The sequence below is a fragment of the Haemophilus haemolyticus genome, from assembly GCF_001008205.1.
GTDB lineage: Bacteria > Pseudomonadota > Gammaproteobacteria > Enterobacterales > Pasteurellaceae > Haemophilus > Haemophilus haemolyticus_Q.
The window spans coordinates 54318-111988 of sequence record NZ_LCTK01000003.1; the positions used below are offsets into that span (position 1 = coordinate 54318).

Genomic DNA, 57671 nt, shown 5'->3' on the forward strand with positions numbered 1-57671 from the left:
TCGCCCATTTCAGCTTTTTCAATTGAGCCATCTAAGATTGCATCAATGATTCCGCGAGTATCTTTGATTGAGATACGTTTGCCTGTGCCATTCCAACCAGTATTCACTAAGTAAGCTTCAGCGCCTGCTGCTTGCATACGTTTTACTAACACTTCAGCATATTGAGTTGGGTGAAGGGTTAAGAACGCTGCACCGAAACATGCTGAGAAAGTTGGAGTTGGTTCGGTAATACCACGTTCAGTACCTGCTAATTTTGCAGTGAAACCTGATAAGAAGTAGTATTTAGTTTGTTCGGGTGTCAATTTAGATACAGGTGGTAATACGCCAAATGCATCTGCAGTTAAGAAAATAACTTTCGTTGCGTGACCAGCACGAGAAACTGGTTTTACGATGTTATCGATGTGATAAATTGGGTAAGACACGCGAGTATTTTCTGTTTTTGAACCATCATCGAAATCAACAGAACCATCTGCACGAACAACCACGTTTTCTAATAATGCATCACGACGGATAGCGCGGTAAATATCCGGTTCATTTTCTTCTGAAAGGTGAATGGTTTTCGCATAGCAACCACCTTCAAAGTTAAAGATACCCACATCATCCCAACCGTGCTCATCATCACCGATTAATTCACGTTTTGGATCGGTTGAAAGTGTTGTTTTACCTGTGCCAGATAAGCCGAAGAAGATTGCTACATCACCATCTTTACCTACGTTAGCTGAGCAGTGCATTGCGCCAACACCTTTAAGTGGTAGGAAGTAGTTCATCATTGAGAACATACCTTTTTTCATTTCACCGCCGTACCAAGTACCACCGATTAATTGAATGCGCTCAGTTAAGTTGAAGGCAACGAAGTTTTCTGAATTTAAACCTTGTTCTTTCCAGTTTGGATTGGTTACTTTAGAACCATTCATTACAACGAAATCTGGTTCAAAGTTTTTGAGTTGTTCTTCAGTTGGGCGAATAAACATGTTTTTCACAAAATGAGCTTGCCATGCAACTTCAGTTACAATACGTACTGCAATACGGTCGTGTTCGCTAGCGCCACAGAAACCATCAACCACAAATAAGCGTTTACGAGAAAGTTGGTTAGTCACCAAGTCTTTTAAGCTTTTCCATGTAGCTTGGTTCATTGGTTTGTTGTCATTTTTCGCTGCTTCAGATGTCCACCAAACAGTATCTTTGGTCTTTTCATCTAACACGATATATTTATCTTTTGGTGAACGGCCAGTGAAGATACCAGTATCTACAGCTACTGCACCAGTCGTAGTTAAAGTACCTTTTTCAAAGCCTTCTAAACCTGGATTGGTTTCTTCTTCGAACAATTGCTCGTAGCTTGGATTATAGACAACTTCTTTTACATCATAAATGCCTAGCGCTTCAAGTTCTTTAACTACTTTGTTTAAGTCTGTCATAAGTCACCTCTAATATTTAAGATTAAAATTTAACTGTTGCCCATTCTAGAGAATGTCAATGCAAAAAAATGTTAACTAGATCTCATTTTTGAAAAATTATAGCTCTCCATTACCTATTTTTAGGTGTATTGATGATGTAGATCAAAAATCCCGACATGGCGTCGGGATTGTTTTTAAAGTTTTGTTGATTTTAATTTTTCAATCGCTTCTTTATTAAAGAAGTAGTGTGTGCCACAACATTCACATTGCATATCAATACTGCCTTTATGCTCGACTAATATTTCGTCAATTTCTTCATCAGAGATGAGCAGTAATACAGAACCAGAACGCTCAGCAGAGCAGCCACAGAAAAATTGTACATCTTGTGCTGGATAAAGATTGACGGTTTCTTCGTGATATAAACGATAGAGTAACTCTTCTGCAGGGAGACCAAATAATTCTTCATCTTTTACTGTTGCTGCGAGCGTAGTTAAATGCTCAAAATCTTCTGGTGTACCAGAACCATCAGGCATAATCTGTAATAGCATACCTGCTGCCACTGGCTTTCCTTCATATTCTCCAGTACGAATAATTAATTGAGTTTGAAGCTGTTCTGAGCGTACAAAATAATCTTCTAAGCATTCTGTGATCGTCGGTTTATCCAGACTAATTACACCTTGATAGCGTTCACCTTCTTTTGGTGCAATAGTAATGACCAATACGCCTTTACCAATCATATTATGCAGACTCATATTTTCAGTGATGTTCCCATCCACTCGAGCAAGGGCGCGGATTTGTTGTTGATCATTGCCATTTACTAATGCTAAGCGTAATGGACCATCGCCTTGAATTTGTACGGTGATATTGCCGTCAAATTTTAGTGTGGCAGTGAGCAAATTAGTCGCCACCATCATTTCACCTAATAAATCTTGTACTGCTTTAGGATACTGATGGGTATTTAATGTATCAGTGAATGTTTTATTTAAGCGAACCCATTCCCCACGAACCGCACGGTTTTGGAAAAGATAACGGTAAAGCTTGTCATTGTTTTGAGTATAGTCTTGTTGATTGGTCATTGATCATTCCTAATTGAAATAAAAAGTGCGGTAGTTTTTCCCGCACTTTTTGTTTTTATCATCTTATTTAAGTGTCGCTAGTCATAATTGGGACTATTCAGTGGATTGCAAGGGAGTCTTGTGAAATCCAATTGTGATATGCGTGTTAAAATATGATTAAGCAAATCTTGTTTTGGCTTCAGCAATAGCTTCGGCAACACGCAATGGCGATACACCACCTTTTGCACAACGCTTGTCTAAGCAAGATTGGAGGGAAAGAATCTCGTAAACATCATCTCCCACTACTTCACTAAATTGGCGGAATTCAGGGATAGTAAGATCTTCTAATCCTTTGCCTTTCTCGATTGCATAAACAACCGTTTCACCCACGATATGATGGGAATCTCGGAAAGGTACGCCCTTAGAGACTAAATAATCAGCTAATTCAGTTGCGTTTGAATATCCTTTTAACGCGGCTTCACGAGTACGTTCAACATTTACTTTCAATTCATCTAATACGAACGTTGCCATATCTACACAGTTTTGCCAAGTATCTAATGAATCAAAAATGCCCTCTTTGTCTTCTTGCATATCTTTATTATACGCAAGTGGCAAGCCTTTTAAGGTGACTAGAATACCTGTTAATGAGCCAATCACTCTGCCGGCTTTGCCCCGAATTAACTCACATGCATCAGGATTTTTCTTTTGTGGCATTAATGATGAGCCAGAAGTCACGCGGTCGGATAATTCCACGAAATTTGCCTCTCCGCTGTTAAAGATAATCATATCTTCAGCAAAGCGGGAAAGATGCGCCATACTGAGGGATGCGATGGAAAGTAACTCCACGATATGATCGCGATCAGAGACGCTATCTAAGCTATTTCTAGTTGCGAAAGCAAAACCAAGATAGTGTGCAAGTGAATCACGATCTACCGCATAGGCCGTACCAGCCAGCGCACCACTACCAAGTGGGCAGGTATTCATTCGATTATACGCATCTGTTAAACGTGTATAGTCGCGCTCAAACATTTCCACATATGCCATACACCAATGGGCAAAAGTGATAGGTTGAGCTCGTTGTAAATGGGTATAGCCAGGCATTACTGCTTGTTGTGTGTTTTCTGCGGTTTGAACTAAGTGGCGTTGCAAATTACGTACTGATTCTTGTAATTCAACCACACGTTGTTTACACCATAGTTTTATATCTACTGCCACTTGATCGTTACGGCTACGGCCAGTATGTAATTTTTTACCAAGGTTGCCTACTTTATCAATTAGCTTACTTTCAACCCAACTATGAATATCTTCAGCATCATCTTGTAAAATTGCTTGCGGATTTGACCGCACTTCAATAAGTAATTCATTTAGTGCTTGTTCAAGTTGATGCTGTTCTTCGATCGTTAATATATTTACTTTCACTAAGGCTTTGGACCAACCAATTGAGCCTTGAATATCCTGTTCTGCCAAACGATAATCAAAACGTAACGAGTCATTAAAATCTTTAAAACGTTTATCCGCTGCCTGCGTAAAACGCCCACCCCAAAGTGCCATAATCTTTCCTTCTTATTTAATTAATTATTCTATTATTGTGCATATTTATGCATAAAGCAATATTCTATATTAATAATAAAACAAAAATGGACAAAATCTTTCATTTTGTCCATTTTATCTGTATTAGTGGTATTTATAGCGTTTTTGCTAAATTCTTGATAAAGGTTTTGAATTCTTTACCTAATTTTTCGTGACGAATACCGTATTCTACGAAAGCTTCCATGTAGCCAATTTTATCACCACAGTCGAATGTTTCACCTGTCATATGGAATGCTTCAACAGTTTCTTTTTCAATGAGCATATCAATCGCATCGGTTAATTGGATTTCATCACCAACACCGATTGGCGTCTTTTCCAACAAGTCCCAAATTGCTGCTGAGAAAACGTAACGACCCACTACAGCAAGGTTTGATGGCGCATCTTCAACGGCTGGTTTTTCAACAATGCTATTAATTTTTGCACTTTCACCACTATTAAGAACTATGCCACCACAGTCTGCAACACCATAGCTACTCACATTTTCTTGTGGAACAGGCGTTACCATAATTTGGCTTGCACCAGTTTCATTAAAGCGTTTAATCATTGCAGAAAGATTTTCTTTTTTCTGGTCTGCACTGAAATCGGCTAACAATACGTCAGGTAATACAACAGCAAATGATTCATTGCCTACAAGTGGGCGACCGCACAACACGGCGTGACCAAGTCCTTTTGCATTACCTTGGCGAACATGCATGATAGTTACATCTTTTGGACAGATAGAACGCACTTCTTCTAGAAGTTGACGCTTAACACGTTTTTCTAGCATTGTTTCTAGTTCAAAAGAGGTATCAAAATGGTTTTCTATAGCATTTTTTGATGAATGCGTGACAAGCACAATTTCTTTTATGCCAGCTGCAACACATTCATTTACCACGTATTGAATCAATGGTTTATCAACCAAAGTAAGCATTTCCTTCGGAATTGCCTTCGTGGCAGGCAACATACGTGTACCAAGGCCGGCTACAGGAATAATTGCTTTCATAATATAAAATCCATTATTTACGATTATGATGAACTGTCTAATTGTTCATCTTTCATCTGTTTAATTCGTTGGTAAATTTCTTCTCGGTGAACGGATACTTCTTTAGGCGCTTCTACACCGAGTTTAACTTGGTTTCCACGTACACTCAAAATCGTGATAGAAATATCATTTCCAATAAGTACACTTTCGCCAACTTTACGAGTCAAGATTAACATCTTTTATCTCCTTAGTTTGCATTTATTAGATATCCCTATCAATCAAGGAAGGGTTGGCATCCCACCAACCGGCTTGTACTACAGATTTTTGTTTAACCAGTCCTGTGCTACTTTAACTGCTTGTGCCACATTTTCTGGTTGGGAGCCTCCTGCCATTGCCATATCCGGACGACCACCGCCTTTACCCCCGACCTGTTGAGCCATTAAATTAACGAGCTCTCCAGCTTTTACTTTGGTAGTTAAATCGTTTGTTACACCAACGACAAGGTTGACTTTTTCATCTAAGATCGATGCGAATGCGATTACGCCTGAGCCGAGTTGATTTTTTAAATCATCGACCATCACACGTAATGATTTTGTTTCTATGCCGTCTAATTGTTGTGCGATAACAGAAACACCGTTGATTTTCACCGCACTTTTTACAAAATCAGAACCAGCCTGCATTGCGGCTTTTTCTTTTAGACCTTGCAATTCTTTTTCCACTTTCTTCGCTTTGTCTTGAAGTTGCTGGATTTTTTCCGCTAAGGTATTTACGTCTGATTTTAATAAGTCCGCGCTTTGGGTCAGAATACGTTGTTGATTATGTAACCACTCAATCGCATTTTCACCAGTTATTGCTTCAATACGACGAACACCTGCTGCCACTGCGCTTTCAGTAATAATTTTAAATAGACCGATATCCCCAGTGCGTTTTGCGTGAATACCACCACAAAGCTCAATTGAGAAATCGCCCATGGTTAATACGCGAACCTTATCACCATATTTCTCGCCAAAGAGTGCCATTGCCCCTTTAGCTTTTGCTGAATCAATATCCATAATATCCGTTTGAACTGGGAAGTTAGCACGGATTTTTTGGTTCACTAATGTTTCAATTTGAGTTAATTGCTCTTTTGTAATTGCTTCAGGTTGTGCAAAGTCAAAACGCAAGGCTTTATCTGAAACAAGTGAGCCTTTTTGTACAACATGTTGACCTAAAACTTGACGCAAGGCCGCGTGTAATAAGTGTGTGGCTGAGTGGTTGAGTGATGTGTGATGGCGACGTTCCGCATCCACAATAGCATTCACTGATTGTCCAACTTTCAAACATCCTTGCGTTAATTCTCCAATATGTCCAAATACTTGCCCATATTTTTGGGTATCTTTAACATTAAAGGTCACGCCTTGTGCGCTTAAATATCCGCTATCGCCAATTTGGCCACCTGATTCTGCATAAAACGGCGTATTTTCTAAAATAACGACCGCACTTTGACCCGCTTCGATACTTTCCACTGATTTACCATCATGGAAAAGTGCGGTGATTTTTGCTTGAGATTCGATTTCAGTATAGCCTTCAAACTTGGTTTCACCATCCACGCGAATAATGCTGTTATAGTCCACGCCAAACTGGCTCGCTGCTTGAGCTCGAGTACGTTGTGCTTCCATTTCACGGTCAAACGCTTGTTCATCAATAGTGATATTGCGTTCACGACATACATCAGCCGTTAAATCCAATGGGAAACCATAGGTGTCATACAGTTTGAATGCAACTTCACCTGAAAGAACGCCATCTTTCACTTGAGCAAGGGCTTCATCTAATAAGCTTAAGCCACGTTCTAGAGTGCGAGCGAATTGTTCTTCTTCTAAACGTAATAGTTTTTCAACATTTACTTGTTTTGCTTTTACGTCTTTGCCTGCTTCTGCCATTACTTCAATTAGAGTTGCCACGAGTTTATAGAAAAAGGCTTCTTTGGCACCTAATAAGTGACCGTGACGAACTGCGCGGCGAATAATACGACGTAAGACATAACCACGGCCTTCGTTTGATGGAATAACGCCATCTGCGATTAAATATGCACAAGAACGAATATGGTCTGCAATAACACGTAATGATTTATTACTTAAATCTGTTGTGCCAACAACTTCAGCCGTTTTTGCGATTAATGTTTTGAAAATATCAATCTCGTAGTTTGAGTTAACATGTTGTAATACAGCAGAAATACGCTCTAATCCCATACCTGTGTCAACTGATGGACGTGGTAATTTTTCCATTGTGCCATCGGCTAAACGGTTGAATTGCATGAACACAACGTTCCAGATTTCGATATAACGGTCGCCATCTTCTTCTGGTGAGCCTGGAGGTCCGCCCCAAATATGATCGCCGTGATCGTAGAAAATTTCAGTACAAGGACCACAAGGACCCGTATCGCCCATTGCCCAGAAGTTGTCTGATGCATAAGGTGCGCCTTTATTGTCACCAATGCGAATAATGCGTTCAGCAGGAACACCGACTTCTTTATTCCAGATGTTGTAGGCTTCGTCATCGGTTTCATACACGGTTACCCATAGTTTTTCTTTAGGTAAACCAAGCCATTGTGGGGAAGTTAAATATTCCCAAGCAAAATTAATCGCATCGTGTTTAAAGTAATCACCAAAACTGAAGTTACCAAGCATTTCAAAGAAAGTATGATGACGCGCAGTATAACCAACATTTTCTAAGTCGTTGTGTTTACCACCTGCACGCACGCAACGTTGAGCAGTGGTCGCTCGAGAATAAGGGCGTTTATCCATTCCAAGGAATACATCCTTAAATTGGTTCATCCCAGCATTCGTGAAAAGCAAAGTCGGATCATTTTCCGGCACAAGTGAGCTACTCTCAACTACTTGGTGGCCTTTGCTATGGAAAAAATCAAGGAATGATTGTCTTATTTCTGCCGTTGTTTTCATTAAAAAGAATCCTTGTTACCCATAATAAAAATAAAAACTAAATCGCTCTATTTTTGCATATTTTTGAAATTTATAAAAAGGCTTTTTGCCAAAACCCCAAAATAAAACCGCACTTCACGACGTTATTTGAGAAGTGCGGTTAAAATTTAAGTTATTTCAGATTATTCAAAAAACAATTTCTTGTTAATTATTCATCTCTAAGCGGAACAACCAACATATCAATTTTAATCGTATTCATCACTTGACGTGTTGAAGACATTAACTTACTCCAAAAGTCTTGGTGATGTCCCGTCACTAATAAATCTACATCATATTGTTCGATGGCATCACTTAGAACTTGTCCTAAATCACCACTGCCACTCAATTTTTCTGAAATTGGATAATCCGCACTTTCAGCTAAATCTAATAAGGCTTTTTGTGTTTCCGTGGAAATTCTGTCTTGCATCGAAGACATATTCACATCAATCAATCCAGTGTAAAGATCCGAGAAGTTCACATCAACGTGGATGATAGAAAGTTTTGCTTCGTGGCGTTTTGCAACTCCAACCGCTTTTTTAAGTAAAACTGGACTCTCTTCAGAAAGATCTACTGCCACTAAAACGTGTTTGTACATAATCGACTCCTTAACTGATTGGTTCGGCTTTTAACTGGCTCTAATGCTAACATTTTGAGCAATAAAAAACTGTGTACTAGATCACAATTTAAACATTTTTATTAAAAATTCATTAAATTTTCAATGTCTGCAATTTCTTTAGGGGCCGCTGCGGTTAGGATTTTATTACCATATTCAGTCATGAGTAAATTATCCTCAATGCGCACGCCAATGCCTTTGTATTGCTCTGGCACATCAGCATCTTCTGAAATATAAATACCCGGCTCAACGGTAATCACCATGCCGATTTCGAGTATCCGTTGTTTATCTTGGCCATAGCTACCTACATCATGCACATCTAACCCTAGCCAGTGACCTAATCCGTGCATATAAAATTGTCGATAAGCTTGTTGTTGAATGAGTGTATCGACATCACCTTTTAAGATACCTAAATCCACTAATCCTTGGGTTTTAATACGAATGACTTCATCATTGGCTTGCTTAATGGAATTGCCAGGTACAAGTAATTCAATCGCACGTTTTTGTGCTTTTAAAACTAACTCGTAAATTTCACGTTGAGGCTGGCTAAATTTTCCATTTACAGGAAAAGTGCGGGTAATATCGCCCGCATACATGGCAAATTCACAGCCAGCATCAATGAGCACTAAATCCCCATCATTTAATGGACGATCATTTTCTGTGTAGTGCAAAATACAGGCGTTATTTCCCCCTGCAACAATGGAATTGTAAGAAGGAAATCTGGCGCAATGGCGATTAAATTCATGCAAAATATCGCTTTCAATTTCATATTCAAAGCGATTTGGACGTGTTGTTTGCATTGCTTTAATATGCCCTAGAGCCGTAATTTGTCCCGCTTGTTGCATTAATCGGATTTCATTAGGCGATTTTATAAGGCGCATTTCGCTGAGCATTGGTCGCCAATCTAAAATCTCGTTAAAACTCACCGCACTTTCTGTCACTAATTTATCACCCCAAGTATGAATTTCTGGCACATAGTAAAGTGCGGTTAGTTTTTTTAATATTTTTGGCAGTACGGTAGAGAACTCTTCAATAGAATAGGCTTCATTTACATTAAGTTGTTGTGGTGCACGCTCAACACCTAATCGGCGACCATTCCACGTTTCAAGTAACGGATCGCGTGGACGAAGAAAAATAATGGCTTTTTCTGCTTGTTCTGTTTTCAGTAATAACAGTGCTGCATTCGGCTCATTAAAGCCTGTTACATACCAAAAATAGCTATCTTGACGGAAAGGATAGGTACAATCATTATTACGGCGTTTTTCGATTTCAGAAAAAAGCAATAATGCTGAATTAGGTTGCATTTGAGCGAATACTCGTGTGCGGCGTTTCCAAAATTCTTCTTTAGGCAATTCAGCCATATAAGCCAATTCCATCCGAGATCTCCTTAATGTAATACAGGTTTGTTTTCTATTTCTCCTTCGTTGAAATGAGAATAGAACAACATTGCAATGGTGCGAACATATTCAATGATTTCTTCTAGCGCTTCCGCAAGTTCTTCTTCGTTATCGTCTTCATCATAACCAAGTTGGCAAATATCTTGTAAATCATCTACGGCTTCGCCAATTTCGCCTTTTTCTTTTGTTAATTCAGGTTGTGCTAAGCCAAGACCAAGTAAGAATTGGTTTGCCCAATCGGATAAGCTATCCGCTTGTGCAAAGACATTTTCATCTTCGGTTAAACCAAGTTCAAAGGTAAATCCTTCAACATCTGATAAGGTTTGACTAATTTTTTCATAAAGTTCTGTAACGGGTTGAACTAATGCTGTTGGGTAAGCGTGATTATCATTGCTGAATTGATATAAGAGCGGTAGCCAACTTTGATCTTTTAAGCCACCACAAAGTAAACCGCTTAAAAAACCGTGTAGTTCTGTTGCATTAAAGTCGATTCCAGCAGATTTAAGTTGTTGGTTAAGGTCAGAATGAGAAATGAGCATAATAGATGTCCTGAGTAAATTTGAAATTAGTGTAAACCTTTGTAAATAAAAAAGCGATCGCTTTTCCTTGTGGAAAAACGACCGCACTTTTTACCTGATTATGAGCGAATTACATCATTCCGCCCATTCCACCTATACCGCCCATGCCTGCGCCTAGGTCAGCTTTTTCATCTTTTGGAAGCTCGGTTACCATACATTCAGTGGTAATCATTAAGCCTGCTACAGATGCCGCGAATTGCAACGCAGAACGAGTTACTTTAGTTGGATCTAAGATACCCATTTCGATCATATCGCCGTATTGTTCTGTACCTGCGTTATAACCAAAGTTTCCTTCGCCATTTTTAACCGCACTTGCCACAACAGATGCTTCTTCACCCGCGTTAGTGACGATTTGACGTAAAGGCGCTTCCATCGCACGTAATGCAAGTTTAATACCCACATTTTGTTCTTCGTTGTCACCTTTTAGGCTTGCTGCAACTTTCGCTGCTGCACGAACTAATGCAACACCACCACCGGCAACAATACCTTCTTCAACTGCTGCACGAGTTGCGTGTAATGCATCGTCCACTCGATCTTTTTTCTCTTTCATTTCAACTTCAGTTGCTGCACCAACTTTAATTACAGCTACACCACCAGCAAGTTTAGCCACGCGTTCTTGAAGTTTTTCTTTGTCATAATCAGACGTTGATTCTTCGATTTGTTGACGAATTTGAGCTACACGACCTTTGATTTGAGCTTCATCACCTACACCATCGATGATCGTGGTATTGTCTTTGTTGATGACTACACGTTTTGCTTGACCTAAATCTTCTAATGTCGCTTTTTCAAGTTCCATACCGATTTCTTCAGAAATCACGGTACCAGCAGTTAAGATCGCAATATCTTGTAACATTGCTTTACGACGATCACCAAAACCAGGGGCTTTCACTGCTGCTACTTTCACGATACCACGCATGGTGTTCACCACTAAAGTTGCAAGTGCTTCACCTTCGATATCTTCAGCGATAATTAATAATGGTTTACCCGCTTTTGCAACACCTTCTAATACTGGAAGTAATTCGCGAATGTTTGATACTTTTTTATCTACTAAAAGAATGTATGGGTTGTCTAATTCAACAGTTGCCGTTTCTGGTTTGTTGATGAAATAAGGTGATAAATAACCACGATCGAATTGCATCCCTTCCACAACCGCTAATTCATCGTCAAGACCTGTACCATCTTCTACGGTAATCACGCCTTCTTTACCCACTTTTTCCATCGCTTGTGAGATTAATTGACCCACAATGCTGTCAGAGTTTGCAGAAATAGTCCCTACTTGTTCAATTTCTTTTGCTGTTTCACAAGGTTTAGATAAATTTTTAAGCTCAGAAACAACCGCACTTACTGCTTTATCGATACCGCGTTTTAAATCCATTGGATTCATGCCTGCAGCTACTGCTTTTAAGCCTTCATTTACGATAGCTTGAGCAAGAACTGTCGCGGTAGTTGTACCGTCACCTGCTGCATCATTGGCTTTAGAGGCAACCTCTTTCACCATTTGTGCACCCATATTTTCAAATTTATCTTCTAATTCAATTTCACGTGCGACAGACACACCATCTTTGGTGATGGTTGGTGCACCAAATGATTTATCTAAAATTACATTACGACCTTTAGGGCCAAGGGTAACTTTTACCGCATCTGCTAATACATTCACGCCTTTAAGCATTTTTACGCGTGCATCGTTACCAAATTTTACGTCTTTTGCTGCCATTTTCTTTTTTCCTTAATTTAAATTATTCCACAATCGCCAAAATATCGTTTTCAGAAATGATTAACACTTCTTCACCATCGATTTTTTCACTTTTCACGCCATAACCATCATTGAAAATGACCGTATCACCAACTTTTACATCTAAAGGTTGAACGGTGCCATTTTCCAAAATACGACCCTTACCCACTGCCAATACTTTCGCACGGGTGGATTTAGTCGCTGCTGAGCCTGTTAATACGATACCGCCAGCTGAACGGGTTTCGACTTCTTCACGTTTAATAATTACACGATCGTGTAAAGGACGAATATTCATGATTAATTTCCTTCTTGAGAATTTGTAAGTGCGGTTTTTATATAAGGAGGATTTTTTCGCTTTCAAGGGCTATGAATAAAAAAATTCTGACAAAATGTTTTTCCTATTTGGATTTTTTACGTAAAATTCGCCGCTCTTTGTGCGATAGATAAATGAAGGAATGAAGATATGCACTTAACATCAAGAGAACAAGAGAAATTGATGCTCTTTTTAACCGGTGAGCTTGCGGCAAAACGCAAAGCGCGTGGCGTAAAATTAAACTATCCTGAGGCTATCGCTTATATCGCGAGTCATTTACAAGAAGCAGCTAGAGATGGTATGAGTGTGGCGGAAGTCATGCAATATGGCGCAACCCTACTCACCGTTGAAGATGTGATGGAAGGCGTTGCTGAGATGGTACACGAAGTACAAATTGAAGCAACTTTCCCAGATGGTACGAAGCTTGTTACCGTCCACAATCCGATTAGATAAAAGAACATTCCCCCTCTTTAGCAAAGAGGGGGCTTTCTATAAAAATTTTAAAATAGAAGGATTTAAATAAAATGATTCCAGGTGAATACCAATTAGCTGAAGGCGATATTATTGCCAATGTTGGCAGAAAAACAGTCACAATTGAAGTAACTAACTCAGGCGACCGCCCAATTCAAGTCGGTTCCCATTACCATTTTTTTGAAACCAATAATGCCCTTAAATTTGACCGCCCTTTAGCGCGTGGAATGCGCTTAAATGTTCCATCTGGCAATGCAGTACGTTTTGAGCCAGGTGAAGTGAAATCAGTCGAGTTAGTGGCTTTTGGTGGCTCGCAAACTATTTACGGCTTCCATAATCAAATTGATGGCAAATTATAAGGTAGGGCAGAATGGCATTAACAATTTCAAGAGCGCAATATGTAGCAACTTATGGCCCAACCGTTGGCGATAAAGTCCGTTTAGGCGATACCAATTTATGGGCAACTATTGAGCAAGATTTATTGACCAAAGGTGATGAGTGTAAATTTGGTGGCGGTAAAAGTGTGCGTGATGGCATGGCGCAAAGCGGCACCGCAACTCGCGATAATCCAAATGTATTGGATTTTGTGATTACCAACGTGATGATCATTGATGCTAAATTAGGCATTATCAAAGCCGATATTGGTATTCGCGATGGTCGTATTGTGGGTATCGGACAAGCGGGTAACCCTGACACCATGGATAACGTCACGCCAAACATGATTATCGGTGCAAGCACGGAAGTACATAATGGCGCACATTTAATTGCAACCGCAGGCGGTATTGATACCCACATTCACTTTATTTGCCCTCAACAAGCACAACATGCGATTGAAAGCGGGGTTACGACGTTAATTGGTGGCGGAACAGGCCCTGCTGATGGTACACACGCGACTACTTGTACCCCGGGCGCATGGTATATGGAACGTATGTTCCAAGCGGCAGAAGCTTTACCTGTCAACGTAGGATTTTTCGGTAAAGGAAACTGCTCAACTTTAGATCCGCTACGCGAACAAATTGAAGCGGGTGCATTAGGCTTAAAAATCCATGAAGACTGGGGCGCAACGCCTGCAGTAATTGATTCTGCCTTAAAAGTGGCAGATGAAATGGATATTCAAGTGGCAATTCACACTGACACGCTAAATGAAAGTGGCTTCTTAGAAGATACCATGAAAGCAATTGATGGACGCGTGATTCACACCTTCCATACTGAAGGTGCAGGTGGCGGTCATGCGCCAGATATCATTAAAGCAGCGATGTATCCAAACGTATTACCTGCTTCAACCAACCCGACTCGTCCATTTACGAAAAACACCATTGATGAACATTTGGATATGTTAATGGTTTGCCATCACTTAGATAAACGCGTGCCAGAAGACGTGGCATTTGCTGATAGTCGTATTCGCCCTGAAACTATTGCAGCGGAAGACATCTTGCACGATATGGGCGTATTCTCCATTATGAGTTCAGACTCTCAAGCAATGGGACGTATTGGCGAAGTCGTTATTCGTACATGGCAAACGGCAGATAAAATGAAAATGCAACGTGGCGAGCTAGGTAATGAAGGAAACGATAACTTCCGTATTAAACGCTATATTGCGAAATACACCATCAATCCAGCAATTGCTCATGGTATTGCGGATCATATCGGTTCATTAGAAGTGGGCAAAATTGCAGATATTGTGTTATGGAAACCGATGTTCTTTGGGGTAAAACCAGAAGTGGTAATTAAAAAAGGCTTTATTAGCTACGCTAAAATGGGCGACCCAAATGCCTCAATTCCAACGCCGCAACCTGTATTCTACCGTCCAATGTACGGTGCACAAGGTTTGGCGACAGCACAAACAGCAGTGTTCTTCGTTTCACAAGCCGCTGAAAAAGCCGATATTCGTGCGAAATTCGGTTTACACAAAGAAACTATTGCCGTGAAAGGCTGCCGCAGTGTGGGTAAAAAAGATCTCGTTCACAACAATGCTACGCCTGAAATCACGATAGATCCAGAACGCTATGAAGTGCGTGTTGATGGTGAACTCATTACCTGCGAACCCGTGGATACGGTGCCATTGGGACAACGATATTTTATGTTCTAAGCAGAAAAGAGCGGTCAAATTTTAAGGAGAATTTACAATGAAACTTTGGTACTCCACCACCAGTCCATATGTACGTAAAGTGCTGGTAACGTTGAAATATCAACAACTATTAGATAAAACAGAACTGATTAAAATTGGTTCATCATTTGATGCAAGCTCTCCGCATAATCAGGCAAATCCTCTAGGTCGAGTGCCAGCGTTAGAACGTAATTGTGGTAATTGGCTTTATGGCAGTTTGCTCATTTGCGAATATCTCGACCAAAAAGGCAAGGTAGAGCCTAAACTCATTCCAGAAAGTGGCAAGCCACGTTGGGCGGTACTCGCCTTACATAACTTAGCAGATGGCATTATGGAAAACACCGTACCGATGATGGCTGAAAAAATGCTTCGCCCTGAAAGTGAATGGTGGACAGCTCGCCATCAACAACTAACTGAACGCAATCGTCAAAGTTTTGCAAGACTTGAGCAAGACTTAAAACCGTTTGGTACGGAATTAAACATTGGTACGTTAACGGCGGTGGCAGTCATTGATTGGTTCTTATTTAGAGCAGAGAAAATTGGATTAGATCTTGCAAAAGAATTTCCAAATTTAACCGCTTGGGCAGCAGAAATGAATGAAAAATATGAGGTTTTAAGAGAAACAAAGCCAACGTTGTAACCATTTTTGTGGCGTCATGAAATTGGTCTAAATAACCTAATTTCTCTGTTTTTTCTTCTGCCAAATCTCCCCTTCCCTTCTTTGCTAAAGAAGGGGGGAAGAACGAGCGAGATTTTATATCATTGTTCTACTTTGATATGGCAAATATAAATGAGTCAGATGACAGTAAATTCATAAAGAAAATCCCCTCTTTAGCAAAGAGGGGAAGGGGAGATTTGGTAGTATATAACCGAAGAAAATAAGTAATATAAAAATGAAAATCCTCAACCCCATTCTGCCTATTATGGACACCATTTTAGGCGATTTAACTAGTCTTCAAGCTGAAGGCAAGATTACCCATCAAACCATTGAGTGCGTGGCATTGCAGTGGTATGAAAGTGAGCGCAATATTCTGCGTAAAACAACGAATACGGGGCGCGAAGTTGCCTTTCGCTTGCTAAAAGAAGGACAACGTTTAAAACACGATGATGTGGTGTTTATCAGCGATGAATTAGTGATTGTGATTGAAATTTTACCGAGTGAAGTAATTGTGCTATCGCCGAAAACCTTGCCAGAAATGGCTCGCGCTTGTTATGAAATTGGCAATAAACATTCGCCCCTCTTTTTAGATGGCGATGAAGTGACATTACCTTACGATAAGCCGATGTTTGAATGGTTACAAGCGGCGGGATTTCATCCGAAAAAAGCTGAACGCCGTTTAAGCCAAGCGTTAAGAGCGAACTCCGCACAAGGGCACGGGCATTCGCATAGTCATTCGCACGATCATCATGGCTATCACCACCATGGAGACGGCAATTGGCACCAACATTAAACCGAAGCCTGGCAGATTTAGGCGCCTTGTTGCACTTGGTTGACCCGACTTTGCCAATCGGGGGCTTTAACCATTCAAACGGTTTAGAAACCTTTGTTCAACAAGGTGTTGTTTCGACGAAACCAAGCCTAGAAGAATATGTGCAAACTCAGCTTTTGCAAAACTGGGTGTATAACGATGGCGCTTATCTTTCGCTCGCATTTGAAGCCATGGCTATCAATGATTTTGACCGTTTGTGCGAATTAGACCATTCGTTATCTGCGACCAAAATTGCGCGAGAAAGTCGAGAAGGCAGTTTTAAACTCGGCGTGCGGTTATTAAAAATTTTTATCCGCTATGAACAACACCCGATGTTGAGCCAATTTCAGCAAGCGATTCAAAATAAAACCGTGCAAGGCTATTTCCCGATTGTGTTTGCGATGGTGGCGCAAGCGATGGGGCTCAGCAAAGCGGATACCCTGTATGCGTTTTACTACAATGCAGCAGTCGGCACCATTACCAATGGCGTAAAACTCATTCCGCTCAGCCAAATGGACGGGCAAGATATTCTGTTTGATTTGCGTCGTGCGCTCTTGCAAGCTGTCGAATTAAGCCTTGATCCAAATCTTGATTGGCTAGGTGCAGCAACTCTCGCAAATGACATCCGTTCCATGCAGCACGAAGTGCTTTATACGCGGCTTTATATGTCGTAAGAGCGGTCATTTTTTATTAAATTTTTACATATCGCAGAGGTTATAAGAATGAGCTTCTACGAATCAACAAAAGGAACATTATGCGTAACTACATTAAAATTGGCGTAGCAGGCCCCGTTGGTGCAGGCAAAACCGCGTTAATTGAAAAACTGACTCGTGAAATTGCAAGCCGTTATAGCGTGGCGGTAATCACTAACGATATTTATACCCAAGAAGATGCGGAGTTTTTAACGAAAAACAGCTTACTTCCGCCTGAGCGAATTATGGGCGTGGAAACGGGCGGTTGCCCACATACAGCAATTCGTGAAGATGCGTCAATGAACTTAGAAGCTGTCGATGAAATGGTTGCACGCTTCCCTGATGTAGAAATCGTGTTTATTGAATCTGGTGGTGATAACTTATCTGCCACCTTTAGCCCTGATTTAGCAGATGTGACTATTTTCGTGATTGACGTCGCACAAGGTGAAAAAATCCCGCGTAAAGGTGGTCCTGGCATCACCCGTTCTGATTTATTAGTGATTAACAAAACTGACCTAGCGCCATTCGTTGGTGCTGACTTAAGTGTCATGGAACGAGATGCACGTCGTATGCGTAACGGTCAACCGTTTATCTTTACCAACTTAATGAAGAAAGAAAATTTAGATGGTGTAATTGGTTGGATTGAAAAATACGCTTTATTAAAAAATATAGAAGAACCTAAAGCCTTAGTGAGATAAAGTACTCTCCCCTCTTCTTTTGAGGAGGGGGGATTTTACAAATTTAATCGATTATGAACAGTACGCTCAAACTCTCAACTAAACTTTCTCCAAGCGGTAAAACTCAGCTTGCGGAATATTTTGCCACTCCCCCTTTCAAAGTGATGACGTTACCTCCTTATGCGGATGCTTGGACAAATGGACTTAATGCCATTCAGATGTCTTCTTCGCCAGGACTCTTATCAGGGGATCGTATTGATATTCAAATAACGCTCGCAGAATCGACCGCACTTTCTTTAAATACACAGGCATTTACCCGTGTTAAGGCAATGAATGAAGGCAATTTTGCTGAACAAAACACGTTCATTCAGCTTGAAGAGAATAGCTATTTATTTTATTTGCCCCACCCATTGGTATTGCATAAGGATTCTGCATTTAAGCAAAAAACATTCATCAATATACAACCTAATAGCGTTCTGATTTACGGAGATATTGTGGCTATTGGCCGCGTAGCAAATAATGAACGTTTTGAATTTCGCCAATTTTCTTCTCATTTAAAAGTTCAGCTTTTGCAAAATAACGGGCAAACTAAACCGCTCGTCTTGGATTGTATTCAATGGCAGCCTGCACAAATGAAATTGACCGCATTAAGCCAAATGGAAGGGTTCTCACATCAAGGATCGTTGGTTTATCTCAATTTGCAGAAAACATCAACTGAAGTTAAACAAATCGTCCAAACACTTCAACAGCAGGAAAGTGAAAAATCTATACTTATTGGCGTTTCTCAATTAAATGAAGGTGGACTTATTGTACGAGTGCTTGGTCATCGTGCTGAGCTCATTCAAAAGCTCTTTGAGAAGATCGGTGAGCAACTAAAATCAGCATAAAATTAGGGGCTGACGTAGACTAGCATTCTTGCTAATCTACGTCAGCCCCAAAAATTATTTTCGATAAAAATCAACCGCCCTTACAAATCAACCAAGGAACTTGCTTGCCTTGTTGATTCTTGTAGTAAATTGAACTTTGAGAGCGCGCGATTAAATCCACATAACTTCCTTGAATCGGATCATACGAACGATAAACCACCTCAAATTTTGTACCGCGCGCATTCAGTGTCAGCGTGTATGAATGATCAAAAGGCACCGCCTTGCCATTATCTAGCTGGAAATAAAAACCGAAGTTATCTTTCATACGGCTTTCACGCGACAACGGGAAATAAGTCGTCAAATGAGAAATCCCCCCAGTATCTTTATTATTACAACGATAATGATATGGCTTGTAATTAACCGAATTATTTAACTCAGCTTGGCTAATATTATTCTTTAAAAATCGAGATTTAACCGTCTTTTTTGGCTGATGTGTTGTGGTACAAGCAAATAAACTCACAAGGACACCCACAAACAATGCCATCTTTAATTTATTCATAAATACAAAATTCCGAGCAATAAGAAAGCGCGTATGATAGCGGAAATTGGGGATTGTGCAAGGGATTGGAATGAGACTAAAAAAACCGAAATAAAAACTGGAAATGTAATTCCAAATACAGGCTAAAAAAAACAAATATGGAAATTGACTTCCAATTGACACTCAAGACCTCCAACAGCTTATTCAAGAAAAAATGCCGTCTTCTCCAGCTAAAACCTACTTTCTGATTGATGAAATTCAATTCGTGGAAGGCTGGCAAAAAATCGTCAATGCGCTTCGCGTGAGTTTTAACACCGACATCGTGATTACGGGCTCAAATGCTAACTTGCTTTCCGGTGAGCTTGCGACGCTGTTAAGCGGTCGGTATGTAGAAATCAAAATTTATCCGCTTTCTTTTAAAGAATTTTTGCACGCCAAAAATGTGGATAGTCAATCAAGATTGGTGGATAAACTCTATTCGGAATACGAAAAATATGGCGGTTTCCCCAGTGTTGCTATTGCTGATGAATCTTTAAAAGAAACGATTTTATCTGGCATTTTTGATTCCATCGTACTGAATGATATTGCTCATCGTGCTGGCGTGAAAGATACCCATATTCTTAAAAGCGTGATTCTCTTTTTGGCGGATAATGTAGGGCAGTTAGTGAATCCGAGTAAAATTAGCAACACGCTCACGTCCGAACGTGTTCCCACCTCAAACCCTACCATCAGCAAATATCTTGATTTGTTAGAAAATGCGTTTCTTTTTTATAAAGCAAAACAATACGATATTCGCGGAAAAGGCTATTTAAAAACCAATGCGAAATATTTTATTGTGGATAACGGTTTAAGACGACATGCTATCGGTAAAAAAGGCGCGAATTATGCCAATCGACTAGAAAATATCGTCTTTATTGAATTACTCAGACGTGGTTATACCATAGATGTCGGTAAACTTGACAGCAAAGAAATTGATTTTATCGCCCGAAAAGCCGATGAGATTTTGTATGTGCAAGTCGCCTTTGAAATCCCTGAAAATACCCACGAAACAGATAATCTTTTGCATATTAAAGATAACTATAAGAAGATCTTAATTACGGGGAAATATTACGAACAAACAGAAATTGATGGGATTGAGGTGATTTATGTGGTGGATTGGTTGCTGCAATAAATCTAAAAACATTGAAAATTTTCACCGCACTTTTAGTGATTAACGTTTATACTGGTGCGCGTTTCTTAACGTGTGCCATGGAAATTAAATAATGTGCGGTGAGTTTTTGAAGTGTTTTTTATTGAAGTTAGGCACACGCTAGGAAGCGTGCACCAACAGATTGTGCTAATAAGGAAAGATAGCGCCAGCGTCCACGCTGGTGCTGTTTAATAATACATTGCGAATTTTACCCATAAGCCGTTGGCAGAATTAATATTCAAAATTCTTTGGATTTTTTGACCGCACTTTTAGATGGGGGCACAAGCGAGGACGCTTGCGCTATCATGGCGGAGACTAATGAACTTTGAATCTTTCTTTTTTTAGCCTTAGTATATTTAAAATTTCATCTAATTTAAATTTATCAAATGGATCAAGATCTTTTGAATTATATCTATTAGTTAAACAAGCTATAAACTTATCAATAAAACTTTCTTCAGCTTTCAAATATTCTGCTAATGTTATTTCATTAATACTACGATTTGTTTTATATCTTTCATCAAGAAAATAACAAAAATTATACAACCCATTATAATTATTACTATCATCAATTAACACTTCCATAACTTGATTAACATTTTCTTCAGTCAGCAAAACTTTGCACTCGTATTTTTCATAGTTACTATACGTATTACTCCAGTCTGCAATTTTTATAAATGGTAATAATTTATAAAAATCATCAATAGTATTTTTATTTTCTAAAATAAATTGTTGTTCATTTATCTTCTTATAAAATTCTGATCTTATTCTTATGAAATCGTCATCTTCTTCATTGATATATCCCAAGCCTGTAGTATTAAGCCTAAAAAATCTAAGATCTGGAAATGAAGAAGTTTCTTTGTATTTATCTAGGTATTTTGAGAGTGTTTGTTCTATTTCATCAATTGATATATTTCTACATAAATTTTTCTTAATGAAAAATACTAACATACTAACAGCATGCATAAGAATACCTATATTGTGATATTCTATTGAAATAAATTTATTCTTTACATCCTCAAGGTTAGTATAAAATTCATCCCTATTCATCTCTCTGTAGTGCCATAATTTTTGCCAAGATTCATCTTCTTTCCTATTAAATATTGGAAGTGAGGATATCAATTCATTTAGTTCATCATAAGAATTATAGCAACTAGTAATAATCATCTTCCAAATATCTGTATCGAAAATGAGGCTATAATAAAATCCTGAGTTATCTTGTTTTAATGACTCTAAGACGGAATCTATATTATGCTCTTTTTTATATTCTAGTGATAGTGTATAGAATTGCTCTGATAGTCTTTCAATAAATTCATCATTATCTAGATAATTAGATTTTATTTTTTTAGTAAAATCAATGTAATCATCAGTTGTCTGAATTAGATTTCTATAGTTTTTATTTCCAGATCTTTCAAATGTCGATTGGATGATGTTTATAATTATTTCATATTTTTTTAACTTTGAGGAATATTTTTCCTCAAATGACTTCCAATAGCTTTCGTTATCATTATGAATAATAAATGATTTACCTATAACTTTTTCTTTAAATCTTTTATATGTTTCATTTTTATCATTACTTTTATTCTTATAATTAATTTCATCCTCATTTGCTATGATAATTGTTTTCACATTTTTATTTTCACAGATTGAATTTATAAATCCTAATATTTCTATAATAGGTATTAATGTTCTCTCAAGATCATCGAATATAAAAATTAGGTTATTATAATTATTAGTATCATTTTTTAATGGGTTAATAATTTTGCTAAGATCGATTTTTGCAGTTGTTTCCTGACTGGCATCTCCAATTAAGTCAAACGTAAACCCGAAATTTATTGCGGACTTTAATATTCCGCCTGCGAATTTTATGCTTTTATGAGATAAAATTGGATGTAATTCTTCAAAAATAGCGTCATTTACAGATGGGATATCTTTTAATCCAAACAAACTTACATAGATAAACTTATATCTATTATCATTAGATCTTTTTTCTATATAATTTCTTATAAAAAATGTTTTACCACAGCCCCATTTCCCAGTTAAGAGAGTTGCGTATTCAACATCTTCTCTTTCTAAATAAAGATCTAAATAGTTTTCGATATGTTTATTCATTATTGATTCCTGTTATAGAGTAGAAGACCTAAAATTAATTGTAATAAGCTTATTTCATAGCGACACCCAACCATTTCATCATCTCTCTTTCATCCCAACCTTTACGTTTGGCATAATCTTGAGCTTGGTCTTCATCAATGCGACCTAAAGTGAAATAGTTACTTGCAGGGTGGGTGAAGTACCAACCGCAGACGGAAGCGGCTGGCCACATAGCGTAGCTTTCAGTGAGTTTCATGCCGATACGTTGTTCCACTTCTAATAAATCCCAAATCAAGGCTTTTTCGGTATGTTCCGGGCAGCTTGGGTAACCCGGTGCAGGGCGGATGCCGACATAGTTTTCATTGATTAAACCTTGATTGTCGAATTCTTCTTGCGTGTAGCCCCAAATGCGGGTGCGTAGCTCAAAGTGCAAGTATTCCGCCATGGCTTCCGCTAAGCGGTCGCCCACGGCTTGTAGCAGGATAGCATTATAGTCATCGCCCGCTGCTTTATAGCCTTCCACTAATGCCATTTCTTCAATACCCGCACAGACGGCGAACATCCCCATCCAGTCTTTTTTTCCGCTTTCGCGATCCGCAATAAAGTCACTTAGGGCAAAGTTAAACGGACTTTTGCTGTTTTTGCCACGTTCTGTTTGCTGGCGTAAGCCGTAAGCTGTACCAATGGGTTGTGTGTGTTCTTCATCAGAAAATAGCACCACATCGTCGCCCACACGTTCCGCAGGGAATATACCTAAAATACCGCTTGGGTTGAGTTTATGGTTTTGTTCTAACTCATCTAATACCACTTGTGCATCGTTCCATACTTTACGTGCTTCTTCGCCGCCTTCCGGATAATCAAAGGCATCAGGATAGCCGCCCATCAAGCCCCAAATGCGGAAGAATGGCGACCAATCGATGAATTTTCGTAATTCAGCAATCGGCACATTTTTAAATTCTACAATGCCTGTTTGATTTGGTTTTGGCGGCACGTAATCAGCCCATTCACCACTAAAGCCATCAAAGCGGTTTGCACGTGCTTCTTCAATGCTTAGTTGCTTACGAAGTGGTTTACGGTTAGAGAAAGACTGCTGAATTTTCTCGTAATCTTTCTTGAACTGTTCCCACAATGCCGCACGGCTTTCAGGATTCATCAATGTCGCACACACTGTCACCGCACGAGAGGCATTTGAGGTATAAAATACGCCGTGTTCTTTATATTTTGGATAAAGTTTAATGGCCGTATGTTCTTTAGAGGTGGTTGCACCGCCGATCATCACAGGCAGGTTTAAGCCTAAACGGGTCATTTCACCCAAGAAGTATTCCATCTCATCTAAAGAAGGGGTAATCAAACCACTTAATGCAATAATATCCGCTTTTTCATCAATAGCGGTTTGAATGATTTTGTCCGCTGGCACCATCACGCCTAAGTCAATCACTTCAAAGTTATTACATTGCATCACTACGCTCACGATGTTTTTACCGATGTCGTGTACGTCGCCTTTTACGGTCGCAATCACCACTTTACCGTTACTTGAACCTTTTTGTTTGGTTGCATTGATAAACGGCTCTAAATACGCCACGGATTGTTTCATTACGCGCGCAGATTTCACCACTTGTGGGAGGAACATTTTACCGTCACCGAACAAATCGCCGACCACGTCCATGCCTGCCATTAACGGGCCTTCAATCACATCTAATGGACTTGGTAAGGTTTGACGGGCTTCTTCCGTATCTTCCACAATGTAAGTGGTAATCCCTTTCACAAGGGCGTGTTTTAAACGTTCTTCCACTGGCCAAGTGCGCCATTCTGCCACAGAATCGACCGCACTTTCATCGTTGCCTTGATTGCGATATTTTTCTGCAATATCGAGTAGTTTTTCGGTGGCATCAGGGCTGCGGTTTAATACCGCATCTTCCACAATTTCACGTAATTCAGGATCGAGATCGTCATAAATCGCGAGCTGCCCCGCATTCACAATCCCCATATCCATGCCTTGTTTGATAGCATGGTAGAGGAAGACGGCGTGAATCGCTTCACGCATCACATTGTTACCACGGAATGAGAAAGACACATTCGACACCCCGCCTGAGATTTTCGCATGCGGTAGCGCACGTTTGATACGACCTGTAGCGTTGATAAAATCGACACCGTAGTTGTTGTGTTCTTCAATCCCCGTACCGATGGCAAAAATGTTCGGGTCGAAAATAATATCCTCTGGTGGGAAGCCTACTTGGTTTACTAACATGTCATAAGCACGGCTACAAATTTCAACTTTGCGATCTTCAGTATCGGCTTGACCCACTTCGTCAAACGCCATGACCACCACAGCTGCACCGTATTTACGCACCAGTTTAGCCTGATGTATAAATTTTTCCTCTCCCTCTTTTAAGGAAATAGAGTTAACGATTGGTTTACCTTGTACTGACTGCAAGCCAGCCTCAATCACTTCCCATTTGGAGGAGTCGATCATCATCGGCACTTTGGCCGCATCGGGTTCCGTCGCCATAATGTTGAGGAAACGGGTCATGCATTTTTTACCATCGAGCAAGGCTTCATCCATGTTCACGTCAATAACTTGCGCGCCGTTTTCTACTTGGTCGATAGCAATTTCAATGGCTTCGGCAAATTTGTCTTCTTTAATTAAACGTTTGAATTTTGCTGAACCTGTCACGTTATTACGTTCGCCCACGTTCACGAATAGGCTTTCATCATCAATATTAAGTGGCTCTAAGCCAGATAAACGCATCGCGGTTTTGATTTGTGGCAATTTGCGTGGCGGGATGTTTTCTACCGCCTCGGCAAAGGCTTTGATATGTTCCGGTGTGGTGCCGCAACAGCCACCGATAATGTTCACAAAGCCGCTTTCCGCCCATTCTTTAAGGTGTGCCGCCATCTCTTCCGCGCCAAGATCGTAGCCACCAAAGGCATTTGGCAAGCCCGCATTTGGGTGGACGGAAACATAGGTTTCGCTGATTTTAGACAGTTGTTCAACATATTGGCGAAGTTCTTTCGGGCCTAGCGCACAGTTCAAACCGAACGTCAGTGGTTTAGCGTGACGAAGCGAGTTGTAGAACGCTTCAGTGGTTTGCCCTGAAAGCGTACGGCCAGAAGCATCGGTAATGGTGCCGGAGATCATGATCGGCAATTCCACACCTAATTCTTCAAATACGGTTTCAATGGCGAAAATGGCGGCTTTTGCGTTTAACGTGTCGAAAATAGTTTCGATCATGATCAAATCAGCACCACCTTCAATTAAGCCTTTGGTTGCTTCAGCATAGGCATCGACCAATTCCATAAACGTCACATTACGGAAACCTGGGTCATTTACATCAGGAGAAATAGAGGCTGTACGGTTAGTTGGCCCTAACACACCTGCAACAAAGCGAGGTTTTTCTGGTGTGCCGTATTTATCTGCGGCTAAACGCGCTAGCTTTGCCCCTGCAAAATTCAGTTCATAGGCAATAGACTGTAAATCATAATCCGCTTGCGCAATGGTGGTAGAACTGAAGGTATTGGTTTCAATAATATCTGCACCCGCTGCTAAATATTTCTCATGAATAGCGGAAATTAGCAGTGGCTGAGTCAATGTCAGTAAATCATTATTACCGCGTAAATCGACCGCACTTTCCTTAAACTTCTCGCCTCTAAAATCGGTTTCCGTCAGTTTATATTTTTGGATCATCGTCCCCATCGCACCGTCTAAAATGAGAATACGATTTTCTAGAGCTTGTTTAAGTTGAGCGGTTTTATTCACCATAATTATTTTGTTCCGTAAATCTTAATAAATAACTACGGAATAATAGGTGTAAGGGCTAGGGGTGTCAAATGTTAGAAGGAAAGTGCGGTGGAAAATAAAGTATTTTTTTATATAAGAAAAATAAAAAGTTTACGTAAAACGGTTGAATTATTGCTCAAAAATCCGTTAGCATAGTGGCGTATTAGTTTATCTAATATGTTAAGTTTAACTATTATTAACTAGAGGATCTCTTCATGAAGAAACTTATCGCAGTTGCGGTGCTTTCTGCGTGTGGCTCGTTAGCTCATGCAAACACCAATGTTCCAAACTACAATACAGACGCCCATCTTTACGAATTCACGCAAACCTACGATTTAGTTGTGCTAAAAGGCTCACAAGGACAAACCAATTTATGGGTTCCATTGCCATTTAATGGAGAATACCAACAAGTGAAATCGATTCACTTTGAAGGTAATTACATGAATGCCTATGTAACAGAAAACAATAAATACGGTGCGAAAACCTTATTTGCCACTTGGGATAAAGATGCACAAAAACGTGATTTAAAAGTCACTATGGTCATTGAAACAAAAGACCGTGAACCGATGGTGAAAGGTGCTTTAGAGAATTATACTCCGCCAAAAGATATTCAGTATTCCGTGGATGTACAAGAGTACTTAAAAGCTACTCCACATATTAAAACTGATGGAATTGTGAAAGAATTTGCTGACAAAATCGTAGGTAAAGAAACCAATCCATTGAAGAAAGCAGAACTTATTCACCACTGGATCGTAAAAAATATGGAACGTGATAATTCTGTATTAGGTTGTGGCGACGGCGATGTAGAAAAAATTCTTACCACTGGCGTATTAAAAGGTAAATGTACCGATATTAACTCTATATTTGTGGCGCTTGCTCGTGCGGCAGGCATCCCAGCCCGTGAAATTTTTGGTATTCGCTTAGGTGCGGCAGATAAAATGGGCAAATATTCAAAAGGTGCCTTCGGTAGTGCAAATGAACAAGGCATCGCAAACGTAAGTTGTGGCCAACACTGCCGTGCTGAATTCTACCTTGCAGGATTTGGATGGGTACCAGTTGATTCCGCAGACGTTGCCAAAATGCGTTTAGCAGAGAAAAAATCTGTTGAAAATAAAGATACACAAGCCGTAGCAAAATATTTGTTTGGTAACTGGGAAGCAAACTGGGTCGGATTCAACCATGCCCGTGATTTCGATTTATATCCACAACCAGAACTCGCTCCAATCAATAATTTCGGCTATCCATATGCAGAAGTAGGTGGCGATCCGTTAAATTCCTTTGATCCAAAAGAATTTAAATATGACTACGTCTCTAAAAAACTCTAATAAATCCTTTTGGGTTGCCATAGCCACCGCACTTAGCGCCGCGGTGGCATCAACGTTGTGTTGCATTGCACCATTAATTTATTTAGTGTTCGGCGTGTCATCTACATGGTTGATTGGCCTAGGCGAATATGATTATTTGCGTATTCCCATGCTCATCGTTTCATTATGCGCCTTTGCCTATGGATTTTGGCTGTTAATGTTTTCCAAAAAAATCATTTGTAGCAAATATATTTCCCGTAAAAAACTCATCGTTTTATATTGGATTGTATTTATTGTGATGATTTTTTTCTTAACTTATCCAACAATTTTGCCTTGGATTTTAGAATTAGCTAATTAGGAATAAAAATGAAGAAATTATGTACCGCACTTTTGCTTTCTCTGTTTGCAATTTCTTTCGCTCATGCGAATGAAACCAAACAAATTGTGCTAAAAGTAAAAGAAATGAATTGCCAGCTTTGCGCCTACTTAGTCAATAAAGAATTGCGCAATATCGATGGCGTGATTTCCACTAAAGCCTCCATTAAAGATAGAACTGTGACTGTTGTAGAAGATCCAAAAGTTCCTGATGAGCAATTGATTAATGCAATTCATAAATTGGAATATACAGCGGAAGTGGTGAAGTAATTTAAGATTTGAATGTTTTTTATGATAAGGTACCCTCACCTTGCAGATTTAGACTATATTTTTAAAAATCTTAATTCTTTATTATCAAGTCTTTCTCTTATATCTGGGTAAATAACAGTAATCATACCTTCAATTCCTTTTCTTAAATAAGATTCAGATAAACTTAATGCCTTACATATATATTTCACTTCAAGTTCTGTTTTCCCCCCTAGTCCTCTTTCTCCTGGTGCCACATGGTAGAACCCCATGGGGAAAGAGTGAGCATTTGCTGATAACAGCTTATACCATAGTCTAAATTCTCTTTTATTAAATCCGCTTCGTTCTTCAATATCTTCCCTACTCAACATAAAAGCATTTTTCCCTTGCAAGTATCTATTTCGCTCCTTTTCGGGTAATGAATTAAAAAAAGAATCTTGTTGTATTTTATCTAAGATGAATTCTAAGCAATTTTCTTTATCATGGTGGAACTGGGTTGCTAAAGGCACTTTATTTAAATGTTCGAAGAGTTGTTTTCTTGAATAGTAATCATGTAAATCAAAAATATTTTTTCTCGTTTGTCTTTCTTCATCAGATACGTTATCAAAGCATAAATAAAACAAAGAATGATAACACTCCATTAAATTCCGTGTTAAACCAAATGTTGAAGCATAGTCCCAGTTTTCTAGGACATATTTTGTTGGAACATCTTGCTGAGTAAGTCTTTGTATGCTTTGAGCAATAACACACATTCTTGCAAATAAAATACAAGCAAATGTCATTTGAAATCCTGTAGATTTTCTATAAGCACCCATTACAGAAACTTTTCTTGCTATTTTTAATGTTTTTGAAAATCTTTTGTAACATTGTTCAAAATCTATATCATTCATAATATTTCCCCATAGAACTAACTCTGTTTTAAACAATAATAAAAGTGCGGTCAAAACTGACCGCACTTTTTATCTTTCGATAATCAACTTATTTAATCACACCACAAGCCATACGTGGGCCGCCACCGCCAAGTGGCGCTGGATGATCGGAGTGATTATCACCACCAGCATGGATCATAATAGAGTGACCGCGAACATCATCTAAATGTTTAAGACGTGGCGCTAAAACAGGGTTAGTCGCTGTACCATCATGTAATACAGTTAATGCAGGTAAATCACCTAAGTGTGCATCATCTTGCCATGGGTAACCGTGTTGTTTTGCACCTTTAGGATCCCAGTGACCACCAGCGCCTAAACCAGCTGTCAATTTACCCTCTTTTTCTTTTGGCTCACAGCTTGGGTTTTCATGGATGTGGAAACCATGTAAGCCTTCGCTTAATCCTTGTAAATTAGGGGTAAACACAAGACCATAGTTAGATTCAGTAATAGTCACTGTACCCACATCTTTGTTACCGTTTACTGGATCAAGTTGTTGCACTTTCACTTCAATAGAAGCACCTTTTGGTGCCATATTGTGATCATGATTATGCTCATGTGCTTGCGCAACACCAACTGAACATACCGCACTAACCGCTAGAGCTAATAAGGTTTTCATATTCATTGCAATCTCCTTTATTGCAGTAAAAACTCATGACTATTTTAGTCAATTTCGTTTAAAAAGCCGACGAGTTTTTACAAAAATTTCACATTATTTTAAACATCCACGTATAATCAATACGCCAACATTTCGAGCTTGTGCGACAGCTTTCGGTTTACTCAGTTTAATTTTTAATCCTTGAAGTTGATAACGTGACTCAAGCAAATCCGCCACTTCATAAGCCACTCGCTCAATCAACAAGAAAGATTTACTTTCCACATAATCAATTATTACTTGGCTCACTTCAGCATAATTCAAACAATATGCAACATCATCCGTTTCCGCCGCTTGTTTACAATCCCACGCCATTTCCAAATCAAACACAAGTTTTTGCTTAATTTGCTGTTCCCAATCATATACGCCAATTTGAGCAAAAACAGTCAATTCTTCAATAAAAACACGATCCATAAGATTTCCTCTAAAATTATTGTAGGCGTATGCTATCAACTTTGGGTAGAATAACGAATAATTTTTCTTGCTGGAGTACAAAATGAGCCTTTTTGCCCTTTTTTATATGCTTTGTGCCTATCTTTTAGGCTCTATTTCCAGTGCTATTCTAATTTGTCGCATTGCTGGCTTACCGGATCCTCGTCAAAATGGATCAAACAACCCAGGGGCGACAAATGTGCTTCGTATCGGAGGCTGTTGGTCTGCCCTCGCCGTACTGATTATTGATATTTTAAAAGGCATGACGCCAGTATGGGTTGGTTACTATTTAGGGCTCACACAATTTGAATTAGGCATGGTCGCACTGGGTGCTTGCTTGGGACACATATTCCCAATATTCTTCCAATTCAAAGGTGGAAAAGGCGTCGCAACCGCTTTCGGTGCAATCGCACCAATTTCTTGGGCTGTAGCGGGCTCTACATTAGGCACCTGGGTTTTCGTTTTTCTTATCAGCGGTTATTCTTCATTAAGCGCGGTTATTTCTGCATTACTTGTGCCTTTTTATGTGTGGTGGTTCAAACCTGAATTTACTTTTCCCGTTGCACTGGTATGTTGCCTATTAATTTATCGTCATCACGATAATGTTCAACGTTTATGGTGCGGTCAAGAAGATAAAGTTTGGGCTAAATTTAAAAAGAAATAAAAAATTCACCGCACTTTTCTAAATTTCCACTGGAGTTTCCTGTGCATACTAAACGTTCAGTTTCCACTCGTATTGCTAAATATTTATTCATCATTCTCATCGTTGCTGGCGTGATTAGCTCGCTAAGTTTGGCAATTATGAGCAGTAATAAATATGACGCAGAAGCCATTAATATTTCAGGTTCTTTGCGGATGCAAAGTTATCGCCTACTCTATGAAATGCAAGAGCAACCAGAAAGTGTGGAAACGAACTTACGTCGTTATCATATAAGCCTTCATTCGTCTGCTTTACTAGAAGTTCAAAATCAATTTTTCACACCGAATGTATTAAAACATTCCTATCAAAACATTTTGCAACGTTGGACGAACATGGAAAAATATGCGCGCCAACACGATGTAAAAAACTATAGTAATCAGCTCACTGACTATGTGGCAGATGTTGATTATTTTGTGTTTGAGCTACAACGTTTCAGTGAACAAAAATGGATTTTGGGCGTATCGGTACTTTTTTTCGCGATGTGGTTAATTTTACTCATGGTGTCTTATGTGATTTGGTACACACAGCGGGAAGTCGTAAAACCACTGCACTTAATGACGAAAGCCAGTATGCAAGTGCAAATGCGTCAATTCAATCACATTCCGCTTGATACAACGAAACAAAATGAACTCGGTACATTGGCGCGTATCTTCACACAAATGTCCACGGAGCTTGGGCAGCTTTATTCACGTTTGGAAGAAACGGTAAACGAAAAAACACAAAAGTTACGCCAAACTAACCGCTCGTTGACGACACTTTATCAAAGTTCTCAAATTCTTAATGCCAACACGATCAACGATAAAGTATTAAGCCAAGTGCTCGATCACATTCTGGTCAGCGAAAATTTGAAATATATCAAAGTTGAAGTTATGGGTGCAGAGCATTGGGATATTGCTTTTGGTACTCAAGATTTAGACTGCTCGTTGCAAACTGAGACACTTTCTGTCGATAACGAAGAATTCGGTGCACTCTCTTGGCAAGCAGGATTGCCTTGTCCCGATCCGAGAATGATGCAAAACCTTGCTCAAATGCTTGGGAGAGCCCTTTATTTCCAAAAAAGTTTACGCCAACAAGAACAGCTATTATTGATGGAAGAGCGGTCAATTATCGCGCGAGAATTGCATGACTCATTGGCTCAAGTGCTATCGTTTTTACAGATTCAACTTACATTACTTAAACATAACTTGAAGAAAGAAGGCGATTCATCCAAAGAACAAAGTTTGGTCATTATTCGTGATTTTGAACAGGCTCTTTCGAGTGGATATGCACAATTACGCGAGCTTTTAGCCACTTTCCGTTTAACCATACAAGAAGCTAATTTACAGCTTGCGCTAGAACAAGTGATTGACTCATTGCGTTCACAAACAACGATGCAAATGAACGTTAATTGCCAATTGCCATCACAAAGTTTGAATCCACAACAACTGGTTCATGTGCTACAAATTGTACGCGAAGCCACCACCAATGCGATCAAACATTCTCAAGGCACAGCAATTGAAATTAGCGCCAAAATTAATGCCGAAGGCGAATACGAAATTTTAGTTGAAGATAATGGTATCGGTATTCAAGACCTTGAAGAGCCTGAAGGTCATTATGGGTTAAATATTATGACTGAACGTAGTCGCCAACTTAACGCAGAATTTAACATCATCCGTCGCGAACAAGGCGGTACACAGGTGAAAATCACGCTTCCGCACGCGTTATGTTGATTACGGTGGATATAATTATTCATAGCAGCTGGTATAAAAGATAAATTTTTTATGCCCCCGACAATGGTATTTTAAATGCAAAATTTACAACCTTTTCACACTTTCCATATTCACGCTAATGCTCGTGAAATTATCGAAGCACATAGCATTGAACAACTACAACAAGCATGGACTCATTCAAAAGCGGAAAATTTACCCGCACTTTTTCTAGGTCAAGGCAGTAATATGCTATTTCTGGATGATTTTAATGGTGTGGTGATTTTAAATCGTTTAATGGGTATTACTCATCAACAGGATTCTGATTTTAACTACCTGCATGTAAATGGCGGTGAAAATTGGCATGAATTGGTGGAATGGTCTATTAACAATGGTATTTATGGATTAGAAAATCTGGCTCTGATTCCTGGCTGTGCAGGCTCTGCACCAATTCAAAATATCGGTGCTTATGGCGTTGAATTTAAAGATGTGTGCAATTATGTAGATGTGATTAATTTAAACACAAATGAAACCTTCCGACTCGACACAGAACAATGTGAATTTGGTTATCGTGAAAGTATTTTCAAACATCGTTATCAACAAGGTTATGTGATTACGGCGGTTGGATTAAAGCTCACAAAAAATTGGCAGCCTATTCTAAAATATGGCTCACTTGTAGAGTTCGATCCCAAAACTGTCACCGCTAAACAAATTTTTGATGAAGTCTGTCATATCCGTCAAAGTAAATTACCTAATCCAAATGAATTTGGTAATGCGGGCAGTTTCTTTAAAAACCCGGTTGTCAGTTCGGAACATTTTGAGGAAATCAAAAAACATCACGAAAATCTACCGCACTTTCCACAGGCAGATGGCTCAGTGAAATTAGCGGCGGGCTGGCTGATTGATCAATGCAATCTTAAAGGTTTTCAAATTGGCGGTGCAGCCGTTCATGAAAAACAAGCATTAGTATTAATTAACAAAAGCGGGGCAACAGGACAAGACGTGGTCAAACTCGCCCATCACGTTCGCCAAACTGTTGCAGAAAAATTTGGTGTATATTTACAACCTGAAGTCCGCTTTATTGGTGCAACTGGCGAAGTAAATAGCGAGCAAACTATCGCATAATTTATATAGATTAAGGAAATAAACCATGAGCTTTAAAGAAATTTTAGAAACCTTACCCACAATCGATCATTTAACCGGTTTAAATGTGATGGATGGTGAAACGATTATCCACAACATTCCAGCCATACCAGGTAAATTAGGTTCGCTTCGCCTTTATAATGCGTTGGCTGAAAAATTTAACGGGAAATTAAACCGCACTTCCGCACAACAAGGTGTTGAATGGTTTGCAGAACACGTCGAAGATGCAAAAGTGAATCCAGGCAAGCATCCGAACATTGATTTACTATTTAAGGTGATTGATGAAAATCTTAATTTAACCCTGATTCCACTTTGCTAATTAATCAGAATTATTTAGAATAATTGAACTTTTGATTGATAAAACCTGTCTTATTAACAAATTGGTTCAATAAGATAGCTTATTGTGCTATAACTAGGCTCACTGATTGGCAAAAGCCAAAATAAAGAAGGGAAACGATGGATAAAGAAACACAAATGATGTTAGTTCCTCAAGGCAGTATCGAAGGTTATATTCGTGCGGCAAATGAATATCCGATGCTGACCGCAGAGGAAGAAAAGGAATTGGCAGAACGTTTGTATTATCACGAGGATTTAGATGCAGCGAAAAAACTCATTTTGTCGCATCTTCGTTTCGTGATCCATGTTGCACGTGGCTATTCTGGCTATGGTTTGCCTCAAGCTGATTTAATCCAAGAAGGCAATATCGGCTTAATGAAAGCCGTTAAACGTTTTAACCCTGAAGTTGGTGTACGTTTGGTGTCATTCGCTGTGCATTGGATTAAAGCGGAAATCCACGAATATGTTCTTCGTAACTGGCGTATCGTAAAAGTCGCAACTACGAAAGCTCAACGTAAATTATTTTTCAACCTACGCAAAACTAAACAACGTTTAGGCTGGTTCAATGAAAATGAAGTTGATATCGTGGCAAATGAATTGGGTGTTTCCAAAGAAGATGTTATCGAAATGGAATCGCGTATGAGCGGTGCGGATGTAGGTTTTGATTTACCCACTGATGATGCAGAAACAGAGACCTATTCTCCAGCCCTTTATTTGGAAGATAAAAGTTCTAATTTCGCAGCAGAGCTGGAAAATGAAAACTTTGAAAGCCAAGCAACCGAGCAATTAGGTGCAGCGCTACAAAGTCTAGATGCGCGTAGTCAGGATATTATCAAAGCTCGTTGGTTAGATGATAACAAAGCCACATTACACGACTTAGCTGCAAAGTATAATGTCTCTGCGGAACGTATCCGTCAATTAGAAACCAATGCACTGAAAAAATTAAAAAGTGCGGTGAGTTTTTAAATAATTTAGAAAAAGAAAACCTGCTGATTAGCAGGTTTTTTATTTATCATTTAAACGTAATTTCAAATCTTCAGCAGTTTGGCAAGTCTTAATCTTATCAAACACTTGGTTCGCTTCATCATATTCCTTATTCAAATAACGTAACCACTGTTTAATTCGTGCCACATGATAAAAACCGCTGTCATATTCATTTTCGACATTAGCATATTTTTGCAAGATTTTTTGAATCTCACACCAAGGCATTTTTTCTGCATTTGATTTCAAAACATGGCTTAAATTCGGAATATTCAACGCACCTCGTCCCACCATTAAATCCTGACAACCTGTTTGAGATAAGCAATCTTGCCCATCTTGCCAATGCCAAATTTCTCCGTTAGCAATAACAGGAATGGATAAACGCTCTCGTACTTCGCCAATTTTTTTCCAATTAATTCGATCAGCGCGATAACCATCAGATTTTGTGCGTCCATGAACTGTAATTTCGGTTGCACCACCCTGCTCTACCGCATCAGCGATTTCAAAAGCTTGAGAAATATCATCCCAGCCTAACCGCACTTTTACACTAACGGGGAATTCACTTGGCACAGCTCTGCGTAAGGCTTGAGTGGCACGATAAATCAATTCAGGCTGTTTCAATAATGCCGCACCACCATTGCTGCCATTCACTGTTTTAGAAGGGCAACCACAATTTAAATCAACACCATGAGAGCCAAGCTCGATCGCACGAATCGCATTTTCAGCAAGGCATTCTGGATGCTGCCCAAGCAACTGTACTCGCACAGGCGTGCCAGAAGAAGTAAAGCCCTGATTTTTTAATTCAGGGCATAAACGATAAAATACTTTTTCAGGGAGAAGTTGAGCAACTACGCGAACAAATTCTGTTATACATAAATCGTAGTCATTCACTTCGGTGAGAAGTTGGCGTACAAAGGGATCTAGAACCCCTTGCATAGGCGCAAGAATAACACGCACTATTTCCAGCCTTTTGCTTTACAAATTAAATCGTAAGCGGCTTGAATCTGTTGAGTTTTTTCTTTTGCCATTTCCATCATTTCTGGCGGTAAACCTTTCGCCACGAGTTTATCTGGATGGTGTTCATTCATTAAACGACGATAAGCTCGCTTAACCGTGTTTTGCTCGTCGGACTCAGTCACACCCAATACTTTATAGGCATCATTTAAAGTTGGGCCTGAAGCATGTTGGTAACCACCACTATTTTGTTGCTGATATTGGTAGCCACCTTGATAGGCACCTTGTTGATATTGCTGATAAAAACCACCTTGAGTAAAAGCTCTAGCAGCCATTTCCATCGCAATCATTTGTTCAAATTGCATACGAGAAAGACCAAGTTCTTCAGCAATTACATAAAGCACTTCTTTCTCATTTTCGTGAAGTTCTGAATCGGCAAAAGCCGCTTGAACTTGCACTTGTAAGAACATTCGCAATAAATCAGCACGTTGCCCACAACCAATGCGAAATTCACGGATAACTTGGCGAATCGGGAAATCAGATTCTTTACCTCGACGAAACGCATCTTGAGCTAATTTACGCCCCGCATCATCCAGTTTAAGCTGAATCATTAATTGGTTAGCTAATTGAATATCTTCTTCTGTTACACGCCCTTTCGATTTGCTTAAATGTCCTAGCACCGCAAAGGTAGTTTGCATAAACAAGTCTTGACGCGTCGTTTTCTTTTTAAAGAAACTAGAACTTACCGAGCCAAGCTCATACAATTTTTTATCTGCAATAGAACCTAAAATGAGCCCAGCAATCGCACCAAAAAATCCACCAACTTTCCAACCTAAAAATACGCCTATAATTTTTCCAATAAATCCCATTCTTTCCCCTGTTAAGTCAAAGTGCGGTTATTTTTATAATGTTATTTATAATGATGACAAAAATTTATTTCTCAAGTTTTATACGCCAAATTCGGCACGATAAGCACGCATTTCTGGCAAATGGCTACTGTATCGAGGATCTTGTTCAATAAATTGCATCAAGTCATCTAAATCAATGATTGATAGCACTTGGCATTGATAATCACGTTCTACTTCTTGAATTGCAGAAAGCTTGCCTTTTCCTCGTTCTTTACGGTTTAAGGCGATTAATACCGCCGCAAGCTCTGCCTTATTTGCACTGATTAATTCCATAGATTCACGGATCGCAGTGCCAGCCGTAATCACGTCATCCACAAGCAAAATTTTTCCTTGCAATGGGCTACCAATTAAATTGCCGCCCTCTCCGTGATCTTTCACTTCTTTGCGATTAAAACACACGGGTTTATCAATACCATAACGATTAAATAACGCCACCGAAACTGAAGTGCCAATTGGAATACCTTTGTAAGCGGGGCCAAAAACTACATCAAAATCTACCGCACTTGCCTGAATTGCTGCAGCATAGAACTCGCCTAAACGCGCTAAATCTGCCCCTGTATTGAACAAACCTGCATTGAAGAAATACGGACTTTTACGCCCCGATTTCAAAGTAAACTCTCCGAATTTCAATACATTTCGGCTTAAAGCAAATTCGATAAAATCACGTTTATATTGTTCCATTTTTTTAATCCCTATAAACTGTGTTTATAAGCCTAGCGCTTCGCGTTGAGCGACAAAAATTTGATTACAACCTTGCTTCGCTAAATCTAATAATGTTAATAATTCTTCATGGCTAAATGGCTCGCCTTCTGCGGTGCCTTGCACCTCAATCATTCGACCATCTTCCATCATCACAACATTCATATCGGTTTCCGCTGCAGAATCTTCCACATATTCCAAATCACAAACGGCTTGTCCATCAACAATTCCTACAGAAATTGCCGAAACCAAACCTTTAATTGGGTTATTTTTTAACGTGCCATTCTCAATTAAACCATTGATCGCATCACATAATGCGACAGCAGCACCAGTAATGGATGCAGTACGTGTGCCGCCATCCGCTTGAATAACATCGCAATCTAAAGTAATCGCACGTTCACCAAGTGCTTTAAGATCCACCATCGCGCGCAAAGAGCGGGCAATTAAGCGTTGAATTTCCATTGTGCGTCCGCCTTGTTTACCTTTAGCCGCCTCACGTTGCATACGACTATGTGTTGAGCGTGGCAACATTCCATATTCAGCCGTGACCCAGCCTTGCCCTTGTCCCTTTAAGAAACGTGGTACAGCATCTTCCACTGTTGCAGTACAAAGCACTTTGGTATCACCAAATTCAACAAGCACAGAACCTTCAGCGTGCTTAGTGTAATTACGGGTAATTTTAATTTGGCGGGGTTGATTATTTTCTCGATTATTTGGACGCATAATTATTCCTTGATATGGTTTAGAACGATGTAATAAAAAAGCGCACTATTCTAGCACGCTTTAGTTTTCATTATTGGGTAGTTTTTTCAAAGTCACGAATTTTATGGAAAGTTTCGTTTAAATCTGCCGCAAAATTAATTTTTTGAATATCTGGCGAAGAATTAGATTTAACTAACATTCTCAACGGCTGGAATTGCATATTACACAAGTAAAGTTGTTGATGGGGCAACATGTGTTGAACAAATCGAGTAAGCGCATGTATTCCACCAGCATCAAGCACTGTCACTGCATCACATTGCAGCACAATATGTCGGATTTCATGATCGGTATGAACCGTTCTATCATGCAAATCCGCAAATAATTTATCCGCAGCAGCAAAGAAAAGTGGACCACTAATTCGGTAAACCAACACATCATCTAAATCTTCAGGCGCATTGTGTTCAATGGCTTTTGTCATCTCAGCAATGGTTCGAATAAACAAGAGACTTGCAAGCAACACCCCAACACTAATCGCAATCACCATATCAAACAATACGGTCAAAATAAGACAAGTCAGCAACACTGCCATTTCATTTTTGCCTGAACGGCGAGCAAGATGAATAATATCGTGCACACTTGCCATATTCCACGCCACCACTAACAACAAAGCAGCCATCGATGACAAAGGCAAATAAGAAAGGGCTTGCGAAAACAAAAGTAAAGCGAATAAAACAAGTATTGCGTGCACAACACTTGATATTGGCGATACCGCCCCTGATTTCACATTAGCCGCAGAACGAGCAATCGCAGCTGTTGCCGTGATTCCTCCAAAAAACGGAGAAATGATATTCCCCAAGCCTTGTGCTAATAACTCGTTATTAGAGTGATGTTTAGTATCTGTCATATTATCTAAAATCACTGCGCAAAGAAGTGATTCAATTGCGCCCAATACTGCCATTGAAAAAGCAGCAGGTAACAAAGCTTGTAAGCTATTAAAATCCCAATGAATTAATTGACCTTGCGCATCAGGAATATTCCACGGCAGAGAAAAATCTGGCAATACATTAGGAATCCCATGACCAATGGAACCATCAGGCAAAGTATATTGGAATGCAGATCCAATCGTCGCCACCTCAAAATCAAAATGCTGTAATGCTAGAGCTAAAATTGTACCAATAATCACGGCAGGTAGATGCCCTGGCACTGCCAAACGCAATTTATGCCATTGAGTCAGGACTAATAGTGTTACCACACCAACTGCTGCATTCGCCCAATTTATAGTAGGAAGTGCGGTAAAAATTGTTTGGATTTTTTCAAGATAATGCGCCGGCATTTTTTCTATGGAAAGCCCCAAAAAATCCTTAATCTGCAAAATACCAATAGTAATGCCAATCCCGCAAGTAAAGCCTAGGGTCACAGGCAAGGGAATATATTCAATTAAACGTCCTAGACGAAATAACGCCATCAAAACCAAAATGAGCCCAGAAAGCAACGTTGCCATCAAAAGACCACTTAGCCCAAATTGTTGAGTAACAGGGTACAGAATCACAACAAAAGCTGCTGTAGGCCCAGATATATTAAAGCGAGAACCACCTGTCAGCGCAATAACGATACCCGCAATAATTGCCGTGTAAAGACCATGTTGTGGTGGCACACCACTCGCAATAGCCAAAGCCATGGAAAGCGGAATTGCAATCACACCAACGGTTAACCCTGAAATAATGTCGCGAATCAGCGATTTTTTCGAATAGCCTAAACGGAAAGAATCTTTCAGCGCGCTAAAGGGTTTTACGGCTAAAAAAACATTTTTAGAAAATAACGCTTTAATATGCATAAAAAAACTACAAACGATAAATAAAGTGCGGTTATTCTAGCGAAACTTTTAAAAGTTTTTTATGTTCTAGCGCAAAAAACTTGACTAAACTGGAGCAAATCTTTATAGTTTGCGCACCTTTTACGGTGAGATGTCCGAGTGGTTGAAGGAGCACGCCTGGAAAGCGTGTATGTGGGAAACTGCATCAAGGGTTCAAATCCCTTTCTCACCGCCATCCTAATTTTATTCCCTTATTTTCCTTCTCATTCAAAATCAATTTTTTATTCTTCTTTTTGTACTCTGTTCATTGAATTTTTTCATCAATGCAGTAAACTAGCCACCGATTTTTAATCACCTTTCTTTTCACTTTAAATGTTACCCGCGAGTAACAAAAGGACACATCATGACAAACAAAGTAAACAGTTATGGCTGGAAAGCCTTAATTGGCTCTGCCGTCGGCTATGCAATGGACGGTTTCGATCTTCTCATTTTAGGTTTCATGCTTAGTGCAATTTCCGCAGACTTAAATCTAACACCCGACCAAGGTGGCTCTCTCGTAACATGGACGCTTATTGGTGCCGTATTTGGCGGTATTTTATTTGGCGCATTAAGCGATAAATACGGTCGTGTACGCGTACTCACTTGGACCATTCTTCTCTTTGCAGTATTTACTGGGTTATGTGCGATTGCACAAGGTTATTGGGACTTACTGATTTATCGCACAATTGCTGGCATTGGCTTAGGCGGTGAATTTGGAATTGGGATGGCTCTAGCAGCAGAAGCATGGCCCGCACTCCACCGAGCGAAAGCAGCATCTTATGTTGCATTAGGTTGGCAAGCTGGTGTATTAGGTGCCGCATTACTTACACCATTATTGCTCCCGCATATTGGCTGGCGTGGAATGTTCTTGGTGGGTATCTTCCCTGCATTTGTCGCTTGGTTCTTACGTTCTCATCTACACGAACCTGAAATTTTCACTCAAAAACAAACCGCACTTTCAACTCAATCCAGTTTTACTGATAAATTACGTTCATTCCAGCTTCTTATTAAAGATAAAGCCACGAACAAAATTAGCCTTGGTATCATCGTACTCACCTCCGTACAAAACTTCGGTTATTACGGCATTATGATTTGGTTACCTAATTTCTTATCAAAACAACTTGGATTCAGTTTAACTAAATCTGGACTTTGGACAGCCGTTACCGTCTGCGGCATGATGGCTGGGATTTGGATTTTCGGACAACTCGCCGACCGAATAGGACGAAAACCAAGTTTCTTACTTTTCCAATTAGGCGCGGTGATAAGTATCGTGGTTTACTCACAACTTACCGATCCTGACATCATGCTTCTTGCTGGGGCATTTTTAGGTATGTTTGTGAACGGAATGATGGGAGGTTACGGTGCATTAATGGCAGAAGCCTATCCAACAGAAGCTCGAGCAACGGCACAAAACGTACTTTTCAATATTGGTCGTGCCGTAGGTGGATTTGGACCTGTGGTTGTGGGCGCTGTTGTACTCGCCTACTCTTTCCAAACGGCCATCGCTCTACTTGCGATTATCTACGTAATTGATATGTTAGCGACAATTTTCTTAATCCCTGAATTAAAAGGTAAAGCCTTAGACTAAGAAAATATAAAAGATAAAAATGCTCGCCAAGTGCGAGCATTTTTTATGAAATAAAAGTAAGCAATTGTGAGGATACTTGTTCAGCTGAAATTTCTTTCATTGAACTTGCCGATAAGTAATGCTGATTTTTACCATAACAGCCAATCAATTTAGGATCCGTTGCGCCATAAAGCGTAATATTGGGCTTATCCAAAGCGGCAGTTAAATGCGCCAAGCCTGTATCCACCGACACAACGGCTTTTGCATTCGCAAGCTGTTTTGCAAGCTCCGTTAAAGTTAATTTCGGCAATACAATCACTTTAGAATCAACTTGAGCCAAACGCTCTGCTCGCGCTTTTTCCTGTTTATTTCCCCAAGGCAAGCGAATTTCGTAATCAGAAAGTGCGGTAATTTTTTCAATCAATTTTTGCCATTCTGATTCTTCCCAATGCTTATCTGCCCGAGTTGTAGAATGAATGAATACCACATAGTTTTTTTCTGAAGTTTGATGAAGAAAATGGCGAGCAATACCATAGTCACCCTGAACCTGAGGTAATTTATAACCTAAACTCTGGGCAAAAAGCTGACGAATTCGTTCCACCGCATGCTGTTGATAGGGAATAGAATATTTTTTATCGTAGAAAAAAGACGCTAACGGCTCTCGGATACTTTGACGATCATAGCCATGTTTCATACCTTGGGCAAAACGAGTTGCAAATAATGCACTTTTAATGAGCCCTTGCGCATCAATTACCGCATCATAATTTTCAGCCTGCAACAAAGTGCGGTAATTTTTCCACTCATTTCTTGTTTGAATGGAAAAAGGTGATTTACGCCAACGGCGCAAAGCAATAGGAATCACGCGATTTACGGTAGAATGCCAACGTGGAATTTCTGCAAAGTTTTCTTCCACCACCCAATCAATACTTAAACTAGGAATCGCCTTTTGTGCATCAGTCAAGGCAGGCAAAGTGTGGATAACATCCCCCATAGAGGAAGTTTTAATCACACATACTTTCATTTAATTAACCTTCTTCCCCAATGCATAATTCCAAGCCCAGATACGGCTAAAATGCCCCCAATAATTAAGGAGGAATCCACCTGTTCATTCAACCAAACGGCTGAAAATAAAATACCTAAAATCGGCACAAGAATAATGTAAGCCGAGGCATTGCCTGCCCCTAAGTGTTTCACTCCATCAAAATACCATGCATAAGCCAATACCGTTGAGCCAAATGCAAGACCAAGTAAACTAAACCATTGCGATCCATTTAATTGAAATACGGTTACCCAATCTTCCGCACTTTCCGTCCATAATGTTGCCAACGTCAGCATGAAAAAACCAAAAGTAGAAGAAATCGTGGTAGCGGTGAGAGAATCAATTCCGATTAATACTTTACGAGCCAATAAAGTATAAGCAACCCAGCAAACTAAAGCACAAAGCAATAACATTTGACCGAATCCAAAATTTTGTAAGAGGTTAGTTGGATTCCCTTTTGTCATGGCTAACAAAGAACCGCTAATGGCAATAATCATCCCTAATACAACCCAGCGATTCCACTTTTCTTTAAATAATAAAATAGCAAAAAACATCGTAAAGACGGGATTAGAGGCAACGACCATCGTTCCTTGCCCTGCTGGAACATATTTCAAACCCCAAATAAAGAAAGTCGAATAACCAAAGATCCCAAGCAAAGCAGTTAACAATAACCCCACCCATTGATTAGGTCGCAGTTGTTTAGCATATTTGAAACGATTCGCCGCATATAGCCAAATAATGAGTGGAATAATGGCGAAAAAAAAGCGCACGCTTGAAGCAATAAATGTCGGCATAGCTTGGGCAACCACTCGTCCCCAAGGCCAAGAGGCGCCCCATAAAATGGCCATTCCGATTAATTGTAAGTGTATACGGAGAGGATTCATATCATTAACATATCCTATTAGGCCTTTTCTATTTACTTAAAGGCTCTGCTTGGTAAGCTTTTATTTTTTCTCGTAAAGCGGCTTCAAATGCTTCTCTATGAGCATCATCTTGAAAGGCTGAATAAGGAATAGATAAAAACTGTCCACCACCAATTCTAATCGTTAGGTATCCATAATGATTTTCGATATGATGAATGTAGCGATAATTATGCAAGACTTGGCAGGAATCTATTTTCGTGCATAAACCATTTTCTTGAATTTGTACGGTTGTACTTTTATTAGCGCCCTCAAATACTTGGCTTTGAAAAGCTTTGGTATTTAAATAAGGTCGTAGAAAAATAGCATAGAAAAAACAACATACTGAGATGAGCAATAATATATGTCCTGCATAATTGGCTAAGATATTTTCATAGCAATCATACAAATACTCTCCCCAATCCATCAGTTCAAAAGCAAGAAAAATACTTGGCAGGAAGAAGAATAAATATAATAAAAAATCGCCAAGCCTCATCATCTTACGAAATTTATTATGCTTATAAATTTCACGACTGATTTTACGGGCTGCTTTGGCATTATTTTTATCTAATACGGATTGATAGGTTATTTCCATTTTATATTCTCTCTTTCTTAAACGTCTAAAAGTGCGGTCAGTTTTTCTGCCACTTTTTCAGGTTTAATATCAATCAAACTTTGATGATACCCTTCCGAGCTATCTGTACTTTTACGCACCTTAATTAAATCGCCTTCAATTAAACGAATAATCACGGCTTTATCTGATAATGGTGGCGTATAAGTTGGGCTCGTTGGACCATAAAGTGCAACCAATGGACGATCTGTCGCAGCGGCAATATGCATTAAGCCGCTGTCATTGCTCACTACTGCCGTACAGTTGGCAATTAAATCTACCGCTTGATTAAGATTCGTTTGCCCTGCCAAATTCAAACAGAATGGTTGCAGTTCTGCTGGCAATACATTGCGAATTTGCTCACCCGCTTCCACATCTTTTGGTGAACCAAATAATTCTACCGCATAGCCTTTTTCAATGAGCATTTCTGCCAATTTAGCATAATGATAATGCGGCCAACGTTTTGCTGGGCCAAATTCTGCACCAGGACAAAAACCAATAATTGGACGTTCGCCTAAAAGTGCGGTTTGTTTTTCAAATTTTTTTAAGGTTTCAGCTTGTTGTGCTGGCTCAACCGTCAAATAGGGTTTCAAGACAGGAATATCATCAGCTTTTGGTACAGCATCTTTTTCAAAAGCCAATGCAACATAACGCTGCACCATCATTGGATAATCTTTTTTATTGGCTCGTAAATCATTCAATAAAATATAACGGCTTTCGCCTTTCCAACCCCGACAATGAGCAATTTTTGCGAAGAAAGGAACAAACGCAGATTTCAATGAATTAGGTAAAACAATCGCCATATCATATTGTTCACGCAAAGACTTTCCTAAACGATAACGCGTTCCCAATTCAAAGGCCCCGTGCCCTAATGGCATTTCAATCGCCTTACGCACCTCTGGCATTCGCGCAAGCAAAGGCTTACACCAATTCGGTGCCATCACATCAATATTGCAGTTTGGATATTGAATTTTCAGTTGCTGGTACAGACTGTGCGACATCATCATATCGCCAACCCAAGAAGGGCCAATAATTAGAATATTCATTTTCTGTCTTTCAGATAAAGGTGCGGTCAAAAATACCGAGATTTTTAACCGCACTCTGTTGATGGGAAGTAGGCAAACCTACGGTTTATTTTCTGTTCAACCACGCCATATATTCAGCCACGCCTTCCGCAACTGTTTTGAATGATTTATCGTAGCCTGTTGAACGAAGTTTAGTTAAATCTGCTTGAGTATATTCTTGATAACGAGATTTTAAATGTTCTGGGAATGGAATGGTTTCAATCTCGCCTTTACCGTGGAATTTCACTACTGCATCAGCCACCGCACGGAAACTTTCTGCATTTCCTGTACCAAGGTTGTAAATACCTGAAATACCATTTTGCCAACACCAAATATTCACTGCAGCAACATCGCCCACATAAACAAAATCACGGCGGAAATGTTCGCTGCCTGCAAATAATTTTGGATTTTCACCTTTTAAGATTTGGTTATTCAAGTGGAATGCTACGCTCGCCATAGAACCTTTATGATTTTCACGCGGCCCGTAAACATTGAAATAACGGAAACCACATACTGGCGATTTTGCTTCTGGCAAAATGTTGCGTACATATTGGTCGAATAAGAATTTAGAATAGCCATAAACATTTAACGGACCTTCAAATTCACGTTCTTCACGGAATACTTTGGTATCACCATAAGTTGCTGCGCTTGAGGCATAAAAGAAAGGAATTTCACGGTCAAGGCAATAATGCAACAACTCTTTAGAATATTCGTAGTTGTTGTGCATAATGTATTTACCATCCCATTCCGTAGTCGCAGAACATGCTCCCTCGTGGAATACTGCATCAATATCGCCAAATTCGTCGCCTGCAATAATAGAAGCAATGAAATCTTCTTTATCACAATAATCTGCAATGTCTAAATCAACTAAATTTGCAAATTTCGTGCCATCTTTTAAGTTATCTACCACTAAAATATCTTTGCGCCCTAAATCATTTAATGCTTTGACAATATTGCTGCCAATAAAACCTGCGCCGCCTGTTACGATAATCATAATTCTGTCCTCTTTAAAATAAGTCTGCGTATTGTAATAGATTTTCTACCGCTTAGCCAAAAAACTCTGCGAAAAACAACCGCACTTTTAATCCCCAATAACTCGTGAGGCCGGTTGTAACAAGATCCATTTTGCCTTTACTCAACAGCACAATTGTGGGCGTCACATTAATTTGCCATCGTTCTGCAAATTCCCCTTTAGGATCGTTAACCGTAGTGAAGTGGTAGTCATTTTTACTTAAATAATCATTTACTGCCGACTCATTGCCTGAACGTAACGCCACCGATACAACTTGATAGCCTTCGTTTGCTAAAGAATTAATTGCTGGCGAAGTATAGCGACAATAACCACACCAGGTTCCCCAAAAATAAAGCAGCGTAGGTTTATTTGGATCGAGACTTTCAAGAGAGAACGTATTCCCTTGAAGATCTTGTAACGTGATTTTGTTTATTTCCTCTGGCACTACAGGGCGACGAACAAAATCCAGTATGCTACTCATCACAATAAACGTTAAAAAGAGGGATAATCCATTCTTAAGTAGTTTTTTAATCTTCATTTTCTTTATTCCTTATCTCGTTGAGATGATTGTAATCAAGCATAAAAGCACAGTCAAAAACAAGGGATTTTTGCTACAATAGGTAAAACATAAATAAAGGAGGAAAATAATGACACCGAATCAACTTGCTCAATATATCGATCACACTGCACTTACCGCAGAAAAAAATGAACAAGATATTTTGACACTCTGTCATGAAGCGATTGAACACGGATTTTATTCTGTATGTATCAATTCTGGTTATATTCCACTCGCTAAAGAAAAACTTGCTGGCTCAAATGTAAAAATTTGTACCGTAGTTGGCTTCCCTTTAGGTGCCAATTTAACCTCAGTCAAAGCATTTGAAACCCAAGAATCTATTAAAGCGGGTGCAAATGAGATTGATATGGTGATTAATGTAGGTTGGATAAAATCGCAAAAATGGGATGCAGTAAAACAAGATATTCAAGCTGTATTTGATGCTTGTGATGGCACGCCATTAAAAGTGATTTTAGAAACTTGTTTGCTCACTAAAGATGAAATAGTGAAAGCCTGTGAAATTTGTAAAGAAATCGGTGTGGCTTTTGTTAAAACATCAACAGGCTTTAACAAAGGTGGTGCAACTGTAGAAGATGTTGCATTGATGAAACAAACGGTCGGCAATATTGGTGTTAAAGCATCAGGTGGTGTGCGTGATACTGAAACAGCACTTGTAATGATTAAAGCGGGTGCAACACGCATTGGTGCAAGTGCAGGCATTGCAATTATTAGCGGTACGCAAGACACTCAAAGCACTTACTAATCCTTTCACGCGTGGTATTCTCACCACGCGTTTTTACATATTAGACAATTTCTGCAACAAACGATCCATTGCTCGATACCCCAAAGCTTCCGCTAAGTGCGGTTGAGAAATTTGTTGTTCTCCTTGTAGATCAGCAATGGTTCGAGAAACTTTCAAAATACGATGGTAAGCCCGTACAGAAAGCCCCAGTTTATTCAGCGCATTTTCAAGGAAAAAGGCATCTTTATCACTTAACTTGCAATCACGTTCAATCTCTTTACTGTTCAAATACGCGTTAATTTTCCCAGCTCTTTCCATTTGAATCTCACGCACTTTTAACACTTTCTCACGAATTTGAGCACTGGTTTCACCACGATCACCTGTATTTTGTAAGCTGCCTTGTGGCAGTAAAGGTACTTCAATAGATAAATCAAAACGATCTAAAAAAGGCCCTGAAAGTCTATTCAAATAACGCATAATTTGCTGGGGTGAAGTGCGGTTATGTGTCCCAGTATAATGGCCTGTCGGACTTGGATTCATCGCTGCCACTAATTGAAAACGAGCCGGGAATTGGATTTTGGCATTAGCACGAGAAATAATAATCTCACCACTTTCCAAAGGCTGACGTAGCGCGTCCAATACTTTTCGTTCAAACTCTGGAAGTTCATCAAGAAAAAGTACACCATTTGTTGCTAAGGATATTTCACCAGGTTTAGGGATCGTCCCACCGCCAACTAAAGCTGGCATTGATGCACTATGATGTGGTGCGCGAAAAGGACGTTGTTTCCAATTATGAAAATTTAACTCATTTTGAACTAAACTCGTTACAGATGCCGTTTCTATCGCTTCTAGATCTGTCATTTCAGGTAAAAGCCCCGTCAAACGGCTAGCTAGCATGGTTTTCCCTGTACCTGGCGGACCAAGAAAGAGCAAATTATGCTGCCCTGCTGCGGCAATGGTCAATGCTCGTTTGGCGTGTTGTTGTCCGATAATATCCGTTAAATCTAACATATTTTTGCCCGAAAAATTTACCGCACTTTCTTTCACAATTTCAGTGGCAAGGGGTAATTTTTCTTGACCATTAAGAAATTGCACCACGTCTAAAAGCGTTTGCGCAAAATAAGTATTTTGATCAGACACGAGCGAGGCTTCATTCGCATTTTGCTTCGCGATAATTAACTCTCGTTTTGACTTTTGCGCAGCAAGAATAGCGGGAATTACACCATGAACCCCACGTAATTGCCCCGTCAGCGCAAGCTCCGCCACAAATTCAAATTGCTTTAATCGACTCGCATCAAGCTGATCCGATGCGGCTAAAATTCCGATGGCAATAGGCAAATCAAATCGTCCACCTTCTTTCGGTAAATCTGCAGGTGCGAGATTCACGGTAATGCGTTTGGCTGGGTATTTAAATTGTGCATTCATCAATGCACTACGCACCCGATCTTGCGCCTCTTTCACTGTTTTTTCGGGCAAACCAACAAGTGTAAATCCTGGTTTTCCGTTGCTTAAATGCACCTCAATGGTGACAAGCGGCGCTTGTACACCCATAGAGGCACGGCTGTAAACAATAGCAAGGGACATGATAATCCTTAAAGTGCGGTAAAAATGAAGATAGTTTTTGCACTATAAAAAAAGCACATAATGAAATCATTCATCATGTGCTTTTTTTGCGATCTAGATCGCAAAATTTATATTTTATTCCGCAAAAAGTGGCGAAAACCAAAAATCTAATTTCGCTGCAAGTTTATCAATACCAATTTTATTTTGTGCAGAAAAGGCTTCTACTTGAATATCGCCTTGGAATGGAAGAATCGCTTCGCGCACCATTTTTACTTGTTTACTACGTGCGCTTTGGCTCAATTTATCGGCTTTAGTAAGCAATAAAAGTACTGGTAGATCTGCAGAAACCGCCCATTCAATCATTTGTTGGTCAAGATCTTTAAGTGGATGGCGAATATCCATCAACACAACTAATCCTGCCAAACATTCGCGTTTTTGCAAATATTCACCTAAGGATTTTTGCCATTGGATTTTCATTTGCTCTGGCACGGCAGCATAACCATAACCCGGTAAATCCACCAATTTACAATTTGGTTCAACTTCAAATAAGTTGATTAATTGTGTGCGCCCCGGCGTTTTTGAGGTGCGGGCTAAGCTTTTTTGATTGGTTAATGCATTAAGTGCGGTCGATTTTCCTGCATTTGAACGCCCCGCAAACGCAATTTCAATGCCAGTATCTTCAGGAATAGAACGAATATTCGGCGCACTCGTTAAAAAGTGAGTTTTATGGTAATTAAGTTTAATTTCAGACATAAGGATTCCTTTTAAAATTGCGCTTAGAATAGCATAAATGGAAAATTTCCTGAAATTATGTCAAAATTCGCGCCAAAATTATAACCAATTCATGGCAATTCAGATGACAACAAAAACAACTTACCAATGGCCTCAATCTAAGGATATTTATCCATATCGACCAGGGCGTTTTGATGCACCAAAACATTGGCGTTATAACTTACGTAGCTTTTTAAATCGTGGTTCAATTCGTCGCTTTGAACAATTTATCAATCAACATCCTTTTCTCGTCGGTATTTTTAATACGCACTTGGATTATAGTTATCCCGTTGCTTGTCGTTTTCTGGATAAACGCTTCAACGCATCACAACGTTTTAATGCTGTTTGTGATAACCTTTTATTTTTACCCAAAAAACTTACCGCACTTTCTACGCCATTATGGGAAAAACCATTAAGTTTTGGCGAAGTCATTCCTGATTTTGAAATGACATTAAGCATGACAACCCATCAACCGATGGAAGGATATTGGGTATTAGAGCTATGGCATAAACCAAGAAATGAATTAGTCTATTTGCTTACCTTTGCCAAATTGGGCGATGCTCTACTCATTGCTGTTGTACAAGGACCAAATTTTGAAGGTTCAAAGGAAATGGTGAAACAATTAACCAAATCATGTCACGGTTTGCGCCCTGCCTATTTAATGGTTGAAACCATGAAATCACTCACGAAAATTCTAGGCTACGATAAATTGCTTGGCATTCCGCAAAAATACCAAAATAAATCTCGCTTCATCCAAAGCAAACAATATACGGTGGATTATGATGCAATTTTTGGTGAATCGGGCGGAGAATTAAAAGATTACTGGGAATTGTCTTTAGAAATAGATAGAAATCTGGATGATATTCCAAGTAAAAAACGCTCCATGTATCGTAAACGCTATGCCATGTTAGATGAAATAACTTTCACCATAAAAGACACCCTCAAACTTTAAAACAATGGCGCAGTTCAACGCCTGCGCCTATTTTTTCTATCGAAAAATTTTTCCTTTTAAGATTAAATTTATGCTATCGTAGCCGACATTATTCATTCCATTTCACTCGAATAGGAGATACAAATGACAACTCAATTAGATTCACTTCGTCAAATGACCGTTGTGGTCGCAGACACCGGCGATATCGACGCGATTAAAAAATATCAACCACAAGATGCGACTACTAACCCATCATTAATTCTAAGCGCATCTGCACTTCCACAATATGCGCCATTAATTGATGAAGCTGTCGCTTATGCAAAAGCTCAAAGCAATGATAAAGCACAACAACTTATTGATGCAGAAGATAAATTAGCGGTAAATATTGGTTTAGAAATTTTAAAAATCGTTCCAGGACGTATTTCTACTGAAGTGGATGCACGTCTTTCTTACAACACTCAAGCAACGGTTGAAAAAGCGCGTAAATTAATCGCACTTTATAATGCAGCAGGCATTTCAAACGACCGTATTTTGATTAAAATTGCTTCAACATGGCAAGGTATCCGAGCTGCAGAAATCCTTGAAAAAGAAGGCATTAACTGTAACCTAACCTTATTATTCTCTGAAGCGCAAGCTCGTGCTTGTGCAGAAGCAGGCGTTTACTTAATTTCTCCATTTGTAGGTCGTATTTTAGACTGGTACAAAGCAAACTCAGACAAAAAAGAATATGCGCCAGCAGAAGACCCAGGCGTAATTTCTGTCACCAAAATCTATAATTACTACAAAGAATATGGCTACAACACCGTTGTGATGGGCGCGAGCTTCCGTAATGTAGGTGAAATTACTGAACTTGCAGGTTGCGATCGCTTAACTATTGCACCTGCATTACTGAAAGAATTACAAGAAAATTCAACCGCACTTGTACGCAAACTAGAATACAAAGGCGAAGTCAAAGCGAAACCACAACCATTAACAGAAGCTGAGTTCTACTGGCAACATAACAGCGATGCTATGGCTGTTGAAAAATTAGCAGATGGTATTCGTAAATTTGCTGTTGACCAAGAAAAATTGGAAACCATGCTTTCAGCAAAACTTTAATCCATCATTCAATATTAAAAATGACCGCACTTTTGAGTAATCAAAGTGCGGTTATTTCTATTCGAGGACTAAATAAATAATTCAGACTTATTTATTTAATTTCGCTTTGTAAGTTGGATTCATTAAGTTTTCTACAGAAAGAATGTCATCTAATTGTTCTTCTGTTAATAAACCTTTTTCTAACACAACTTCACGTACGCCTTTACCTGTTTGCGCACAGATTTTACCCACTAAGTCGCCATTATGGTGACCGATAAATGGATTTAAGTAAGTCACGATACCGATTGAGTTAAATACGTAGTTTTCACAAATTTCTTTGTTTACAGTAATACCGTCTACACATTTATCGCGTAAGTTTACGCAAGCATTCGTTAAGATATCAATAGATTCGAACATTGCTTGACCAATCACGGGTTCCATTACGTTTAATTGTAATTGACCTGCTTCAGATGCGAAAGTCACAGTGGTATCGTTACCAATTACTTTAAAGCATACTTGGTTCACTACTTCTGGAACAACTGGGTTTACTTTTGCAGGCATAATAGAAGAGCCAGCTTGTAATTCAGGTAAGTTAATTTCTTTAATACCAGCACGTGGACCAGAAGAAAGTAAACGTAAGTCATTACATACTTTAGAAAGTTTAACAGCAGTACGTTTTAATGCACCGTGAACCATGACATAAGCGCCACAGTCAGATGTTGCTTCAATTAAGTTTTCTGCTGGTACGCAAGCTAATCCAGTCACTTGAGCAAGGTGTTTTACAACTAATTCTGTATAGCCTTGTGGAGTATTTAAACCAGTACCGATTGCAGTCGCACCGAGGTTTACTTCAAGGAGTAAATCTGCTGTACGTTTTAAGTTACGTACTTCTTCTTCAAGTAATACGGCGAAAGCTTTGAATTCTTGGCCAACAGTCATTGGAACTGCATCTTGTAATTGGGTTCGACCCATTTTTAAGATGTTCGCAAACTCTTTTGCTTTATTATCAAAACCGTCGTGTAAATATTGAATTTTATCGATTAATTTTAAGATGCTGTTATACACTGCAATACGGAAACCGGTAGGATACGCATCATTGGTTGATTGGCTTGCATTAACGTGATCCATTGGGTTAATAACATTATATTCACCTTTTTTATGACCAATTTTTTCAAGCGCGAGGTTAGCGACCACTTCGTTGGTATTCATATTGACAGAAGTGCCAGCACCACCTTGATATACATCAGATGGGAATTGATCTAAGCATTTTCCAGTGGTAAGGATTTCATCGCAAGCTGCGACAATCGCTTTTGCAATATCAGCAGGAATAGCACCTAATTCACCGTTTGCTAAGGCTGTTGCTTTTTTTACCATTACCATGCCGCGTACAAATTCCGGTACATCAGAAATGGTTACATTAGAAATATTAAAGTTTTCGACCGCTCTTAATGTATGAATACCCCAGTACGCATCTGCTGGTACATCACGTTCACCGAGTAAATCTACTTCTTTTCTAAATTGAGTCATTTTAATCACCTTTTTGGTTGTTAATTAATTTGAGGTAATTATAGGAATTTACAGAGAAAATAAATTTGACTTGGATCACATTTCAGATAGGACATCTAAGAGATATTTTCATTTCTCGCATAAGTTTTTTTAGGGAAAACATCACTTGGCAATATTAATTTTTTACTTTCAGAAAAATGAGAAATTGGAATTAGGTTTCCAATTTCTCTATTCCATAAATCTCTCTTCTTTCTACATCAAATTTCACACTTATATCAAAGGCTTGTGCAAGATTTGCTGAATTTAGCACCACTTGTGTTTTGCCAGTCGCAATGATTTTGCCTTTATCGAGCAAAATCACTTCATCACAGTATTTATATGCAAGGGATAAATGATGGATCGCTACAACACAAGTATGCTGTGGTGTCAGCGATTTTAATTGTTCCATCATGTCTATTTGATAATAGGGATCGAGTGGTGCGATTGGTTCATCGGCAAGCAATAGTGGCGCATTTTTGATACAACAACGAGCGAGTTGCACTCGTGCTTTTTCTCCGCCTGACAGTTTCTGAAAGGATTTATTAAGCAAATGTTCTATCGAAAATTTTTTTGAAATCTCCGTGATTTTTGAGCGCTCTTTTGCCGATGATAATGGCGAATTTAAGCCGAGAGCAATGACATCATAAACCGATAAATCCCAATGGATATTGGTATCTTGCGCAAGATAAGCGAGTTGCTGGCTTTTTTCAGTTGTACTCATTTTGCTTAACGGGCTGTTTCCAAAATAAATTTCACCTTTTGCAATAGGTAAAATTCCTGCAATCGTTTTGAGCAAAGTTGATTTACCCGCGCCGTTTGCGCCCATAATGCCGATAAGTTTTCCTTTAGGAAGCGTGCAGCAGATGTTGTTTAAGCCATAAGGCTGAGAAAGATTTTCGATTCTAATCATTATCTTGCCAACTTGCGTTGCTCCGTAATTAAAATCCAAATTAAGCAAGGTGCGCCAATGATTGCGATGAGCGTGCCAATATAAATATGTGAAAAGACAGGAATATATTGCACGCAAAGATCCGCAATAAGTAGCAATAATGCGCCAAGTAATGCACTGGTGATGTAAAGTTGCGAAGGGCGTTTTTTTAGCAATAGGCGAGCAAAGTGCGGTGCGATTAAGCCAACAAAACCGATAGTGCCTGTTTGAGGAATCGTTGCACCAACTAATAATGCCACGCCAAAGGTCGTGACGAAAAAGCTACGTTTAGGATTCACGCCCATTGTGCTCGCGGTTTCTTCACCGAAGGTGAGCAAGTCAATATAGCGGCGTTCACGATACAAACAGAATAATCCCAATAATATGATTGGAAATGAAATGAGCAGCGTGTCAAGTTTTGCCCACACAAGAGAACCTTGTAGCCAGCGGTAGAGTTCAGCTAATGCCCATGGGCTTTCTGCATTAGAAAGTAGCAATGCGACGGCAGCGGAGAGCAACATATTGACAGCTAAACCACTTAAAATCATCGCCGTTGTACCGTGGTTTTTAGCGATTAAATAAACCAATAAAAAACTAGATAATGCACCAGCTACACCGCCAATAAGCAACAGACTTAACGGCACGGAAAAATAATAGAGCAAAAAGACACTGGTGGTGGTTGCACCGGCACTACTGCCCAATAATCCAGGGCTTGCCAGTGGATTTTGAAATATCCCCTGCATTGCATTGCCTGCTAAAGCAAGGCTTGCGCCAGTTAAAATGGCTAGTCCTATGCGCGGTAGGCGAATATCAAGCAATATGAGTGACCGCATATCCGTGAGCACACCATCCGCATTTTTGAGATGAGCAAAATCGCCGAGCTGGTGATAAATCGCAAAGCCGCTAATCAACAGCAACGTGAAGAAAAGTGCGGTATTTAATTTTAGTGTTTTGGTCAATGATCAATTTCCTATGTAATCCAAATATCATTTGTTAATTTGATTTTGTCAAATCTCCCCTAACCCCTCTTTGCTAAAGAGGGGGATTATAGTGTAGGGATTTATAATTCTGATGTTTTATTTTAATCATTTATACATAAAAGCTGTAAATACATTATCTTGGGCTAATCTAATCATACAATTCCTCTATTTAGTAAAGAGGGGGGGTTATAAGTGTAGGGATTTATAATCTGATGTTTTATTCTAATCATTTATACATAAAGACATATAAATATGTCATCTAGAGTTAATTTAATAATGGAATTCCCCTCTTTAGCAAAGAGGGGTTAGGGGAGATTTGTCAGCTATATTATTTTAACTGTTGATAAATTTTCTCCGCCCCTTGCCACACACCGTGATCAAAGCAATAGGTATATTTCATCGGGATGCTTACAAGCGGTTGGTTTTTGAAAAAATCTTGCAACATAGGGTGGTGCAGTAATTCGGCTTGTGCATTGTAACCTTGTTTGTCAGTCAGTGAAATCAGCACATTCGGTTGACTTAAAATCACTTTTTCTAATGAGAAATTTTGTGCGGTAAGTGGCGTTTTTAACGGTGTTAATCCGAGTAAATTTAACAGCACAGGATATTGTGGGTAATAACTTTCTACCACACCTGTTTCCGATAAAATCAGTGTGTCAGTAAGCGGTCGATTTAAGTGAAAGTTTTGTGATTTTAGTTTTGTTACTAAATCAGTCGCCTTTTGCTCATTCCCCAGTTGTTTGCCTAATTCTAGAATCAGAGTAAATAATTCATCAGGCGTTTGTGGGCTGTCGTTAATCGGGATAATCTTCACACCGAGTTTTTTCAGCTCTGTGACTAATTGGGGATAAAAGGTTTCATTAATCAGAATAGTTTTATCCAAATAGGGCAATAATTCCGTTAATTGCGGTTCTAGTACAGGTTTGTCGGTATTGATTTTGTCTAACATCATCAACGGTTTTTTCGAATAAGGCGATTGAGCAGCAATTTGCGAAGGCTCAGCCAGTTCGATAAGCAGTCGGTCACTGCAAAGCGTAAGCGAGACAAATTGTTCCGAAGCCTGAGCGGTAAACGGAAGGAAAAGTGCGGTTAAAATTAAGCGAGTTTTTTGCATATAGATAATGATACGCTACGCCATCAAGAATGTAAAAAGGCGTGCTAAGCACGCCCTTGTTAGTAGGTAATAATTAGAACGATCCTTTCAACCCAACGTAAACATTACGTCCTTCTTGGCCATAGCCAAGTACGTTTTCATATTTTTTATTGAATACGTTGTTAAGATTTGCATAAATCGTCAAGCTATCCGCCACTTTATAGTTCACGCCTAAGTTTGCCAAGGTGTAAGATGGTAATTTCACTTTATGCGTGCTGTAGGTCGGTGAATAGTAGGTATCCATGCGTTTGCCTGTGTAAGATACATTTACATCCGCACCTAATTTTTCAGTGATTTGGTATGCTAAGCCCGCGTTCGCCAAATGTTTTGGACGACGTGCCAATTCAGCGCCTTTGCTATCTCGGGTTTGCGTGTAGGTGTAGTTAGCATAAGCAGTTAATGCATCGGTGATTTTACCGTTGTAAGCCACTTCAACACCTTTCACTTTGCTTTTACCTTCAAGGTTTACTGCACGGCTTGCATAAGTGGTAAAGTTGATTACTTCGCTGCTAATCGCGTTTTTCACGTTGCGAGCGAAATAAGTCACATCAAAGCTGTGACGACCATCATTGGTTTCAAATAAGAAACCAACATCGCCACCTAAACTTTTCTCTGGTTGTAAATTAGGGTTGCCGATATAGCGCGCGTTGTAACCGTAGTATTCAGTGATCGTTGGGTTTTGAATTGCTGAACCGAAACTTGCGTGTGCTTTCACGTTATTGTGTAAACGGTAAGCGCCTGCGATACGGCCAGTCCATGAGTTTTCGTATTCAGAGCTGTCAGTGTAACGACCACTAATATTTAAACTATGATCTGCATCGTGCAATAAGCGATATTCTGCCGCTAAGCTTTTCTCAACAAGTTTTTTATT

At 39.4% G+C, this 57671-nt stretch carries 55 protein-coding genes, 1 tRNA gene and 1 pseudogene (2 of these 57 cut by a window edge); 22 read left to right on the forward strand and 35 right to left on the reverse strand.

From position 1 onward, the window contains the following. From pckA to AAX18_RS00440, 11 genes are all read right to left on the reverse strand, one after another. A protein-coding gene (gene pckA / locus AAX18_RS00390) for a phosphoenolpyruvate carboxykinase (ATP) (protein WP_046952576.1) crosses the window boundary here: on the reverse strand, positions 1-1415 show its 5' portion. 202 nt of this gene lie to the left of the window's left edge; only the first 1415 of its 1617 coding nucleotides appear in the window; it begins with the start codon at positions 1413-1415; its stop codon lies beyond the left edge, outside the window. A gap of 173 nt (positions 1416-1588) precedes the next feature. Beyond that, positions 1589-2470: an Hsp33 family molecular chaperone HslO gene (gene hslO / locus AAX18_RS00395; protein ID WP_046952577.1), complete on the reverse strand. Its 882-nt coding sequence runs from the start codon at positions 2468-2470 to the stop codon at positions 1589-1591. 156 nt (positions 2471-2626) lie between these two features. After that, positions 2627-4000 (reverse strand): argininosuccinate lyase, encoded by a 1374-nt coding sequence (gene argH, locus AAX18_RS00400; protein ID WP_046952578.1) that lies wholly within the window; start codon positions 3998-4000, stop codon positions 2627-2629. A gap of 133 nt (positions 4001-4133) precedes the next feature. Further along, positions 4134-5021, reverse strand: a complete 888-nt coding sequence (gene galU / locus AAX18_RS00405; RefSeq protein ID WP_005625842.1) for a UTP--glucose-1-phosphate uridylyltransferase GalU — start codon at positions 5019-5021, stop codon at positions 4134-4136. 23 nt (positions 5022-5044) lie between these two features. Then, a complete protein-coding gene (gene csrA, locus AAX18_RS00410; RefSeq protein WP_005625841.1) occupies positions 5045-5236 on the reverse strand; it encodes a carbon storage regulator CsrA in 192 nt (63 codons plus the stop codon). Between the two features lie 78 nt (positions 5237-5314). After that, the gene (gene alaS / locus AAX18_RS00415; RefSeq protein WP_005629481.1) at positions 5315-7939 is read right to left on the reverse strand and encodes an alanine--tRNA ligase; all 2625 of its coding nucleotides are present in this window, start codon (positions 7937-7939) and stop codon (positions 5315-5317) included. 187 nt (positions 7940-8126) lie between these two features. Then, the gene (gene uspA / locus AAX18_RS00420) at positions 8127-8552 is read right to left on the reverse strand and encodes a universal stress protein UspA (protein ID WP_005629483.1); all 426 of its coding nucleotides are present in this window, start codon (positions 8550-8552) and stop codon (positions 8127-8129) included. Between the two features lie 101 nt (positions 8553-8653). Next, a complete protein-coding gene (pepP, locus tag AAX18_RS00425; RefSeq protein WP_005629485.1) occupies positions 8654-9946 on the reverse strand; it encodes a Xaa-Pro aminopeptidase in 1293 nt (430 codons plus the stop codon). A gap of 11 nt (positions 9947-9957) precedes the next feature. Then, positions 9958-10506 (reverse strand): YecA/YgfB family protein, encoded by a 549-nt coding sequence (locus tag AAX18_RS00430; protein WP_005629488.1) that lies wholly within the window; start codon positions 10504-10506, stop codon positions 9958-9960. A gap of 109 nt (positions 10507-10615) precedes the next feature. Further along, positions 10616-12259, reverse strand: coding sequence for a chaperonin GroEL (groL, locus tag AAX18_RS00435; RefSeq protein WP_046952579.1), 1644 nt, complete (start codon positions 12257-12259; stop codon positions 10616-10618). A 22-nt stretch (positions 12260-12281) separates the two neighbouring features. Beyond that, on the reverse strand, positions 12282-12572 hold the full coding sequence (locus AAX18_RS00440; RefSeq protein ID WP_005629492.1) for a co-chaperone GroES: 291 nt from the start codon (positions 12570-12572) through the stop codon (positions 12282-12284). 168 nt (positions 12573-12740) lie between these two features. Between AAX18_RS00440 and ureA the strand changes: the two genes are divergently transcribed. The 8 genes from ureA to AAX18_RS00480 all read left to right on the forward strand — a co-directional run bounded on the left by ureA (position 12741) and on the right by AAX18_RS00480 (position 18893). Beyond that, complete coding sequence (gene ureA, locus AAX18_RS00445; RefSeq protein WP_046952580.1) at positions 12741-13043, forward strand: urease subunit gamma; 303 nt, start codon at positions 12741-12743, stop codon at positions 13041-13043. A 71-nt stretch (positions 13044-13114) separates the two neighbouring features. Continuing rightward, positions 13115-13420 (forward strand): urease subunit beta, encoded by a 306-nt coding sequence (gene ureB, locus AAX18_RS00450; protein WP_046952581.1) that lies wholly within the window; start codon positions 13115-13117, stop codon positions 13418-13420. Between the two features lie 11 nt (positions 13421-13431). Continuing rightward, a complete protein-coding gene (ureC, locus tag AAX18_RS00455; protein ID WP_046952582.1) occupies positions 13432-15150 on the forward strand; it encodes an urease subunit alpha in 1719 nt (572 codons plus the stop codon). A 37-nt stretch (positions 15151-15187) separates the two neighbouring features. Next, on the forward strand, positions 15188-15808 hold the full coding sequence (locus tag AAX18_RS00460; protein ID WP_046952583.1) for a glutathione S-transferase: 621 nt from the start codon (positions 15188-15190) through the stop codon (positions 15806-15808). Between the two features lie 253 nt (positions 15809-16061). Continuing rightward, positions 16062-16619: an urease accessory protein UreE gene (ureE, locus tag AAX18_RS00465; protein WP_005629505.1), complete on the forward strand. Its 558-nt coding sequence runs from the start codon at positions 16062-16064 to the stop codon at positions 16617-16619. Continuing rightward, positions 16604-17311, forward strand: a complete 708-nt coding sequence (locus AAX18_RS00470; RefSeq protein ID WP_046952584.1) for an urease accessory protein UreF — start codon at positions 16604-16606, stop codon at positions 17309-17311. The genes ureE and AAX18_RS00470 overlap by 16 nt, the downstream gene beginning before the upstream one ends. An 80-nt stretch (positions 17312-17391) precedes the next feature. After that, positions 17392-18027, forward strand: a complete 636-nt coding sequence (gene ureG / locus AAX18_RS00475; RefSeq protein ID WP_005629507.1) for an urease accessory protein UreG — start codon at positions 17392-17394, stop codon at positions 18025-18027. A gap of 53 nt (positions 18028-18080) precedes the next feature. Then, positions 18081-18893, forward strand: a complete 813-nt coding sequence (locus AAX18_RS00480; protein WP_005629508.1) for an urease accessory protein UreD — start codon at positions 18081-18083, stop codon at positions 18891-18893. 70 nt (positions 18894-18963) lie between these two features. On the opposite strand, the gene AAX18_RS00485 is transcribed toward AAX18_RS00480, so the two are convergent. Continuing rightward, complete coding sequence (locus AAX18_RS00485; protein ID WP_032825812.1) at positions 18964-19431, reverse strand: hypothetical protein; 468 nt, start codon at positions 19429-19431, stop codon at positions 18964-18966. A gap of 157 nt (positions 19432-19588) precedes the next feature. Here AAX18_RS00485 and AAX18_RS00490 point away from each other — a divergent pair. Next, positions 19589-20581: pseudogene (locus tag AAX18_RS00490) on the forward strand (ATP-binding protein); the annotation flags it as partial. A 333-nt stretch (positions 20582-20914) separates the two neighbouring features. On the opposite strand, the gene AAX18_RS00495 reads toward AAX18_RS00490, so the two are convergent. Together AAX18_RS00495 and metH are read right to left on the reverse strand one after the other, a co-directional pair. After that, a complete protein-coding gene (locus tag AAX18_RS00495) occupies positions 20915-22708 on the reverse strand; it encodes a P-loop NTPase fold protein (RefSeq protein WP_046952586.1) in 1794 nt (597 codons plus the stop codon). Between the two features lie 49 nt (positions 22709-22757). Continuing rightward, on the reverse strand, positions 22758-26447 hold the full coding sequence (metH, locus tag AAX18_RS00500) for a methionine synthase (RefSeq protein ID WP_046952587.1): 3690 nt from the start codon (positions 26445-26447) through the stop codon (positions 22758-22760). Between the two features lie 233 nt (positions 26448-26680). On the opposite strand from metH, the gene AAX18_RS00505 reads away from it, so the two are divergent. Genes AAX18_RS00505 through AAX18_RS00515 form a run of 3 tightly spaced genes read left to right on the forward strand, consistent with a single transcriptional unit; the run spans position 26681 to position 28414 of the window. Further along, positions 26681-27790 (forward strand): transglutaminase-like domain-containing protein, encoded by a 1110-nt coding sequence (locus AAX18_RS00505; RefSeq protein WP_046952588.1) that lies wholly within the window; start codon positions 26681-26683, stop codon positions 27788-27790. Beyond that, the gene (locus AAX18_RS00510; protein ID WP_005628992.1) at positions 27765-28127 is read left to right on the forward strand and encodes a mercuric transporter MerT family protein; all 363 of its coding nucleotides are present in this window, start codon (positions 27765-27767) and stop codon (positions 28125-28127) included. The genes AAX18_RS00505 and AAX18_RS00510 overlap by 26 nt, the downstream gene beginning before the upstream one ends. An 8-nt stretch (positions 28128-28135) precedes the next feature. After that, positions 28136-28414: a heavy-metal-associated domain-containing protein gene (locus AAX18_RS00515; RefSeq protein WP_005628994.1), complete on the forward strand. Its 279-nt coding sequence runs from the start codon at positions 28136-28138 to the stop codon at positions 28412-28414. Between the two features lie 53 nt (positions 28415-28467). Here AAX18_RS00515 and AAX18_RS00520 read toward each other — a convergent pair whose 3' ends face one another. The 3 genes from AAX18_RS00520 to folB form a co-directional block, all read right to left on the reverse strand. Next, the gene (locus AAX18_RS00520; RefSeq protein ID WP_046952589.1) at positions 28468-29280 is read right to left on the reverse strand and encodes a DUF5677 domain-containing protein; all 813 of its coding nucleotides are present in this window, start codon (positions 29278-29280) and stop codon (positions 28468-28470) included. An 88-nt stretch (positions 29281-29368) separates the two neighbouring features. Then, positions 29369-29941, reverse strand: a complete 573-nt coding sequence (sodC, locus tag AAX18_RS00525; RefSeq protein ID WP_005626862.1) for a superoxide dismutase family protein — start codon at positions 29939-29941, stop codon at positions 29369-29371. An 87-nt stretch (positions 29942-30028) separates the two neighbouring features. Further along, entirely contained in the window at positions 30029-30385 is a 357-nt protein-coding gene (gene folB / locus AAX18_RS00530; protein ID WP_046952590.1) for a dihydroneopterin aldolase, read from the reverse strand. An 82-nt stretch (positions 30386-30467) separates the two neighbouring features. Between folB and plsY the strand changes: the two genes are divergently transcribed. The 5 genes from plsY to rpoH all read left to right on the forward strand — a co-directional run bounded on the left by plsY (position 30468) and on the right by rpoH (position 35233). Beyond that, complete coding sequence (plsY, locus tag AAX18_RS00535) at positions 30468-31067, forward strand: glycerol-3-phosphate 1-O-acyltransferase PlsY (protein ID WP_046952591.1); 600 nt, start codon at positions 30468-30470, stop codon at positions 31065-31067. 41 nt (positions 31068-31108) lie between these two features. Further along, positions 31109-32812, forward strand: a complete 1704-nt coding sequence (gene narQ, locus AAX18_RS00540; protein WP_046939406.1) for a nitrate/nitrite two-component system sensor histidine kinase NarQ — start codon at positions 31109-31111, stop codon at positions 32810-32812. A 75-nt stretch (positions 32813-32887) separates the two neighbouring features. Beyond that, positions 32888-33913 (forward strand): UDP-N-acetylmuramate dehydrogenase, encoded by a 1026-nt coding sequence (murB, locus tag AAX18_RS00545; RefSeq protein ID WP_046952592.1) that lies wholly within the window; start codon positions 32888-32890, stop codon positions 33911-33913. Positions 33914-33938: 25 nt separating this feature from the next. Next, positions 33939-34250, forward strand: a complete 312-nt coding sequence (locus tag AAX18_RS00550; RefSeq protein WP_005626845.1) for a DUF2322 family protein — start codon at positions 33939-33941, stop codon at positions 34248-34250. A gap of 137 nt (positions 34251-34387) precedes the next feature. Next, positions 34388-35233: an RNA polymerase sigma factor RpoH gene (gene rpoH / locus AAX18_RS00555; RefSeq protein ID WP_005626842.1), complete on the forward strand. Its 846-nt coding sequence runs from the start codon at positions 34388-34390 to the stop codon at positions 35231-35233. Between the two features lie 39 nt (positions 35234-35272). Here the strand turns inward: rpoH and dusC are convergent, their stop codons facing one another. The 5 genes from dusC to dauA all read right to left on the reverse strand — a co-directional run bounded on the left by dusC (position 35273) and on the right by dauA (position 40345). After that, positions 35273-36205 carry a tRNA dihydrouridine(16) synthase DusC gene (dusC, locus tag AAX18_RS00560; RefSeq protein WP_046952593.1) on the reverse strand — a complete coding sequence of 311 codons (933 nt, stop codon included), beginning with the start codon at positions 36203-36205 and terminating at the stop codon, positions 35273-35275. After that, the gene (gene djlA, locus AAX18_RS00565) at positions 36205-37071 is read right to left on the reverse strand and encodes a co-chaperone DjlA (RefSeq protein WP_005636320.1); all 867 of its coding nucleotides are present in this window, start codon (positions 37069-37071) and stop codon (positions 36205-36207) included. The genes dusC and djlA overlap by 1 nt, the downstream gene beginning before the upstream one ends. 78 nt (positions 37072-37149) lie before the next feature. Further along, entirely contained in the window at positions 37150-37791 is a 642-nt protein-coding gene (pyrE, locus tag AAX18_RS00570) for an orotate phosphoribosyltransferase (RefSeq protein ID WP_005626835.1), read from the reverse strand. A 24-nt stretch (positions 37792-37815) separates the two neighbouring features. Then, entirely contained in the window at positions 37816-38532 is a 717-nt protein-coding gene (gene rph, locus AAX18_RS00575; protein WP_046952594.1) for a ribonuclease PH, read from the reverse strand. 70 nt (positions 38533-38602) lie between these two features. Continuing rightward, positions 38603-40345 carry a C4-dicarboxylic acid transporter DauA gene (gene dauA, locus AAX18_RS00580; protein ID WP_046952595.1) on the reverse strand — a complete coding sequence of 581 codons (1743 nt, stop codon included), beginning with the start codon at positions 40343-40345 and terminating at the stop codon, positions 38603-38605. A 124-nt stretch (positions 40346-40469) separates the two neighbouring features. Between dauA and AAX18_RS00585 the strand changes: the two genes are divergently transcribed. Together AAX18_RS00585 and AAX18_RS00590 are read left to right on the forward strand one after the other, a co-directional pair. Continuing rightward, positions 40470-40559, forward strand: a tRNA-Ser gene (locus AAX18_RS00585). Between the two features lie 168 nt (positions 40560-40727). Then, a complete protein-coding gene (locus AAX18_RS00590; protein ID WP_046952596.1) occupies positions 40728-41951 on the forward strand; it encodes an MFS transporter in 1224 nt (407 codons plus the stop codon). Positions 41952-41994: 43 nt separating this feature from the next. Here AAX18_RS00590 and rfaC read toward each other — a convergent pair whose 3' ends face one another. From rfaC to AAX18_RS00620, 6 genes are all read right to left on the reverse strand, one after another. Continuing rightward, positions 41995-42951 (reverse strand): lipopolysaccharide heptosyltransferase RfaC, encoded by a 957-nt coding sequence (rfaC, locus tag AAX18_RS00595; protein ID WP_005626825.1) that lies wholly within the window; start codon positions 42949-42951, stop codon positions 41995-41997. Continuing rightward, the gene (locus AAX18_RS00600; RefSeq protein ID WP_005626824.1) at positions 42948-43853 is read right to left on the reverse strand and encodes a DMT family transporter; all 906 of its coding nucleotides are present in this window, start codon (positions 43851-43853) and stop codon (positions 42948-42950) included. The genes rfaC and AAX18_RS00600 overlap by 4 nt, the downstream gene beginning before the upstream one ends. A 28-nt stretch (positions 43854-43881) precedes the next feature. Further along, positions 43882-44463, reverse strand: coding sequence for a YcxB family protein (locus tag AAX18_RS00605; protein WP_046952597.1), 582 nt, complete (start codon positions 44461-44463; stop codon positions 43882-43884). 17 nt (positions 44464-44480) lie between these two features. Further along, positions 44481-45524: a lipopolysaccharide heptosyltransferase II gene (gene waaF / locus AAX18_RS00610; RefSeq protein WP_005626820.1), complete on the reverse strand. Its 1044-nt coding sequence runs from the start codon at positions 45522-45524 to the stop codon at positions 44481-44483. An 85-nt stretch (positions 45525-45609) separates the two neighbouring features. Beyond that, a complete protein-coding gene (gene rfaD, locus AAX18_RS00615) occupies positions 45610-46536 on the reverse strand; it encodes an ADP-glyceromanno-heptose 6-epimerase (RefSeq protein ID WP_005626818.1) in 927 nt (308 codons plus the stop codon). A 52-nt stretch (positions 46537-46588) separates the two neighbouring features. Further along, complete coding sequence (locus tag AAX18_RS00620) at positions 46589-47092, reverse strand: protein disulfide oxidoreductase (protein WP_005626817.1); 504 nt, start codon at positions 47090-47092, stop codon at positions 46589-46591. A gap of 109 nt (positions 47093-47201) precedes the next feature. Here AAX18_RS00620 and deoC point away from each other — a divergent pair, with 109 nt between their 5' ends. Next, positions 47202-47873 (forward strand): deoxyribose-phosphate aldolase, encoded by a 672-nt coding sequence (gene deoC / locus AAX18_RS00625; RefSeq protein ID WP_005626815.1) that lies wholly within the window; start codon positions 47202-47204, stop codon positions 47871-47873. A gap of 33 nt (positions 47874-47906) precedes the next feature. Here the strand turns inward: deoC and AAX18_RS00630 are convergent, their stop codons facing one another. Continuing rightward, on the reverse strand, positions 47907-49436 hold the full coding sequence (locus AAX18_RS00630) for a YifB family Mg chelatase-like AAA ATPase (RefSeq protein WP_005626812.1): 1530 nt from the start codon (positions 49434-49436) through the stop codon (positions 47907-47909). A 114-nt stretch (positions 49437-49550) separates the two neighbouring features. Further along, positions 49551-50168, reverse strand: coding sequence for a ribosome biogenesis GTP-binding protein YihA/YsxC (gene yihA / locus AAX18_RS00635; protein WP_005626810.1), 618 nt, complete (start codon positions 50166-50168; stop codon positions 49551-49553). Positions 50169-50271: 103 nt separating this feature from the next. Here yihA and AAX18_RS00640 point away from each other — a divergent pair, with 103 nt between their 5' ends. Both AAX18_RS00640 and tal read left to right on the forward strand, forming a co-directional pair. Continuing rightward, positions 50272-51138, forward strand: a complete 867-nt coding sequence (locus AAX18_RS00640; RefSeq protein WP_032825503.1) for a VirK/YbjX family protein — start codon at positions 50272-50274, stop codon at positions 51136-51138. Between the two features lie 123 nt (positions 51139-51261). Beyond that, the gene (tal, locus tag AAX18_RS00645; protein ID WP_005626807.1) at positions 51262-52215 is read left to right on the forward strand and encodes a transaldolase; all 954 of its coding nucleotides are present in this window, start codon (positions 51262-51264) and stop codon (positions 52213-52215) included. Between the two features lie 87 nt (positions 52216-52302). On the opposite strand, the gene aspA is transcribed toward tal, so the two are convergent. The 5 genes from aspA to AAX18_RS00670 all read right to left on the reverse strand — a co-directional run. Continuing rightward, positions 52303-53721, reverse strand: a complete 1419-nt coding sequence (gene aspA, locus AAX18_RS00650) for an aspartate ammonia-lyase (protein ID WP_005626805.1) — start codon at positions 53719-53721, stop codon at positions 52303-52305. A gap of 190 nt (positions 53722-53911) precedes the next feature. Next, on the reverse strand, positions 53912-54649 hold the full coding sequence (locus AAX18_RS00655; RefSeq protein ID WP_046952598.1) for an ABC transporter ATP-binding protein: 738 nt from the start codon (positions 54647-54649) through the stop codon (positions 53912-53914). After that, a complete protein-coding gene (locus AAX18_RS00660; protein WP_046952599.1) occupies positions 54649-55626 on the reverse strand; it encodes a FecCD family ABC transporter permease in 978 nt (325 codons plus the stop codon). The genes AAX18_RS00655 and AAX18_RS00660 overlap by 1 nt, the downstream gene beginning before the upstream one ends. A 349-nt stretch (positions 55627-55975) precedes the next feature. Next, positions 55976-56761, reverse strand: a complete 786-nt coding sequence (locus tag AAX18_RS00665) for a substrate-binding domain-containing protein (protein WP_046952600.1) — start codon at positions 56759-56761, stop codon at positions 55976-55978. Positions 56762-56834: 73 nt separating this feature from the next. Then, positions 56835-57671: the final stretch of a TonB-dependent receptor plug domain-containing protein gene (locus AAX18_RS00670; RefSeq protein ID WP_046952601.1), read on the reverse strand. Its footprint extends 1086 nt past the window's final position; the window shows 837 of its 1923 coding nt (coding positions 1087-1923); its start codon lies beyond the right edge, outside the window — the gene reads right to left on this strand; the stop codon is at positions 56835-56837.

Excerpts from the sequence above, each read along its gene's own strand:
- hslO (WP_046952577.1), bottom strand. The coding sequence starts at position 2,470 with ATGACCAATCAACAAGACTATACTCAAAACAATGACAAGCTTTACCGT.
- argH (WP_046952578.1), bottom strand. The coding sequence starts at position 4,000 with ATGGCACTTTGGGGTGGGCGTTTTACGCAGGCAGCGGATAAACGTTTT.
- galU (WP_005625842.1), bottom strand. The coding sequence starts at position 5,021 with ATGAAAGCAATTATTCCTGTAGCCGGCCTTGGTACACGTATGTTGCCT.
- csrA (WP_005625841.1), bottom strand. The coding sequence starts at position 5,236 with ATGTTAATCTTGACTCGTAAAGTTGGCGAAAGTGTACTTATTGGAAAT.
- alaS (WP_005629481.1), bottom strand. The coding sequence starts at position 7,939 with ATGAAAACAACGGCAGAAATAAGACAATCATTCCTTGATTTTTTCCAT.
- uspA (WP_005629483.1), bottom strand. The coding sequence starts at position 8,552 with ATGTACAAACACGTTTTAGTGGCAGTAGATCTTTCTGAAGAGAGTCCA.
- pepP (WP_005629485.1), bottom strand. The coding sequence starts at position 9,946 with ATGGAATTGGCTTATATGGCTGAATTGCCTAAAGAAGAATTTTGGAAA.
- AAX18_RS00430 (WP_005629488.1), bottom strand. The coding sequence starts at position 10,506 with ATGCTCATTTCTCATTCTGACCTTAACCAACAACTTAAATCTGCTGGA.
- groL (WP_046952579.1), bottom strand. The coding sequence starts at position 12,259 with ATGGCAGCAAAAGACGTAAAATTTGGTAACGATGCACGCGTAAAAATG.
- AAX18_RS00440 (WP_005629492.1), bottom strand. The coding sequence starts at position 12,572 with ATGAATATTCGTCCTTTACACGATCGTGTAATTATTAAACGTGAAGAA.
- ureA (WP_046952580.1), top strand. The coding sequence starts at position 12,741 with ATGCACTTAACATCAAGAGAACAAGAGAAATTGATGCTCTTTTTAACC.
- ureB (WP_046952581.1), top strand. The coding sequence starts at position 13,115 with ATGATTCCAGGTGAATACCAATTAGCTGAAGGCGATATTATTGCCAAT.
- ureC (WP_046952582.1), top strand. The coding sequence starts at position 13,432 with ATGGCATTAACAATTTCAAGAGCGCAATATGTAGCAACTTATGGCCCA.
- AAX18_RS00460 (WP_046952583.1), top strand. The coding sequence starts at position 15,188 with ATGAAACTTTGGTACTCCACCACCAGTCCATATGTACGTAAAGTGCTG.
- ureE (WP_005629505.1), top strand. The coding sequence starts at position 16,062 with ATGAAAATCCTCAACCCCATTCTGCCTATTATGGACACCATTTTAGGC.
- ureG (WP_005629507.1), top strand. The coding sequence starts at position 17,392 with ATGCGTAACTACATTAAAATTGGCGTAGCAGGCCCCGTTGGTGCAGGC.
- AAX18_RS00480 (WP_005629508.1), top strand. The coding sequence starts at position 18,081 with ATGAACAGTACGCTCAAACTCTCAACTAAACTTTCTCCAAGCGGTAAA.
- AAX18_RS00485 (WP_032825812.1), bottom strand. The coding sequence starts at position 19,431 with ATGAATAAATTAAAGATGGCATTGTTTGTGGGTGTCCTTGTGAGTTTA.
- AAX18_RS00495 (WP_046952586.1), bottom strand. The coding sequence starts at position 22,708 with ATGAATAAACATATCGAAAACTATTTAGATCTTTATTTAGAAAGAGAA.
- metH (WP_046952587.1), bottom strand. The coding sequence starts at position 26,447 with ATGGTGAATAAAACCGCTCAACTTAAACAAGCTCTAGAAAATCGTATT.
- AAX18_RS00505 (WP_046952588.1), top strand. The coding sequence starts at position 26,681 with ATGAAGAAACTTATCGCAGTTGCGGTGCTTTCTGCGTGTGGCTCGTTA.
- AAX18_RS00510 (WP_005628992.1), top strand. The coding sequence starts at position 27,765 with ATGACTACGTCTCTAAAAAACTCTAATAAATCCTTTTGGGTTGCCATA.
- AAX18_RS00515 (WP_005628994.1), top strand. The coding sequence starts at position 28,136 with ATGAAGAAATTATGTACCGCACTTTTGCTTTCTCTGTTTGCAATTTCT.
- AAX18_RS00520 (WP_046952589.1), bottom strand. The coding sequence starts at position 29,280 with ATGAATGATATAGATTTTGAACAATGTTACAAAAGATTTTCAAAAACA.
- sodC (WP_005626862.1), bottom strand. The coding sequence starts at position 29,941 with ATGAATATGAAAACCTTATTAGCTCTAGCGGTTAGTGCGGTATGTTCA.
- folB (WP_046952590.1), bottom strand. The coding sequence starts at position 30,385 with ATGGATCGTGTTTTTATTGAAGAATTGACTGTTTTTGCTCAAATTGGC.
- plsY (WP_046952591.1), top strand. The coding sequence starts at position 30,468 with ATGAGCCTTTTTGCCCTTTTTTATATGCTTTGTGCCTATCTTTTAGGC.
- murB (WP_046952592.1), top strand. The coding sequence starts at position 32,888 with ATGCAAAATTTACAACCTTTTCACACTTTCCATATTCACGCTAATGCT.
- AAX18_RS00550 (WP_005626845.1), top strand. The coding sequence starts at position 33,939 with ATGAGCTTTAAAGAAATTTTAGAAACCTTACCCACAATCGATCATTTA.
- rpoH (WP_005626842.1), top strand. The coding sequence starts at position 34,388 with ATGGATAAAGAAACACAAATGATGTTAGTTCCTCAAGGCAGTATCGAA.
- djlA (WP_005636320.1), bottom strand. The coding sequence starts at position 37,071 with ATGGGATTTATTGGAAAAATTATAGGCGTATTTTTAGGTTGGAAAGTT.
- pyrE (WP_005626835.1), bottom strand. The coding sequence starts at position 37,791 with ATGGAACAATATAAACGTGATTTTATCGAATTTGCTTTAAGCCGAAAT.
- rph (WP_046952594.1), bottom strand. The coding sequence starts at position 38,532 with ATGCGTCCAAATAATCGAGAAAATAATCAACCCCGCCAAATTAAAATT.
- dauA (WP_046952595.1), bottom strand. The coding sequence starts at position 40,345 with ATGCATATTAAAGCGTTATTTTCTAAAAATGTTTTTTTAGCCGTAAAA.
- AAX18_RS00590 (WP_046952596.1), top strand. The coding sequence starts at position 40,728 with ATGACAAACAAAGTAAACAGTTATGGCTGGAAAGCCTTAATTGGCTCT.
- rfaC (WP_005626825.1), bottom strand. The coding sequence starts at position 42,951 with ATGAAAGTATGTGTGATTAAAACTTCCTCTATGGGGGATGTTATCCAC.
- AAX18_RS00600 (WP_005626824.1), bottom strand. The coding sequence starts at position 43,853 with ATGAATCCTCTCCGTATACACTTACAATTAATCGGAATGGCCATTTTA.
- AAX18_RS00605 (WP_046952597.1), bottom strand. The coding sequence starts at position 44,463 with ATGGAAATAACCTATCAATCCGTATTAGATAAAAATAATGCCAAAGCA.
- waaF (WP_005626820.1), bottom strand. The coding sequence starts at position 45,524 with ATGAATATTCTAATTATTGGCCCTTCTTGGGTTGGCGATATGATGATG.
- rfaD (WP_005626818.1), bottom strand. The coding sequence starts at position 46,536 with ATGATTATCGTAACAGGCGGCGCAGGTTTTATTGGCAGCAATATTGTC.
- AAX18_RS00620 (WP_005626817.1), bottom strand. The coding sequence starts at position 47,092 with ATGAAGATTAAAAAACTACTTAAGAATGGATTATCCCTCTTTTTAACG.
- deoC (WP_005626815.1), top strand. The coding sequence starts at position 47,202 with ATGACACCGAATCAACTTGCTCAATATATCGATCACACTGCACTTACC.
- AAX18_RS00630 (WP_005626812.1), bottom strand. The coding sequence starts at position 49,436 with ATGTCCCTTGCTATTGTTTACAGCCGTGCCTCTATGGGTGTACAAGCG.
- yihA (WP_005626810.1), bottom strand. The coding sequence starts at position 50,168 with ATGTCTGAAATTAAACTTAATTACCATAAAACTCACTTTTTAACGAGT.
- AAX18_RS00640 (WP_032825503.1), top strand. The coding sequence starts at position 50,272 with ATGACAACAAAAACAACTTACCAATGGCCTCAATCTAAGGATATTTAT.
- tal (WP_005626807.1), top strand. The coding sequence starts at position 51,262 with ATGACAACTCAATTAGATTCACTTCGTCAAATGACCGTTGTGGTCGCA.
- aspA (WP_005626805.1), bottom strand. The coding sequence starts at position 53,721 with ATGACTCAATTTAGAAAAGAAGTAGATTTACTCGGTGAACGTGATGTA.
- AAX18_RS00655 (WP_046952598.1), bottom strand. The coding sequence starts at position 54,649 with ATGATTAGAATCGAAAATCTTTCTCAGCCTTATGGCTTAAACAACATC.
- AAX18_RS00665 (WP_046952600.1), bottom strand. The coding sequence starts at position 56,761 with ATGCAAAAAACTCGCTTAATTTTAACCGCACTTTTCCTTCCGTTTACC.